Annotated in this window: 56 protein-coding genes (2 of these 56 only partly in view); 30 read left to right on the top strand and 26 right to left on the bottom strand. The window is 62.1% G+C overall.

All coding sequences use genetic code 11. The features are described from left to right. Together BV82_RS18120 and BV82_RS18115 are read right to left on the bottom strand one after the other, a co-directional pair. Window positions 1-1534: the 5' portion of an ABC transporter permease gene (locus tag BV82_RS18120; RefSeq protein ID WP_010222551.1), read on the bottom strand. 965 nt of this gene lie to the left of the window's left edge; 1534 of the gene's 2499 nt are visible here — the first part of the coding sequence; its start codon is at window positions 1532-1534; its stop codon lies off the left edge, out of view. Continuing rightward, window positions 1534-2217 carry an ABC transporter ATP-binding protein gene (locus tag BV82_RS18115; RefSeq protein ID WP_010222550.1) on the bottom strand — a complete coding sequence of 228 codons (684 nt, stop codon included), beginning with the start codon at window positions 2215-2217 and terminating at the stop codon, window positions 1534-1536. Before BV82_RS18115 ends, BV82_RS18120 begins: the two co-directional genes overlap by 1 nt. A 10-nt stretch (window positions 2218-2227) precedes the next feature. Between BV82_RS18115 and BV82_RS18110 the strand changes: the two genes are divergently transcribed. The 3 genes from BV82_RS18110 to BV82_RS18100 all read left to right on the top strand — a co-directional run bounded on the left by BV82_RS18110 (window position 2228) and on the right by BV82_RS18100 (window position 4270). Next, window positions 2228-2833 carry an arylesterase gene (locus BV82_RS18110; RefSeq protein WP_010222549.1) on the top strand — a complete coding sequence of 202 codons (606 nt, stop codon included), beginning with the start codon at window positions 2228-2230 and terminating at the stop codon, window positions 2831-2833. A gap of 56 nt (window positions 2834-2889) precedes the next feature. Next, window positions 2890-3171 carry a hypothetical protein gene (locus BV82_RS18105; protein WP_010222548.1) on the top strand — a complete coding sequence of 94 codons (282 nt, stop codon included), beginning with the start codon at window positions 2890-2892 and terminating at the stop codon, window positions 3169-3171. Between the two features lie 121 nt (window positions 3172-3292). After that, entirely contained in the window at window positions 3293-4270 is a 978-nt protein-coding gene (locus BV82_RS18100; protein WP_010222547.1) for a L,D-transpeptidase family protein, read from the top strand. A gap of 129 nt (window positions 4271-4399) precedes the next feature. Here BV82_RS18100 and oprI read toward each other — a convergent pair whose 3' ends face one another. Continuing rightward, window positions 4400-4651, bottom strand: coding sequence for an outer membrane lipoprotei OprI (oprI, locus tag BV82_RS18095; protein ID WP_003259780.1), 252 nt, complete (start codon window positions 4649-4651; stop codon window positions 4400-4402). Between the two features lie 508 nt (window positions 4652-5159). Here oprI and BV82_RS18090 point away from each other — a divergent pair. After that, window positions 5160-5444 carry a GNAT family N-acetyltransferase gene (locus tag BV82_RS18090; protein WP_010222546.1) on the top strand — a complete coding sequence of 95 codons (285 nt, stop codon included), beginning with the start codon at window positions 5160-5162 and terminating at the stop codon, window positions 5442-5444. Between the two features lie 86 nt (window positions 5445-5530). Here BV82_RS18090 and BV82_RS18085 read toward each other — a convergent pair whose 3' ends face one another. Continuing rightward, window positions 5531-6607 carry a 3-deoxy-7-phosphoheptulonate synthase gene (locus BV82_RS18085; protein WP_010222545.1) on the bottom strand — a complete coding sequence of 359 codons (1077 nt, stop codon included), beginning with the start codon at window positions 6605-6607 and terminating at the stop codon, window positions 5531-5533. 164 nt (window positions 6608-6771) lie between these two features. Next, a complete protein-coding gene (locus BV82_RS18080) occupies window positions 6772-7224 on the bottom strand; it encodes a PilZ domain-containing protein (RefSeq protein WP_010222544.1) in 453 nt (150 codons plus the stop codon). 116 nt (window positions 7225-7340) lie between these two features. Between BV82_RS18080 and BV82_RS18075 the strand changes: the two genes are divergently transcribed. The 11 genes from BV82_RS18075 to BV82_RS18025 all read left to right on the top strand — a co-directional run bounded on the left by BV82_RS18075 (window position 7341) and on the right by BV82_RS18025 (window position 18969). Then, complete coding sequence (locus tag BV82_RS18075) at window positions 7341-8294, top strand: putative 2-dehydropantoate 2-reductase (RefSeq protein ID WP_036996367.1); 954 nt, start codon at window positions 7341-7343, stop codon at window positions 8292-8294. Between the two features lie 72 nt (window positions 8295-8366). Further along, window positions 8367-9275: a 5'-nucleotidase gene (locus BV82_RS18070; protein ID WP_036996365.1), complete on the top strand. Its 909-nt coding sequence runs from the start codon at window positions 8367-8369 to the stop codon at window positions 9273-9275. Window positions 9276-9367: 92 nt separating this feature from the next. Continuing rightward, window positions 9368-9865 carry a universal stress protein gene (locus BV82_RS18065; RefSeq protein ID WP_010222541.1) on the top strand — a complete coding sequence of 166 codons (498 nt, stop codon included), beginning with the start codon at window positions 9368-9370 and terminating at the stop codon, window positions 9863-9865. Window positions 9866-9989: 124 nt separating this feature from the next. Beyond that, the gene (gene cysB, locus BV82_RS18060; RefSeq protein ID WP_010222540.1) at window positions 9990-10964 is read left to right on the top strand and encodes an HTH-type transcriptional regulator CysB; all 975 of its coding nucleotides are present in this window, start codon (window positions 9990-9992) and stop codon (window positions 10962-10964) included. A 239-nt stretch (window positions 10965-11203) separates the two neighbouring features. Continuing rightward, window positions 11204-11683 (top strand): CS1 type fimbrial major subunit, encoded by a 480-nt coding sequence (locus BV82_RS18055; RefSeq protein ID WP_036996364.1) that lies wholly within the window; start codon window positions 11204-11206, stop codon window positions 11681-11683. Between the two features lie 162 nt (window positions 11684-11845). After that, window positions 11846-14311 carry a CS1-pili formation C-terminal domain-containing protein gene (locus tag BV82_RS18050; protein WP_081839694.1) on the top strand — a complete coding sequence of 822 codons (2466 nt, stop codon included), beginning with the start codon at window positions 11846-11848 and terminating at the stop codon, window positions 14309-14311. Next, window positions 14311-15030, top strand: a complete 720-nt coding sequence (locus BV82_RS18045; RefSeq protein ID WP_036996360.1) for a hypothetical protein — start codon at window positions 14311-14313, stop codon at window positions 15028-15030. Before BV82_RS18050 ends, BV82_RS18045 begins: the two co-directional genes overlap by 1 nt. Before the next feature lie 41 nt (window positions 15031-15071). Then, window positions 15072-15524, top strand: coding sequence for a hypothetical protein (locus BV82_RS18040; RefSeq protein WP_036996359.1), 453 nt, complete (start codon window positions 15072-15074; stop codon window positions 15522-15524). Between the two features lie 147 nt (window positions 15525-15671). Then, entirely contained in the window at window positions 15672-16406 is a 735-nt protein-coding gene (locus BV82_RS18035) for a fimbrial biogenesis chaperone (RefSeq protein ID WP_026001283.1), read from the top strand. A gap of 36 nt (window positions 16407-16442) precedes the next feature. Further along, window positions 16443-17069, top strand: coding sequence for a response regulator transcription factor (locus tag BV82_RS18030; protein WP_010222535.1), 627 nt, complete (start codon window positions 16443-16445; stop codon window positions 17067-17069). Window positions 17070-17082: 13 nt separating this feature from the next. Next, window positions 17083-18969, top strand: coding sequence for an ATP-binding protein (locus BV82_RS18025; RefSeq protein WP_158491195.1), 1887 nt, complete (start codon window positions 17083-17085; stop codon window positions 18967-18969). Here BV82_RS18025 and BV82_RS18020 read toward each other — a convergent pair. After that, window positions 18956-19690 (bottom strand): phosphoadenylyl-sulfate reductase, encoded by a 735-nt coding sequence (locus BV82_RS18020; protein WP_010222533.1) that lies wholly within the window; start codon window positions 19688-19690, stop codon window positions 18956-18958. The genes BV82_RS18025 and BV82_RS18020 overlap by 14 nt on opposite strands. A 129-nt stretch (window positions 19691-19819) precedes the next feature. Here BV82_RS18020 and thrH point away from each other — a divergent pair, with 129 nt between their 5' ends. Then, the gene (thrH, locus tag BV82_RS18015) at window positions 19820-20437 is read left to right on the top strand and encodes a bifunctional phosphoserine phosphatase/homoserine phosphotransferase ThrH (RefSeq protein ID WP_036996358.1); all 618 of its coding nucleotides are present in this window, start codon (window positions 19820-19822) and stop codon (window positions 20435-20437) included. A 75-nt stretch (window positions 20438-20512) separates the two neighbouring features. Here the strand turns inward: thrH and pabB are convergent, their stop codons facing one another. The 4 genes from pabB to rloA all read right to left on the bottom strand — a co-directional run bounded on the left by pabB (window position 20513) and on the right by rloA (window position 25035). Then, window positions 20513-21856 carry an aminodeoxychorismate synthase component I gene (gene pabB, locus BV82_RS18010; protein ID WP_010222531.1) on the bottom strand — a complete coding sequence of 448 codons (1344 nt, stop codon included), beginning with the start codon at window positions 21854-21856 and terminating at the stop codon, window positions 20513-20515. A 127-nt stretch (window positions 21857-21983) separates the two neighbouring features. Continuing rightward, complete coding sequence (locus tag BV82_RS18005) at window positions 21984-22961, bottom strand: alpha-L-glutamate ligase-like protein (protein ID WP_010222530.1); 978 nt, start codon at window positions 22959-22961, stop codon at window positions 21984-21986. Beyond that, window positions 22961-24493 carry an osmotic stress tolerance membrane protein RloB gene (gene rloB, locus BV82_RS18000; RefSeq protein WP_010222529.1) on the bottom strand — a complete coding sequence of 511 codons (1533 nt, stop codon included), beginning with the start codon at window positions 24491-24493 and terminating at the stop codon, window positions 22961-22963. Before rloB ends, BV82_RS18005 begins: the two co-directional genes overlap by 1 nt. 5 nt (window positions 24494-24498) lie before the next feature. Next, the gene (gene rloA / locus BV82_RS17995; RefSeq protein WP_026001282.1) at window positions 24499-25035 is read right to left on the bottom strand and encodes a retropepsin-like aspartic peptidase RloA; all 537 of its coding nucleotides are present in this window, start codon (window positions 25033-25035) and stop codon (window positions 24499-24501) included. Window positions 25036-25328: 293 nt separating this feature from the next. On the opposite strand from rloA, the gene BV82_RS17990 reads away from it, so the two are divergent. The 6 genes from BV82_RS17990 (at window position 25329) to prpD (ending at window position 33703) form a co-directional block, all read left to right on the top strand. After that, complete coding sequence (locus BV82_RS17990) at window positions 25329-26039, top strand: GntR family transcriptional regulator (protein ID WP_010222527.1); 711 nt, start codon at window positions 25329-25331, stop codon at window positions 26037-26039. After that, the gene (gene prpB / locus BV82_RS17985) at window positions 26036-26926 is read left to right on the top strand and encodes a methylisocitrate lyase (protein WP_010222526.1); all 891 of its coding nucleotides are present in this window, start codon (window positions 26036-26038) and stop codon (window positions 26924-26926) included. Before BV82_RS17990 ends, prpB begins: the two co-directional genes overlap by 4 nt. Window positions 26927-27000: 74 nt before the next feature. After that, window positions 27001-28128 carry a bifunctional 2-methylcitrate synthase/citrate synthase gene (gene prpC / locus BV82_RS17980; protein ID WP_010222525.1) on the top strand — a complete coding sequence of 376 codons (1128 nt, stop codon included), beginning with the start codon at window positions 27001-27003 and terminating at the stop codon, window positions 28126-28128. Window positions 28129-28288: 160 nt separating this feature from the next. After that, window positions 28289-30877, top strand: coding sequence for a Fe/S-dependent 2-methylisocitrate dehydratase AcnD (gene acnD, locus BV82_RS17975; protein ID WP_036996357.1), 2589 nt, complete (start codon window positions 28289-28291; stop codon window positions 30875-30877). 99 nt (window positions 30878-30976) lie between these two features. Next, window positions 30977-32167 carry a 2-methylaconitate cis-trans isomerase PrpF gene (gene prpF / locus BV82_RS17970; protein ID WP_010222523.1) on the top strand — a complete coding sequence of 397 codons (1191 nt, stop codon included), beginning with the start codon at window positions 30977-30979 and terminating at the stop codon, window positions 32165-32167. 51 nt (window positions 32168-32218) lie between these two features. After that, the gene (gene prpD, locus BV82_RS17965; RefSeq protein ID WP_036996354.1) at window positions 32219-33703 is read left to right on the top strand and encodes a 2-methylcitrate dehydratase; all 1485 of its coding nucleotides are present in this window, start codon (window positions 32219-32221) and stop codon (window positions 33701-33703) included. A gap of 140 nt (window positions 33704-33843) precedes the next feature. On the opposite strand, the gene acnB is transcribed toward prpD, so the two are convergent. Continuing rightward, a complete protein-coding gene (gene acnB, locus BV82_RS17960; RefSeq protein WP_010222521.1) occupies window positions 33844-36453 on the bottom strand; it encodes a bifunctional aconitate hydratase 2/2-methylisocitrate dehydratase in 2610 nt (869 codons plus the stop codon). A gap of 406 nt (window positions 36454-36859) precedes the next feature. On the opposite strand from acnB, the gene BV82_RS17955 reads away from it, so the two are divergent. After that, window positions 36860-37327, top strand: a complete 468-nt coding sequence (locus BV82_RS17955; protein ID WP_036996351.1) for a DUF1289 domain-containing protein — start codon at window positions 36860-36862, stop codon at window positions 37325-37327. 98 nt (window positions 37328-37425) lie between these two features. Here BV82_RS17955 and BV82_RS17950 read toward each other — a convergent pair whose 3' ends face one another. Beyond that, window positions 37426-38289, bottom strand: a complete 864-nt coding sequence (locus BV82_RS17950) for a universal stress protein (protein WP_036996349.1) — start codon at window positions 38287-38289, stop codon at window positions 37426-37428. A gap of 158 nt (window positions 38290-38447) precedes the next feature. Between BV82_RS17950 and BV82_RS17945 the strand changes: the two genes are divergently transcribed. The 4 genes from BV82_RS17945 (at window position 38448) to BV82_RS17930 (ending at window position 42519) form a co-directional block, all read left to right on the top strand. Then, complete coding sequence (locus BV82_RS17945) at window positions 38448-39053, top strand: MiaE family protein (protein ID WP_036996348.1); 606 nt, start codon at window positions 38448-38450, stop codon at window positions 39051-39053. A gap of 227 nt (window positions 39054-39280) precedes the next feature. Then, window positions 39281-39754 carry a MarR family winged helix-turn-helix transcriptional regulator gene (locus BV82_RS17940; RefSeq protein ID WP_036996347.1) on the top strand — a complete coding sequence of 158 codons (474 nt, stop codon included), beginning with the start codon at window positions 39281-39283 and terminating at the stop codon, window positions 39752-39754. A 39-nt stretch (window positions 39755-39793) separates the two neighbouring features. After that, entirely contained in the window at window positions 39794-40990 is a 1197-nt protein-coding gene (locus BV82_RS17935; protein WP_036996345.1) for an HlyD/EmrA/EmrK family protein, read from the top strand. Beyond that, entirely contained in the window at window positions 40987-42519 is a 1533-nt protein-coding gene (locus tag BV82_RS17930) for a DHA2 family efflux MFS transporter permease subunit (protein WP_036996343.1), read from the top strand. The genes BV82_RS17935 and BV82_RS17930 overlap by 4 nt, the downstream gene beginning before the upstream one ends. 80 nt (window positions 42520-42599) lie before the next feature. On the opposite strand, the gene lpxH is transcribed toward BV82_RS17930, so the two are convergent. Continuing rightward, window positions 42600-43322, bottom strand: a complete 723-nt coding sequence (lpxH, locus tag BV82_RS17925) for a UDP-2,3-diacylglucosamine diphosphatase (protein ID WP_036996340.1) — start codon at window positions 43320-43322, stop codon at window positions 42600-42602. Then, on the bottom strand, window positions 43319-43819 hold the full coding sequence (locus BV82_RS17920) for a peptidylprolyl isomerase (protein WP_010222512.1): 501 nt from the start codon (window positions 43817-43819) through the stop codon (window positions 43319-43321). The genes lpxH and BV82_RS17920 overlap by 4 nt, the downstream gene beginning before the upstream one ends. Before the next feature lie 236 nt (window positions 43820-44055). Here BV82_RS17920 and BV82_RS17915 point away from each other — a divergent pair, with 236 nt between their 5' ends. Together BV82_RS17915 and cysS are read left to right on the top strand one after the other, a co-directional pair. Continuing rightward, entirely contained in the window at window positions 44056-45759 is a 1704-nt protein-coding gene (locus BV82_RS17915) for a glutamine--tRNA ligase/YqeY domain fusion protein (protein WP_010222511.1), read from the top strand. 9 nt (window positions 45760-45768) lie between these two features. Continuing rightward, window positions 45769-47151 (top strand): cysteine--tRNA ligase, encoded by a 1383-nt coding sequence (gene cysS / locus BV82_RS17910; protein WP_036996337.1) that lies wholly within the window; start codon window positions 45769-45771, stop codon window positions 47149-47151. Between the two features lie 75 nt (window positions 47152-47226). Here the strand turns inward: cysS and BV82_RS17905 are convergent, their stop codons facing one another. The 3 genes from BV82_RS17905 to BV82_RS17895 all read right to left on the bottom strand — a co-directional run bounded on the left by BV82_RS17905 (window position 47227) and on the right by BV82_RS17895 (window position 50461). Further along, on the bottom strand, window positions 47227-48615 hold the full coding sequence (locus tag BV82_RS17905) for a sensor histidine kinase (protein ID WP_036996336.1): 1389 nt from the start codon (window positions 48613-48615) through the stop codon (window positions 47227-47229). Beyond that, window positions 48593-49273, bottom strand: coding sequence for a response regulator transcription factor (locus tag BV82_RS17900; RefSeq protein ID WP_010222508.1), 681 nt, complete (start codon window positions 49271-49273; stop codon window positions 48593-48595). The genes BV82_RS17905 and BV82_RS17900 overlap by 23 nt, the downstream gene beginning before the upstream one ends. 168 nt (window positions 49274-49441) lie before the next feature. Continuing rightward, window positions 49442-50461, bottom strand: a complete 1020-nt coding sequence (locus BV82_RS17895; protein WP_010222507.1) for a branched-chain amino acid aminotransferase — start codon at window positions 50459-50461, stop codon at window positions 49442-49444. Between the two features lie 355 nt (window positions 50462-50816). Here BV82_RS17895 and BV82_RS17890 point away from each other — a divergent pair, with 355 nt between their 5' ends. Beyond that, the gene (locus tag BV82_RS17890; protein ID WP_100782474.1) at window positions 50817-51347 is read left to right on the top strand and encodes a cysteine hydrolase family protein; all 531 of its coding nucleotides are present in this window, start codon (window positions 50817-50819) and stop codon (window positions 51345-51347) included. Here BV82_RS17890 and BV82_RS17885 read toward each other — a convergent pair. The 9 genes from BV82_RS17885 to BV82_RS17845 all read right to left on the bottom strand — a co-directional run. Continuing rightward, entirely contained in the window at window positions 51324-51506 is a 183-nt protein-coding gene (locus BV82_RS17885) for a P-loop NTPase family protein (protein ID WP_036996334.1), read from the bottom strand. The two genes, BV82_RS17890 and BV82_RS17885, sit on opposite strands and share 24 nt — an antisense overlap. A gap of 277 nt (window positions 51507-51783) precedes the next feature. Next, window positions 51784-52032 carry a hypothetical protein gene (locus BV82_RS17880; RefSeq protein WP_036996330.1) on the bottom strand — a complete coding sequence of 83 codons (249 nt, stop codon included), beginning with the start codon at window positions 52030-52032 and terminating at the stop codon, window positions 51784-51786. 27 nt (window positions 52033-52059) lie between these two features. Beyond that, window positions 52060-52524, bottom strand: coding sequence for a hypothetical protein (locus BV82_RS17875; RefSeq protein WP_051636799.1), 465 nt, complete (start codon window positions 52522-52524; stop codon window positions 52060-52062). A 221-nt stretch (window positions 52525-52745) separates the two neighbouring features. After that, entirely contained in the window at window positions 52746-52988 is a 243-nt protein-coding gene (locus BV82_RS17870; RefSeq protein ID WP_145997611.1) for a hypothetical protein, read from the bottom strand. A gap of 14 nt (window positions 52989-53002) precedes the next feature. After that, window positions 53003-53248, bottom strand: coding sequence for a hypothetical protein (locus tag BV82_RS17865; protein ID WP_036996329.1), 246 nt, complete (start codon window positions 53246-53248; stop codon window positions 53003-53005). A gap of 6 nt (window positions 53249-53254) precedes the next feature. Beyond that, entirely contained in the window at window positions 53255-53740 is a 486-nt protein-coding gene (locus tag BV82_RS17860; RefSeq protein ID WP_036996328.1) for a hypothetical protein, read from the bottom strand. 194 nt (window positions 53741-53934) lie between these two features. After that, window positions 53935-54414, bottom strand: a complete 480-nt coding sequence (locus BV82_RS17855; RefSeq protein WP_010222501.1) for a hypothetical protein — start codon at window positions 54412-54414, stop codon at window positions 53935-53937. 80 nt (window positions 54415-54494) lie between these two features. Further along, a complete protein-coding gene (locus BV82_RS17850; RefSeq protein WP_036996380.1) occupies window positions 54495-54995 on the bottom strand; it encodes a GNAT family N-acetyltransferase in 501 nt (166 codons plus the stop codon). A gap of 393 nt (window positions 54996-55388) precedes the next feature. Then, a protein-coding gene (locus BV82_RS17845; protein WP_036996325.1) for a hypothetical protein crosses the window boundary here: on the bottom strand, window positions 55389-55799 show its end. Its footprint extends 978 nt past the window's final position; the window shows 411 of its 1389 coding nt (coding positions 979-1389); its start codon lies beyond the right edge, outside the window; the stop codon is at window positions 55389-55391.

Below are 55799 nucleotides of genomic sequence, written 5' to 3'. Positions count from 1 at the left end.
TCAGGGCGAAATAGTTCGGCGCGTCCTTGGGCAACTGGTTCTGCCAGGTGTCGAGCAGTTCGGCGCGCAACAGGGCAATCAGGGCCATGGCCAGCAGGATCAGGCCGAAGGCCAGGGATTGCCCGGCAGCCGCCAGCGGGTGGCGCAGCAACTGGCCAAGGCCCAGGCGCCAGGCCAGCGGGCTATCGGCGAGCAGGCGCCGCAGGCTGCGCAGGCCGAGCAACAGCAGCCCGCCGAGCAGCAAGGCGGCGACCAGGCCGCCGCCGAGCAGGGCGAAGGTCAGCAGCAGGTCGAGGCTCAGCCGCCACATGATCAGCCCCAGGGCAAACAGCGCGGCGCCATACACCAGCCAGCTACTGGCCGGCACCGGCAACAGGTCGCGGCGCAGGACCCGCAACGGCGGCACCCGGCCAAGGGCCGCCAGCGGCGGCAGGGCGAAACCGGCCAGGGCCACCAGGCCAGTGGCAATCCCGGCCAGGGCCGGGGCAATGCCACCGGGCGGAACCTGTGCCGGCATCAACCCTTGCAGCAACTCGAACAAGCCCAACTGGGCCAGCCAGCCGAGCGCTGCGCCACACAGTGCGGCGATGCTGCCCAGAATCGCCAGTTGCAGGCAGAACAGGCTCAACGCCTGGCGACGCGACAGGCCCAGGCAACGCAGCAGGGCGCTGGCATCGAACCGACGGGTAGCGAAGCGGCTGGCCGACAGCGCCACGGCAACACCGGCGAGCAGCACCGCCACCAGGCTGGCCATGTTCAGGTAGCGCTCGGCCTTGCCCAGGGCGCCGCCGATCTGCTGGTTGCCGTCGCGCGAGTCCTGCAGGCGTTGGTTGGCGGCGAGGCTTTTGCTCACCGCGTCACGATAACTGGCCAGCGCGTCGGGCTCGCCACGCCAGAGTTCGCGATAACTGACCCGGCTACCCGGTTGCACCACCCCGGTGGCCTCAAGGTCGGCGAGGTTGATCAGCACTCGCGGGGTCAAGCTGTAGAAGTTGCCGGCGCGGTCGGGCTCGTAGGTCAGCACCCGGCTCATGCGCAGGGTTTTCATGCCCACATCGATACTGTCGCCGATCTTCAGGTCCAGCGCCGCCAGCAGTCGCGGTTCGACCCAGGCCTCGCCTGGCGCCGGGCCGCCGCCAGCGGTTTCGGCGCCATAGGGCTCGGCGGCGCTGCGCAGCGCACCGCGTAGCGGGTAGGTAGCGTTGGCCGCCTTGATGCTCGACAACTGAATACCGTTGTCGGTGGCGATCACGCTGGAAAACTCGACCACCCGGGCGTGTTGCAAGCCCAGCGCGGTGCCGCGGTTGACCTGCTCGGGCGCGGCTGGCGAGCTGCCTTGCAGCACCAGGTCGGCGCCGAGGAATTCGGTGGCGCGCAGCAACATGGCGCCGTTGAGGCGGGCGCCGAAATAACCGATGGCGGTACTGGCCGCCACCGCCACCAACAGGGCGAAGAACAGCACGCGCAACTCACCGGCGCGGGCGTCGCGCAGCAACTGGCGCAGGGCCAGGGGGAACAACGGCAAGCGCTTCATCAAGGCTCCAGCGGCGCGACCAGGTGGCCGGCGTCCAGGCGGATCAGACGACGGCAGCGCTGGGCCAGGCGTTCGTCATGGGTGACCAGCACCAGGGTGGTGCCGCGTTCCTTGTTCAGGTCGAACAGCAGGTCGCTGATACGCTCGCCGGTATGGCTGTCGAGGTTGCCGGTGGGCTCGTCGGCAAACAGCACCGCGGGCTCGGCGGCAAAGGCGCGGGCGATGGCCACCCGTTGCTGTTCGCCACCGGAAAGCTGGCGTGGCGAGTGGCTCAGGCGCTGGCCCAGGCCGACCCGCTCAAGCAGGCTGCGGGCGTGCTCGCGGGCATCGCGGCGACCGTCCAGCTCCAGTGGCAGCATGACGTTTTCCAGCGCGTTGAGGCTGTCGAGCAATTGGAACGACTGGAACACAAAGCCGACGTGCTCGGCCCGCACTCGGGCGCGCTGGTCTTCATCCAGCGGGCCGAGGTCATGGCCCGCTAGCGTCACGGAGCCGGCACTGGGCAGGTCGAGGCCGGCGAGCAGGCCGAGCAGGGTCGATTTGCCCGAGCCCGAGGCGCCGACGATCGCCAGGCTGTCGCCCTGTTTCAATTCCAGCGAGAGTTCGTGCAGGATGGTCAGGTCGCCTTCCGCGCTGGGGACCACTTTGCTAAGGTTGCGCGCACTGAGAATGCTGGGGCCCATGGAGAATCCGATGCGAGTATGGTTATTGAGTGCTGGCCTGGCCTTGATGTGCATGGCCCAGGGCGCAGCAGCGGGGACCGTGCTGATTGTCGGCGATAGTATCAGTGCCGCTTTCGGCCTGGATACCCGCGAGGGCTGGGTTGCCTTGCTGGAGCAACGCCTTAAGCGCGAGGGTTTCGACGCCAAGGTGGTCAATGCCTCGATCAGCGGCGACACCAGTGCCGGAGGCCAGGCGCGGCTGCCGGCGCTGCTTGCAGAGCACAAGCCGGAGCTGGTGGTGCTTGAATTGGGCGGCAACGATGGCCTGCGCGGGCAGCTGCCAACGCAATTGCAACAAAATCTTGCCTCGATGATCGACAAATCGCGGGCTGCCGGCGCCAAGGTGCTGTTGCTGGGCATGCGCCTGCCGCCCAACTACGGCAAGCGTTACAACGAGGCCTTCGCCAAGGTGTATGAAAACCTGGCGACGGAAAAACAGGTGCCGCTGGTGCCGTTTTTTCTCGAAGGGGTGGGCGGTGTGCCCGAGCTGATGCAGGCCGATGGCATTCATCCGGGGCAGGGCGCCCAGGCCAGGTTGCTGGAAAATGCCTGGCCGCAACTAAAACCGCTGCTTTGACGCTTTTATAGTGACCGGCTTTCGGCTAATGTTGCGCCCCCGATTTGGAGCCCCCGATGCCGCGTCCCGCCTGGTCCCTGTATGCCTATCAATTGATCGAGCCTGACGAACAGCTTGACCTGTTCGCCTGCCAGGAGATCCGCGTCCACCTGGTAGCCCGCCAGCTTGAGCTCGGTGGCTCGGCCGACCGTACCCTGTGCGGCACCCTGTTGCCGGCGCAACCGCGCTGGTCGCAGGCCGAGCGCAGCATTTACCGTGACCGCCGCCTGTGCTCGCTGTGCCGGGCGATTCTCGATGCCCAGCGCCGTGGCACACGGCCGGTATGGCCCGAGCTGTAACCTGCTGATATAACCTTTCATCCCCTGTACGGCCAACCGCTGCCGGGACATCTCCCGATTATGCAGGGGGCGGTGTACAATCGATTGCTTGACTCAATTGAATTAGCGAAGGATTTCCCGGATGTTGCCGCGCTTTCCCGCCGTCACCCGTTGCCTGTCCCTGGCCGCCCTGCTGGCGGCAGGTCCCGCTGCTGCGCTGGAGTTCCCCCTGCCGCCTCCCGGTGAAGACGTCATCGGCCAGGTCCAGGTGATCAAGGCCAAGTACGAAGACACCTTTGCCGACATCGGTACGGCCAACGACCTTGGCTATCTGGAAATGATCGCCGCCAACCCCGGCGTCGACCCATGGCTGCCGGGCGCCGGCACCGAGATCATCCTGCCGACCCGCTTCATCCTGCCGCCGGGCCCGCGTGAAGGCATCGTCATCAACCTGGCCGAGTACCGCATGTACTACTACCCGAAAGGGCAGAACGTGGTGCACACCTACCCGCTGGGTATCGGTCGTGAAGGCTGGGGCTCGCCGATCGCCAACACCAGGGTCACGGCCAAGACCCCGAACCCGACCTGGACGCCACCGGCCTCGATCCGCAAGGAACACGCCGAAGACGGTGACATCCTCCCGGCCGTGGTGCCGGCAGGCCCGGACAACCCGCTGGGGCCGTTCAAGTTCACCCTTGGCGTGCCGGGCTACCTGATCCACGGTTCGAACAAGAAGTTCGGCATCGGCATGCGCACCAGCCACGGTTGCTTCCGCATGTTCAACAACAACGTGCTTGAGCTGGCCAAGATGGCCCCGGTCGGTGTGCCGGTACGCATCATCAACGAGCCCTACAAGTTCGGCCTCAGTGCCGGCAAGGTCTACCTCGAGGCGCACACGCCGCTGGACGACAAGGGCGACCCGTCGGTGGTCGACAAGCACACGTCAGTCATCAATGCCCTGCTCAAGCGTGAAGACCTGGCCAACAACCTGCGCATGAACTGGGATATGGTGCGTGATGTGATCGCAGCCGAAGACGGCATGCCGGTGGAAATTGCCGTACCCAATGGTGCCGGCGGCCAGGCGCCGATGGTTTCCAGCGTGCCTTACGACATGCAGTAAGCCCTGCCTGCTTTATCCGAGGCCTGCCATCGTGCAGGCCTCGTCGTTTCTGGCGTTGCACTTTTCTGGCAGCAATAAAAAAGCCGACCCACAAGTGGGTCGGCTTCCAATAACAATCCCGAAGGACTATTACTTGCGGCTGGCTTTGTCCAGCATACGCAGAGCGCGCTCGTTAGCTTCGTCAGCGGTCTGTTGTGCTTTTTGAGCAGCAGCCAGAGCGTCGTCAGCTTTGCGATAGGCTTCATCGGCACGAGCTTGTGCACGAGCAGCTGCGTCTTCGGTAGCGGTCAGACGAGCTTCGGTTTCTTTGGATACGCTGCTGCAACCGGTAGCCAGAACTGCGGCCAGAGCCAGAGCAGAAAATTTCAGAACGTTGTTCATCGTGTTCCCCTTCAAGGACTTTCTATTAAATAGCCATCTCTCAAGAAAGAGAAACTGGCCGGCGTACATAGTACCCATTACTTGTAGTAAGTAAACTGACAGAGCGCAAGAACTGCAAAAAAATGCGCCTGTCCCGGGTCCGCCACAGCCTAATGTAGAAAAACTGTGAAGGCGCCGCCCGCGCGGGTGCTTGCAAGTGTAGCAAGTGCGTATTTTGTTGAACTAAAAGTGACTTAAAGTGTCATCCTTCGTCATAGCACTACAACATCCGGCAACTGTTCAGGCCGATGCTCGCCGCCGTGTCCGCTTGCCACAAGTGGGTGAAATTTGCGACCAGCCACCTTGAGCATCTGGGCGTGGGGCGCCTACTATTTGTACGTGCTCATTTGCCAGAGAACAGCCATGCTCTTCTCGCTGTCCAATGGGGCACGGGGTGGCGTAGAGGTTCCTTCGCCGGAAAAACATCGGTAAGGTAGGGGTCAGAGCACAAGACCCGCGAGGAGTAGTGATGAGCGAGGCGTTGTCCATCCACCATGACCAGGCTGGTCATCAATTCGAGACCAATGTGGACGGTCATCGTGCTTACCTGACCTACATGGACCTGGGTAAGCAAACCCTGGATATCTATCGCACGTTCGTACCGAACGCGTTGCGTGGCCGGGGTATCGCTGCGGCACTCACTGAACAGGCGCTCAAGTACGCCGAAGACATGGGTTATACCGTGATCCCGTCGTGCTCCTATGTCGAGCGTTACATGGAGCGTCAGCAAAAACACGCCACCAACAAGGCCTGAGGATCGCGAAGGGCAGCCATCAGCGCTGCTGTTCAACGCACCAATAAAAACGCCGGGCAATTGCCCGGCGTTTTTGTATCTGCCTGTCAGCCGCGCTGGCGTTTGGGCAGCACGTCCTTGAGCTTGGCGTGCATGCTGCGCAAGGTCTTCTCGGTCGACTCCCAGTCGATGCAGGCGTCGGTGATGGATACACCGTACTGCAGGTCGTTGAGGTCTTTCGGGATCGCCTGGCAGCCCCAGTTCAGGTGGCTCTCGACCATCAGGCCGATGATCGACTGGTTGCCTTCGAGGATCTGGTTGGCGACGTTCTCCATCACCAGCGGCTGCAGGGCCGGGTCCTTGTTGGAGTTGGCGTGGCTGCAGTCGACCATGATGTTCGGCTTGATCTTGGCCTTGGCCAGGGCCTGTTCGCACAGGGCGACGCTGACCGAGTCATAGTTGGGCTTGCCGTTGCCACCACGCAGTACCACGTGACCGTAGGCGTTGCCCTTGGTGGTGACGATGGACACGCCGCCTTCCTGGTTGATGCCGAGGAAGCGATGCGGGCTGGAAACCGACTGCAGGGCATTGATGGCAACGGTCAGGCCGCCGTCGGTACCGTTTTTGAAACCGACCGCCGAGGACAGGCCCGAGGCCATTTCGCGGTGGGTCTGGGATTCGGTGGTGCGCGCGCCGATGGCCGACCAGCTGATCAGGTCCTGCAGGTACTGCGGGGAGATCGGGTCAAGGGCTTCGGTGGCGGTCGGCAGGCCCATTTCCGCCAGGTCCAGCAGCAGTTGGCGACCGATGTGCAGGCCATCCTGGATCTTGAACGAGTCGTCCAGGTACGGGTCGTTGATCAGGCCTTTCCAGCCGACCGTGGTCCGCGGCTTTTCGAAATACACGCGCATGACCAGGTACAGGGTGTCGGACACCTCTGCCGCCAGCACCTTGAGGCGCTCGGCGTATTCGTGGGCAGCCTTGATGTCGTGGATCGAGCAGGGGCCGATCACCACGAACAGGCGGTGGTCCTTGCCGTCGAGGATATTGCGTACCACTTCGCGACCGGCAGTCACGGTCTGCAGGGCGGTAGCGCTGAGGGGGATTTCCTTCTTGAGCTGATCGGGGGTGATCAAGGTCTCGTTGGAGGCAACGTTAAGGTCATCGATCGGTAAATCAGCCATCGTGTTACTCGTCAGGTCACGGGTGCCGGCCGCCAGCGATCCCCGTGCGGCGGAGCAGCGAAAATTGTACGCAGCGGGGAGCCGAACCTTAGCGCGTTACACCGTGGCTCGACAATGGGCAAGGGCGGCTTTCCTGCAAGGAAAAGCCCACAGACACGGGGTTTTTAGCCCGGAAGGAGGATTTCCCGGGTATGGCTTGCCTCAAGGCTGGCTTCGGAGAACTCGCCGGCGTGCAGGCTGACCCATTGCTGGGCGAGGGTTTCAAGGTCCGCGTCCGGGCTTTCGGCTTGGGTTTGCGCCTGGCAGAAGTGCTGGATCTGGCACACCTGTTCGCCCATGCGCGCGCCAAACAATGCTTGTTCATCGACGAAGGCAATGCCCACCCGATAGCCGTCCTGTTGCTTCTGGCACCAGGCGACATAACCGGGATAGCGTGCCTCGGCGCCGAGCGAGGGGATCAGCATTTCCACCGCCATGCCGCGTCGATAGGCCCGTGGATGGTTGCAGGCGATTCCGCCCAGGCTGATAGTGTGCAGACGTTGGCGAAACAGTTTGGGCGACTGACGCAGGGTCAGTACGACCGGAACGTCGTCCGGGTGCAGCAGAAACCCACGCATGCTCGACTCCGTGTCGATTTTTTGACCTTGTTCGCTTGAGTATAGTGAAGGTTCGCAAGACGTATGATTTGCGTGTAAAAAATGTGAACAGAAAATGAACGGTTGAGGAGAGCAGGATGAGCACGAGCAACCCGCGTATCGGCGTGATCGGAACCGGCGCCATTGGCGGCTTCTATGGCCTGATGCTGGCGCGTGCCGGGCTCGAGGTGCATTTTCTCCTGCGTAGCGAGTTCGAAGCCGTTCAGCAGCACGGGTTGCAGCTCGACAGCGCGGTTCACGGCGTTATAAAGATGCCGGTCTTGGCCTATGCCGAAGCCGCTGACATGCCGCCCTGCGACTGGTTGCTGGTGGGCGCCAAGACCACCAGCAACGCCGAGCTTGCGCCATTGATCGCTCAGGTCGCGGCGCCTGATGCCAAGGTGGTGCTGCTGCAAAACGGCCTGGGTGTCGAAGAGCAGTTGCGCCCGTTGCTGCCCGCCGACCTGCACCTGCTCGGTGGCTTGTGCTTTATCTGCGTCAACCGCGAAGCCCCGGGGGTGATCCGGCACCAGTCGTTGGGTGCGGTGAACCTTGGCTATCACAGTGGTCCGGCGGCGGATGAAGACAGCCGGCAGTCCATTGTCGAGGCCGGGGCGACGTTGTTCCATGCAGCCGGCATCGACTCCCAGGCGATGACCAACCTGGCCCAGGCCCGCTGGCAGAAGCTGGTGTGGAATGTGCCCTACAATGGTTTGTCAGTGCTGCTCAAGGCCAGCACCACGCCGCTGATGGCCGACGCCGACAGCCGCGCCTTGATCCAGGCGTTGATGGCCGAAGTGGTGCAGGGCGCGCGTGCGTGTGGCCATGAGCTGCCGCAAGGCTATGCCGAGCACCTGTTCGCGGTAACCGAGAAGATGCCTGATTACTGGCCGAGCATGTACCACGACTTTACCCAGCAGCGGCCGTTGGAACTGGCGGCCATTTATGCCGAGCCGTTGGCCCAGGCCAGGGCGGCGGGGTGTGAATTGCCGAAGATGCAGGTGCTGTATCAGGCCCTGGCCTTTATTGATCGGCATAACTTGCAGGATTGATGAGCGTCGGGGCTGCTGCGCAGCCAATCGCTGGCAAGCCAGCTCCCACAGGGTATGTAGGAGATACAGCACATGAGCAAGAATCTCGGCGACAAACTGGTCGTCGCCATCTCCTCCCGAGCGCTGTTCGACCTCAGCGAGAGCCACCGCCTGTACCTGGCCCAGGGCGTTGAAGTCTACCGCCAGTACCAGATCGAACACGAAGACCAGGTGCTCGAACCCGGCGACGCCTTCCCGCTGGTGGAAAAACTCCTGGGCCTGAATGCCAGCCTCGGCCAGCCCCGGGTCGAGGTGGTGCTGGTGTCGCGCAACAGCGCCGACACAGGCTTGCGGGTCTTCAATTCGATTGAGCACCATGGCCTGGGCATTTACCGTGCTGCCTTTGTTGGCGGCCGTAGTCCTTATCCTTATCTGGCGGCGTTTGGCTGCCATCTGTTCCTGTCCACCGATGCCGATGATGTACGCAGCGCCCTGGAGGCCGGCTTCGCCGCTGCCACCATTCTCTCCGGTGGTGCCCGCCGCGCCGCTAGTGACGAACTGCGCATCGCTTTTGACGGCGACGCGGTGCTGTTTTCCGATGAGTCCGAGCGTGTCTATCAGCTGGGTGGCCTTGAAGCCTTTCAGGCCAGCGAGCGCCAGTCGGCCCGCGAGCCGTTGCGCGGTGGGCCGTTCAAGCCATTTTTGGCGGCACTCAACGTGCTGCAGAAGGAGTTCCCCGAAGGCGCCTGCCCGATTCGCACGGCGCTGGTCACGGCCCGTTCGGCACCGGCCCATGAGCGCGTGATCCGTACGCTGCGCGAGTGGGATATTCGTCTGGACGAGTCGTTGTTCCTCGGTGGCCTGGACAAATCGGCGTTCCTCGAAGCCTTTGCCGCCGATGTGTTTTTCGACGACCAGGCAGGCCATTGCGAGCGTGCGCGCAGTGTCGTCGCCACTGGCCATGTGCCTCATGGGATCAGCAACGAACCCACCCTGGGCTAGTGGACAAACCTCGGCGCCGGACGGCCCTGCGACGGTTCTTGGCGCTGCTAAGCTGAAGCTTGCTCTGCCGTCATGGCAGTCGAGGAGGTCGAATGATCCATTCCATGCTGTATGCCACTGACCTCGGTGTGTACGCGCCTTTTGTCATGCAACACGCGCTGGCGCTGGCGCGGACCTTCAACGCAGAGCTCTACGTCATTCATGCGGTCGAGCCCATGGGCCAGTTCGCCGAATCGCTGCTGCAAAGCTACCTGGACGAGCAGACCCTCGATGAACTGCACAGCGAAGGCGTCACCACGGTGATGGCCAATATCGAGCAGCGGGTTCTGGAAAACTTTCGTGACGAATTGGGCGAGGAGGCCGACCTGGCCCTGATCAAGGCTGTGCGCGTGCGCCAGGGCGATCCGGCGCAGGTGATTCTCGAGCAGGCCCAGCGCCTGAGTGTCGACTTGCTGATCTTCGGTAGCCATAGCCAGGGCGCTGGCGTTGATATCCCGATCGGACGCACCGCCGTGCGCTTGCTGCAGCTGTCGCCAGTGCCGGTGTATATGGTGCCGCTCGCGCAACACCTTGGGCGTAGGAAGTCGTAACTGCGTGGCGCAGGTAGGTTCCTGGAAGACTGCTAAAATAGTTCTAGATTTATTCTTCAAACCACTAATATAGTTATAAATCGTCGCTGCTGCCGGTGACGCCCAGCTGATTTGAGGGATACCTATGAAGCTTCAACAATTGCGCTACATCTGGGAAGTGGCGCACCACGACCTCAACGTCTCCGCGACAGCGCAGAGCCTGTATACGTCCCAGCCGGGCATCAGTAAGCAGATCCGCCTGCTTGAAGACGAACTGGGCGTCGAAGTGTTCGCCCGCAGCGGCAAGCACCTGACCCGCGTGACCCCGGCCGGTGAGCGCATCATTACCACTGCCGGCGAGATCCTGCGCAAGGTTGAAAGCATCAAGCAGATCGCCCAGGAATTCTCCAACGAGAAGAAGGGCACCCTGTCGATCGCCACCACCCATACCCAGGCGCGTTATGCCTTGCCGCCGGTGATCAGCAGCTTCATCAAGCAATATCCGGAAGTGGCCCTGCACATGCATCAGGGCTCGCCCATGCAGATCGCCGAAATGGCTGCTGACGGCACCGTCGATTTCGCCATTGCCACCGAAGCCCTGGAGCTGTTCGGCGACCTGGTGATGATGCCGTGCTACCGCTGGAACCGTTGCGTGGTGGTACCGCAAGGCCACCCGCTGACCAAGCTGCCCAAGCTTACCCTCGAAGCCCTGGCCGAATACCCGATCGTCACCTACGTGTTCGGTTTTACCGGCCGCTCCAAGCTCGACGAAGCCTTCAGTCATCGCGGCCTGACCCCGAAAGTGGTGTTCACCGCCGCCGACGCCGACGTGATCAAAACCTACGTGCGCCTGGGCCTGGGCGTCGGTATCGTGGCCAAGATGGCCGTCGACACCAAGCTCGATAATGACCTGGTGGTGCTCGATGCCAGCGAGCTGTTTGAGTCCAGCGTGACCAAGATCGGTTTCCGCCGTGGCACCTTCCTGCGCGGCTTCATGTGCGACTTCATCGAGAAGTTCGCCCCGCACCTGACCCGCGAAGTGATGGCCAAGGCTATCGCCTGCCACAACAAGCAGGAGCTTGAAGAGCTGTTCGAAGGTGTCGAGTTGCCGGTGCATTGATGCCGGTTTGATCGCTGCAAAGCGCCCCGCGAGGGGCGTTTTTTTTGCGTACGTTTTAACGTTTGTATTGCTTGGGAAATTTCCCAATGCCCCTGGGAGTGGTCCGACTTTTTGCGTCAGAAAACTGCCGAATAATCCTCCTCGCCAACCGCACTGTGCGGTGCGGCATCAGCCGGCGGGCACTTCGCCGTTGGCACGTCACCTGTGACGGTTTCACAGGTCAATTCGAGGAGCACTTCATGAAACGCACTTTTCTGGCCCTGCCATTGGCCATGCTGGCCGCAGCTAACGTTTTTGCGGTGGAGCCGTTGGAGAAACAGGTCACCGTTATAGCGACTATTCCTACCGAGAACTTCTACGTCGAGCCGGTGGGCGGCAACTGGATGAACGAACCCCAGAGCATGGCCTGGAACCCGATGCGCGAGTCGCTTGAGCCGATTCGTAAACAGCTGCAGGTCAAGAGCACCACTGGAGCCATTTCCGCGCGCCTGCTCAGCCCGGCCGTGATCAGCAGTGGTGCCAACAGCATCGGCCTGGACGTAGCGGTCAATGGCACCGGTTTGACCACCACTTCCGCTCCGGTGGTCCCGGCAGCCGATGCCGCAGCGGGTGCCCGGGTCGGTTTTGACGTCGCCGCGCAGTCCGCAGGCCCAAGCGGCTACGTGCCCGGCAACTACCAGGGCATCATCAACATGATGTTCGAGACCGTCACGCCGTAAGTCGCCAGCCTGGCGTTTTTCCCTTCCCCTTCTGTTCGCCCCGCTCCTCATGCACTTGCCTGGGGTGGGGTGAATATTGCCTGTGAAAACATGGACATGGTCAATTACGTGCCATTAGTTGCTGTAATCCGAATGACACTGGGGTGTCTGGCCTTTTCGGGTATGGCGTCAGCCTGGGCCGATGCGCAGGGGCCGTCCACTCACCTTGGTGTACTGACCCAGGCCCAGGGCCTGCCGCAAGAGTTCACTGAGCATTTCTTCGATGTGCCATTGGCGGTCAGGGTCGACCTTGATGGTCGCTACCTGGGGGATGCCCTGGTCGTGCTGTCGCGTGATGAGCAGGTGCAGTTGCTCGACTTCACCGACACCTTCGAGAGCCAGGTCGCCGACACCGAGCGCTCCCGCTGGCGCGAACAGCTCAGCGAGCCAAGGTCACTGGGCAACTGCCTGTCCAGTTGTCCGCAGGGGTTGGTGGCCTTGCACTACAGCCTGGTGAATTCGCAGTTGTCGATTCTTACCGCAGCGGCCGAGCGCAGTGATCAGCCGAGGCTTTATCATCAATTGCCCGAGCGTGGCAGCCATGGCTTGCTGCTGCGCAATCAGTTGAACCTGGTCGATGCAGATAACGACACCACCGGACGTTATGCCGTCCAAGGGCAAAGCAGCTTCGGCAACTGGACGGCCCTGGGCGAGGCCCAGTTCGACCGCAACAGCGACAACCTCGAGCAAACCCGGCACCGGGTCGACCAGCTCTATGGCGAACGTCTGCACGACAATCATTTTTTTCGCCTGGGGTATTTCACGCCAGGCGCCCAGGGGCTCACCCGCCAACCGCGCCTGTTGGGTAATCATCCCGATACCACACGCGGGTTTATGCTCGGTAGCAGCGACAGCCTGGCGCTCAACAATGGCCAGGCCAGTGCAACGCCCATCTACGTCACGCCCAACCGCTCCGGTATCGCGGAAATCTACCGTAACGGTGTACTGATCAACAGTCAGGCCGTGCAGGCTGGTTTGCAGGCCCTGGATACCCGGGTGTTGCCGGGCGGCATCTATGAAGTGGAGGTACGCCTGATCGAAGACAATCAGGAAACCTCGCGCACCGAAGCGTTTATCTACAAACCCAGTAACTGGAGCAACGCCGAGTCTCCCTGGCGCTACAACATCTACCTTGGGCAGCAGAGCAGCCTGTGGAGCAACTGGGACCAGACCTACGACGACAGCTTCACCGCCGGTGCATTCACTAACTATCTGGCCCATCCCAGGGTGGTGCTCGGGCTCTCTACCCAGCGTATCGACGAGCTGATGCAATACGGCGGCTCGCTGGACTGGGATGTGCTCGATCCGCTGAAGCTGTATGCCAGCGTGTTTCATACCGAAGACAACGGCAACGGCTATGACTTGCAGGGTATCTACAACTACGCATTGGGCTCGCTGGTGTTCAGCCACAGCCGGTCCTGGCTCGATAGTCGCCGGGTCGACGAGGTTATGGATACGGTCTATGCCGGTACGCGTGTCCAGGAGGTCCGCCAGAGTGCGCTATCGCTGAGCCACAGGGTCGATCGGCAAAGTACTGCCACCCTGCGCCTGTCCCATAGCAGCGGTACCGGCGCAGATGGCACCGGCGTGGATCTGGGCTGGGGCTACTTCGGTAAGCTGCTGAACTCCGATACCAGCTGGCGCCTGTCGCTGTTCGACCGGCCCGGCACCAGCAGTTCCGGCAATGCGCGGAACCGCGGCGTCAGCTTGAGCATGAGCATGAGCCTGGGGGGGCCTGGGCAGCGAATCTCGGCAACCCTGGGTAGCAGGACGTCACGTGACGGCGAGCGCGACCAGAATGCTTCGTTGACCTATCAGCAGGATGTTGACTACGGCGCCTTGCGCAGCCTGGCTGGCACTGTCTCGCTGGATAGCTATGGGACCGGTTTTGGCGGCAATGCCCTGTTCGAAAGCCCGCTGGTGCACGGTGATGCCTATGCCCAAAGTTCTTCCTACAACGGCGAGTTGACCGCTGGCCTGAACCTGGACAGCGTGGTGGCGGTTGGCGCCGGCAAGGTGGCGATGTCCGGGCAGTACCTGCCCCATGAGGCGGGGTTGATCGTCGATGTGGAGTCCGACCTGCAGGGCGTGCGTATGCGTGCCGATGACCATCGGGGCTATGGTGCGGTACTGCGCCCCGGGCGCAATGTCATCCCGGTGGCGGCCTACAAGGCTGGCCAGGTGCACTTCGATTTTGATGGACATGATGCCCATGCCGCCGTGATTCAGCCATCAAGCCTTGAGTATCACCTCAACCGCGGAGGCGTGGAGTACCACCGGATTCGCGTGATGCAGACCCTCACAGTGATCGGTCGACTGGTCGACGCCAAAGGCCAGCCGCTCAGGGGCGCATTGGTGATCAATCACGCCAGCCGCAGTGTCAGTGAGGCAGATGGGTTCTTTGCTATCGAGATGAGCGAATCGACGCCGACCCTGGAGATTCGCCGAGCCGGGGATGCCTTGTGCCTGCTCAGTTTTGACCAAGGCAGGTTTGCGCGGGAGAACGATGTACTGCTGGTCGGTGATTTGACCTGCGCCGGTGCCAATGTGGCCCGGGCCGAGTTGAAACAGATGAAGGAGGAAGCGTGATGCGGCGACTGCGAAAATCCCTGGGCGCGGCGTTTGCCGTGTTCATGGGTGTATCAGGGGGCGGTTTGCCAGGGCTGCTCAGCGCTAAGGCCGAGGCCAACGTGGCGAACATTACCTTTGAATACACCGGCCCTCGGCCAGGCTATAGGCCGGACGAGTTCGTCAATACCACGCCGCCGGCGGAGTTCTGTTCGGGGCTGGTTCACTGTACTCGGTACAACGAACACAAGTACACGTTCAATTTCCCGGCCAGTTACAACAAGACCACCTTCCAACAAGACCCAGATTTACGAAACAGGTACTTCTTCAAACTGCCGGACGTAACCACCTTGCATCTGGTCAATGAGCACGGGGATTCGTTCCGTGCTCAGTTCAAGCCGACCCATGTCGGCCTGAGAATCAGATCTACCAGGAATCTGGAAGTGGATTACCCAAATAACGGAGGGTGTAGGGGCGTGGCGTCGCGTAACCCCGCATCTCTCAACACTGAATACCTCGGGGCGATCATCGACCCGAGTCTTGGTTGCTGGATAGGTGAGCGACATCATAGTCCAGGAGCCAGAGGCGAGCACTGGACCCACGTAATGGGAATATCCTTCGACCTGCAGTTGCCGTCTGCCACATCACTGAAAAACGGTGTCTATAGGGCTCAATTGCCATGGAGGGTTGCTTTTCCGGGAGGGGGGAGTTTGACACCGGTAACAGTTCCTACCCGATAAGCCATTGGACCCTGGATTTTGAAGTAACCGTCAGACACCCCTTGAAGATCGAGTTTCCGGCCGGCTCCGAGCGGGCGGTACTTGAACCCGCAGGTGGCTGGGCCAGCTGGAGCAACCGAGGGGCCGCGCCGCAGCGCCTGTACCGCCATCTTCCGTTTCGCATCTGGACCACCAGTGCCATCAGTGTCCATGCCCGCTGCGAATACACCATGGGCGGGCGGTGCGGGATCCGCAATCGTCGCGATCATCAGGTGCCGTTGACCTTCGCCCTGACCCTGCCGCCGAGCATGCGCCATGCCGGTGCGCTGGTTGAGGACTTGCCGTTGCCGGTAGGCGGCGGCGCAGCACTTACCATCGACACTATCGAGGAAACGCGCGACCGCCAGGGGCGCCTGCTGTTTGAAGTGTCCCAGGCTGATGTCGCACAAATGCTTTTACATCCGGGGGAAACCTATCAGGGCGATGTCACGCTGGTAGTGGATGCTGCGCTGTAGACAGCCAGTGGCTCACGAAGCCCGAAAAGGATGTAAGACGTTTCTCCTTGATTTTGGGAAGTTTCCTATAGGTCGTGCAGGTTGCCCGGCTAATCCCGCTCGATGAGAATGATATTAATTGGCCATTTGCCTAAGGGAGGCGTACGCATGAAGGGAATTCTGGCAATGCCAGTGCTGTTGATGCTGCTTTGTGGGTCCGCATTCGCGGGCCCTGAGCTCAATATCGGCACGTTTTATGACTATCTCGATGGCGACAAAAGCACGCTGCTCAAGCGGGTTCGCAATGCGGGAGACGCCACGGCGTTCGTCAAGGTCAGCGTTGTCGAGTTGGTCTACGACAACCAGGGCCAGGCCCGCGAGGTCGAGATGGACGGGCGCGAGGCGTTGCAGCGCGGCCTGGTGGTGAGCCCGGCGCGGCTGATCATCCCCGCCAATGGCATGCAGGCGGTGCGTCTGCTTTACCGCGGCGAGCGCGATCAGGAGCGCTATTTCCGCTTGCGTTTCATTCCGGTGCTGCCGGAGGTCGACGACGGTTTTGCCATTACCGAAGACGAAGCCGAACGCTATGAAGACGCCCTCAAGGTCGGGGTCAATATCCTCGCCGGTTATGGTTCGATCCTGTTCGTACGGCCCCAGGCAAGCCGCTACCAGACCGAGGTTGAACATCAGGCTGGGCGCTTCCTGATTCCCAACAAGGGCAATACCACTATCGTGCTCGATCATTTCAATGACTGCGCCGCCGGTAACCAGGACTGTGTGCCGGCGACCAAGCACCATGTGTTGCCGGGCAATGTCCGCGTGTTCGAGAAAAAGCCCGGGCGTCATTATCGCTTTGAGCTGATCGAGGGCGAACAGCGCCGCGAGATTGCCTTCCAGGGGTGAACCGAGCCCAGTCACCGTCGTGGTATGAGGGAAAGCATGAGTAGTGTCTTGATCGTCGATGACCACCCGTTTATTCGTTCCAGCGTCAACTTGCTGCTCGTCAGCGAACGCTTCGATGTGGTTGGCCAGACCGATAACGGCATCGATGCCGTTCGGCTGGCACGAGAGTTGAGCCCGGACCTGATGATTCTCGATATCAGCATCCCGGGGCTCGACGGCCTGGAAGTCATCGCCCGGGTCAAGGCGATGAAGCTTGCGCTGAAGATTCTGATCCTGACTTCGCAACAGGCTGAATACTTTTCCTTGCGCTGCATGAAGGCGGGGGCGGTCGGCTACGTGTCGAAAACCGATGACCTGTGCGAACTGAGCAAGGCGGTGCATGCGGTCATGTCCGGCTACACCTACTTTCCCGAGGTTGCCCTGAGCTCCGTGAGCAGGGTCGATGTGCGGGCCACGGAGGCCGAATGCATCGCCAGCCTGACCAACCGTGAGCTGCTGGTGCTGCAACAGTTGGCCCGGGGCTTGAGCAACAAGGCCATTGGCGATGCGATGCTGTTGAGCAACAAGACCATCAGCACCTATAAAACCCGCCTGATCGAAAAACTGAGGGTCAAATCATTGGTGGACCTGGCGGATGTCGCCAAGCGCAATCTGCTCGTCTAGGTTGCGCAATTGTGTGCAGGCTCGATTGCTGCAAGCGCTGGGGTTGCTGGCCCTGTTATGCCTGACCGAAGTGGCTGGCGCCGATGACGTAACGCCAGGTATCTGGCCGGATGCGATCCGCGGCTTGCGCGCCTTTGAGGCTCATGCGCATGCGGTGGTGGTGCAAAACCCCACGCTGGCGATAGTCGACAGTTTCTGGCACGACAATGGGCGCCTGATCGCCCAGGCGTGTGCCTTGGTCGGCAGCTTGCTGGCACTGGCGCTGGTATGGATTCACTACCTGCGCCAGTCGATCCGCAAGTGTGAACGCACCGAACGGGCCTTGAGCCAGCTGTACGCTGAGCTGCAAGCCGCCAAAGAGCAGGCAGAGGCGGCCAACCAGGCCAAGACGACATTTCTGGCGACCATGAGCCATGAGATCCGCACGCCCATGAATGCCCTGTTGGGCATGCTCGAGCTGGCCCAGGAAAAGGCCGAACAGGGTGTGCTCGATCGGCTGGCCATCGAGGTGGCCTCAAGCTCGGCGCGTGGCCTGCTGGAGTTGCTCGGCGATGTGCTGGATGTCACCCGCATCGAATCCGGCCAACTGCTGCTCGAACCACGGCGTACCCCGTTGCGCCAGCAGGTCGAAGGCGTGGTGCGCATGTTTGAACAGCAGGCCCAGAGCAAGGGCCTGCGCTTGTATCTGGAGGTCGCTGGTGCGCTGGATAGCGACGTGCTGCTCGATGCTCTGCGCTTCAAGCAGATTCTGTCCAACCTGGTCAGCAATGCGATCAAGTTCACCCGTGAAGGCTCAGTGCGTGTGCGCCTTGAAACGCAACGCCAGCGCCACCGGGTAGCCGTCACCCTGGTGGTGGAAGATACCGGCGTCGGCATTCCCATGGCTGACCTGTCACGCCTGGGGACGCCCTATTGCCAGGCCAGCAACAACCGGCAAACGGGGCGCAACGGTGCGGGCCTGGGGCTGAGCATTTGTCGGATGCTGTGCGAACTGATGGGCGGGCGCCTGCAGCTCGATAGCAGCATTGGCGTCGGTACGCGCGTCGAGTTGCAGTTGAGCCTGACCTGCCTGCCGCCCTCGGCTTCCAGCACTGTGCCAGGCAGGTGCCGGGAGGGTGCTGGCGGGGCAAAACCGCTAAAGGTGCTGGTGGTGGATGATTATCCGGCCAATCGCATTCTGCTCATGCACCAGCTCGGCTACCTGGGCCATCGCGTGCGGGTGTGCGAACACGGCGGTGAGGGGTTGCGCTGCTGGCTGCGAGAACCGTTCGATGTGGTCATTGCCGACTGCAATATGCCGATTTTCGATGGTTACCGGCTGGCCCGGGCGATCCGCGAGCATGAGCGGCGGGCCGGCAGGCGCGCCTGCCGGGTGCTGGCGGTGACCGCCAACGCACAGGTGTCCGAACGCGCCCGCTGCCGGGCGGCGGGAATGAATGCGTGCCTGTTCAAGCCCTTGAGTATCGATGATTTGGCACAGGCGTTGGGCGGGGTGGCGTGCGCTGCGTCGGTGCCGGTCGAGGCCCCGCCGCTAGCTGTGCTGCCAGGCGTGGACATCTCCAGCCTGCTGGTGTTGGCCGTGGGCGACCAGGGCAAGGTCAAAGCCCTGCTCGGCGATTTGCTCAGCAGTAACCGCCAGGATCTGCGGCGGCTGGACCGGCTGCACGACGGTAAGGACCTGGCGGCGCTTGCCGACCTGGTGCACCGCCTCAAGGGCGGGGCGCGGATGATCCGCGCCCACGATCTGCTGGACATCTGCGCCCAACTGGAGAAGGCCTGCGCCGCGCATGCCCCGGCCCACCGCATCAGCCAACTGGTGGAACTGCTGCGCCAGGCGATCGTGGAGCTTGAGCGGCACCTTGAGCGCTATTGCCAGCCCGAGGAGGTCAGCCCTTGGTGATCAGGTTGCCGGCGTGCAGCCCGCATTCTTTCTGGGTCGACTCTTCCCACCACCAGCGGCCTTCGCGCTCGTGCTGGTTCGGCAGCACCGGGCGGGTGCAGGGTTCGCAGCCGATGCTGATGAAGCCGCGCTCGTGCAGGCTGTTGTACGGCAGCTCAAGCATGCGGATGTAGCCCCAGACTTCCTCGCTGCTCATTTGTGCCAGCGGGTTGAACTTGTACAGGGTGTGCTCGGGGGTGGAGAACGCACTGTCGATTTCCAGCACTGCCACCTGGCTGCGGGTGCCCGGGCTCTGGTCACGGCGCTGGCCGGTGGCCCAGGCGCTGACGGTGCTCAGCTTGCGCCGCAGCGGTTCGATCTTGCGGATGCCGCAGCACTCGCCATGGCCGTCCTTGTAGAAGCTGAACAGGCCTTTTTCTTTGACCAGGGGCTCAAGCTTGCTGGGGTCGGGGGAGAGGACCTCGATCGGCAGCTTGTACTGTTCGCGCACCTGCTCGATGAACCGGTAGGTTTCCGGGTGCAGGCGGCCGGTGTCGAGGCTGAACACCTTGACGTTCTTGTTGAGCTTCCAGGCCATGTCCACCAGCACCACGTCTTCGGCACCGCTGAAGGAAATCCACAGGTCATCGCCGAAGTGCTCGAAGGCCAGCTTGAGAATATCTTGCGGCGACTTGTTGGCGTAGGTCGCGGCCAGGGCGGCGACGTCGAAGGGTTGGCTCATCAGGCGGCTTCCGGTCGTTGAGTGGCGCTTGGCGCTCGTAATACCCTGATCTTAACAAAAATTGCCGGGGTCGACGCCGCGCATGTAGAGTGCGGCTTCCCATTTTTGGCGTTGTTCGAGGAGTGTGCTGTGGAAATTGCCTGTCTCGACCTGGAAGGTGTGCTGGTCCCGGAAATCTGGATCGCCTTCGCGGAAAAAACCGGAATCGAATCGCTGCGAGCCACCACCCGCGATGTTCCCGATTACGACGTGCTGATGAAACAGCGCCTGCGCATTCTCGATGAGCATGGCCTGAAGCTTGCCGATATCCAGGCGGTGATTGCCACGCTCAAGCCGCTGGACGGCGCCATTGAATTCGTCGCCTGGCTGCGGGAGCGCTTCCAGGTGGTGATTCTCTCCGACACCTTCTACGAATTCTCCCAGCCGCTGATGCGCCAGCTGGGCTTCCCGACCTTGCTGTGCCATCGCCTGATCACCGACGAATCCGATCGGGTCACCGGTTACCAGTTGCGCCAGAAGGACCCCAAGCGTCAGTCGGTGCTGGCCTTCAAGAGCCTGTACTACCGGGTGATTGCCGCGGGCGATTCGTACAACGACACCAGCATGCTTGGCGAAGCGGATGCGGGGATTCTGTTCCATGCGCCGGAGAACGTCATTCGGGAGTTCCCGCAGTTCCCGGCGGTGCATGATTTTACGGCGCTGAAGAAAGAGTTCATCAAGGCTTCGAACCGGTCGTTGAGCCTGTAGGGGCCTTATCGCTGGCAAGCCAGCTCCCACAGGTTCACCACCCAACCTGTGGGAGCTGGCTTGCCAGCGATGCTTTTAGAGACTTTGCAAGGTCTCGAGCAACACCTTGACCTTGGTGATCGACTCTTCGTACTCCGCCTGCCAGTCCGAATCCGCCACCACTGCGCCACCCCCCCAGCAGCACACTTGGGCGTCCTTGACCAGCAGGCTGCGGATGGCAATCGAGCTGTCCATTTCTCCGCGCACGTCCACATACAACAGTGACCCGCAATACAGCGCCCGGCGGCTGGGCTCCAGCTCGTCGATGATCTGCATGGCGCGGATTTTCGGCGCGCCGGTGATCGAGCCACCGGGGAAGCTGTCGGCGATCAGGTCCAGGGCGTCCTTGCCGGCCGCCAGGCGCCCGGTGACGCTGCTGACCAGGTGATGCACGTTGGGGTAGCTCTCGAGGCTGAACAGCTCCGGCACTTTTACCGAGCCGATCTCGCAGGTGCGCCCCAGGTCGTTGCGCAGCAGATCGACGATCATCAGGTTTTCTGCGCGATCCTTGCTGCTACCCAGCAGTTCGGCGGCGTTGCGTGCATCTTCGCCGGCATCGCTGCTGCGTGGGCGGGTGCCCTTGATCGGCCGGGTTTCGACCTGGCCGTTACTGACGCGGATGAAGCGCTCTGGCGAGAAGCTCAGCAGCGCGCTGCCATCGGCCAGCAGCTGGAACCCCGAATACGGCGTCGGGCAAGCCTGGCGCAGGGCCTGGTAGGCATGCCAGGGGTCGCCCTGGCAGGGGGCGCGAAAGCGCTGGGTGAGGTTGATCTGGTAGCAGTCGCCGGCATGGATGTACTGCTGCACCCGGTCAAAGGCCTGGCGGTAGTGTTCTGCGCTGATATCGCCGCGCATTGGCGCCTGCAGCGCAAAGCTGGCGGTGTCGACAGTGGCTGGTGCCTCGAACAGTTCGATCAGGCGTTGACGCTCGGCCTCGGCCAGGCTTGGGTGGAACAGCAGCTGGCTGTGCTGTTGCTGGTGATCGCTGATCAGCGCCCAGGCATACAGGCCAAGGCTGGCATCGGCCAGGCCCAGATCGTCGACGGCAACGCTGGGCAGGTGCTCCAGGCGTCGGCCGAAATCGTAGCTCAAATAACCGATCAGACCACCGGCAAACGGTAATTCGACGCCATCGGGTACCTGCGCCCGGCCCAGTTGCGTCAGGCTGTCACGCAGGCGCTGCAGGTAAGCGCTGCCGCTTTCATCCACCGTCGGTGCCAGGGTCTGCAGCGGCCAGGCGCTGAGCAGGTCAAAGCGACCGCGTTCGGCCGTCGGTCGGGCGCTGTCGAGCAGCACGGCTCCGGGCGCCTTGCGGATGCGCGCAAAGTAGGCCGCGGGATCGGCCTGGTAGGGCAGGGGGTGGAGCGTACAGGTCGGCATGCAAGTAACAGCTATGAATGCGGGGAGGCGATTGTAGTCCTCTGTAGGAAATGCTCCTAGCGCTGACTACGACATTGAGTCTCCAGCCTGCGCCAGCCGGACCGGCTGACGCAGACAGGATGTGCACTCAGCTCGGCACGTGGCCGAACAGCTCCTGGGCGAAGCGTACGCGTTCTTCGACGCTCTCCTGGCGGCCGTCTTTGGCCAGTTGCTCCAGGTGCGCCTCCACCGCGTGGGTGCGCAGGGTCAGGCCGCAGTCGTTGGCGATCTGGATGTTCAGGCCGGGGCGGGCGTTGAGCTCGAGGATCAACGGGCCCTTGTCCTGGTCCAGGACCATGTCGACCCCGATGTAACCCAGGCCGCACAGCTCGTAGCAGCCGGCGGCAAGCTTCATGAAGCCGTCCCAGTTCGGCAGTTGCACGCCGTCCACCGCGTTGGTGGTGTCCGGGTGCTTGCTGATGATGTTGTTCAGCCAGGTGCCGCGCAGGGTCACGCCAGTGGCCAGGTCGACGCCGACACCGATGGCGCCCTGGTGCAGGTTGGCCTTGCCGCCGGACTGGCGGGTCGGCAGGCGCAGCATGGCCATTACCGGGTAGCCCATCAGCACGATGATGCGGATGTCCGGCACGCCTTCGTAGCTGATGCTCTTGAAGATCTGGTCCGGGGTGACCCGGTACTCGATCAGCGCGCGGTCGCGGTGGCCGCCCAGGGAGTACAGGCCGGTGAGGATGCTGGAGATCTGGTGCTCGATTTCCTCGTGGCTGATGATCTTGCCCGAGACCGTGCGATAACGGTCTTCGAAGCGATCGGCAACCACCAGGATGCCGTCACCACCGGCACCCTGGGCAGGCTTGACGACAAAGTCGCTGCGCCCGCCGATGATTTCCCCGAGCTTGTCGATCTCTTTCTCGGTGGAGATGATCCCGTACATTTCCGGCACATGGATGCCGGCCCGGATCGCACGCTCCTTGGTGATGATCTTGTCGTCGACGATCGGGTACAAATGGCGCTTGTTGTACTTGAGGACGTAGTCCGCATTGCGCCGGTTGATACCCATGATGCCCCGGGCCTCCAGGGCTTTCCAGGTTTTCCAGAGACCGAACATCAGGCGTCAGCCTTCACGAAAGCCTTGAAGCGCACCAGCTCCGTCAGGCGGTAGCCGCGGTAGCGACCCATTGCCAGCATGAAGCCCACCAGAATCAACAGTACCGCCGGGAAGGTGAAGACGAAGTACACCAGCTCCGGCACGCTCATCAGCAGGTGTGCCAGGGAGGCGGCGAACAGGGTGCCGATCGCCACTTTCATGGCATGGCCACCGCCGCGTTCTTCCCAGGTGATCGACAGGCGTTCGATGGTCATGGTCAGGATCACCATCGGGAACAGCGCCACCGACAGGCCGCGTTCCAGGCCCAGCTTGTGGCTGAACAGGCTGATGGCGGCAATCAGCACCACGACGAAGGTCAGGACCACCGACAGGCGCGGCAGCATCTGCAATTTAAGGTGCTCGAGGTAGGAGCGTAGCGACAGGCCGAGCGCGGTGATCACCGTGAACAGGATGATGCCGAAGCCCAGCTGGGTTTCGCGGAAGGCCAGGGCGATCAGCACCGGGGTGAAGGTACCCAGGGTCTGGATGCCGATCAGGTTGCGCAGCACCAGGATCACCAGTACGCCGATCGGGATCATCACCATGATCATGAAGGTCTGCTGGGTCTGCAGCGGCAGGCCGTACAGCGAGTATTCGAGGAAGTCGGCGTCGGTGTTCTCGTCGGTCAGCTTGGCCAGGCGAATGGCGTTCATTTCGCTGTTGTTGAGGCTGAAGCTGACGTTGGCTTTCTTGCCGCCATCGACGGTGATCAGGTTGTCATCACCGGTCCACCACAGCAGGCGGTCGGCCGGCAGGCCTTGCTCGCCGGTGTCCGGGTTGAAGTACAGCCAGTCGGTGCCGTTGAAGCTGCGCAGCCACAGTTCAGGGGTTTGCGGCTGGTCGGCGACCAGGCGGATGGTGTGCACCTTCTCGACCGGTACGTGGGCGATCGACAGCAGCAGGTCGATGACCTTGGCCTTGTTCAGCGACGAGGTGTCGCCGGCCAGCAGCAGCTTGACGTTGTCGTCGTTGAGGTTGTTGACCCGCTTGATGGTTTCGCCGACGAAGGTCTCGACGTCAGCCGAATGCTGGCGGATTGGCGCCATCAGGGCTTCGGCGGCGACTTTTTCCGGGCCTTCGACCGCCAGGCTGTCGCGGAAGGTCGGGCCCTTGATCTTGGCCTTTTCGGTGCTATAGCGCTTGGTCAGCACCAGGCGGTAGTAGAGGGTCTGGTTGCCGTTGGCGCGGCGTGCCGACCAGGTCACCTTGCGGTTGCCGTCGACGCGGTTGACGCTGACGCCGTAGTTATTGGAGATGAAACTCTCGTTGAGGCTCACGTAGTCGCGGCTCAGCGGGGGGACGAACATCTGGACCTTGACCGGGTCCTTGGGGCTGGCGACGAACTCGACCTTGGCGTCGATGTTCCACAGGTCATCGGTTTCATCCTCGGTCACCGGAATGCCGAGAAAGAAGATCTGATAGGCCGTGACCAGGATGCCCAGTAGCACCAGGACGGTAATCAGGACTTTCAGATGGAGGGTAAGAGAGCGCATCAGGATTACTCTGCGGTATGAGCGTCAGTGGCGCAGGCGGGTTTGCCGGCAGCGTATTTAAGGCTTGGGTCGACCAGCGCGTCGAAGTGCTTGAGGGCCTCGGAGCCGATCAGCAGCGGATACTGGAACGCGCTGCGGTCGGTCAGGTTCACTTCGATGCTGCGCAGGGCCGTACCCATGCAGATGTTCATGGCAATCACCGGGCGGGCGGTATAGGCCTTGCCTTCGTCCGGGTCGTAGTCACCGGCGCGTCGCTTGATCTTGCTGACGCGGGCCAGTGGTCGTTCTATCGGATGCGAGTGGGCAGCGTCAATTGCCAGGTAGAAGCGCACCCAGGACTCACCGTTGCGCTTGAAGCGCTTGATGTCGCGGGCACTGAGCGAGGCGGTCTTGGCCCCGGTGTCGAGTTTGGCCGCCACTTCCAGGTCGATATCGGCCAGGCGGGCGTATTCATTAAGGCCGTACACGGTCTTTTCCGCAGCCTGGCCCAGGGCCGGCAACAGACAGAGGCTGAACAACAGGGGGAGGGGCGTAAGTCTCATAAATCCTGGCGCGGTGCTGTGCGATGTTCGGGTCAAGGCCACTGGCAGTACTGCGCAAGCTTCCTCGTTTACCTGCCACCTGCATAAACAGATGACAGACACACTATTCGTGCCCCGTCGGGAGGCGCGGCATTCTATCACGCTGGTGTGCTGGCGCCAGCGGCTGCACTCAGACAACAACCGGGACCTTGAAGTTCGTTCTTAGACGATTGTCGACAATATTCATTTTGTCTTTGACTATGGGTGTCGATTTGGCTAGTTTTGCCCTCATTGATTTATGAGGTGTCAACAATATGCTGGACACAGCCCAAGCCCCCGGCACAGTGGCAGACGACAGCGAAACCCTCTCGGAAAACGTCTTCCGGCGTATCCAGGCGGCCATCGTCAAAGGCGAGATCGCCCCCGGCAGCAAGATCTCCGAGCCTGAGCTGGCGCGCACCTACGGCATCAGCCGCGGGCCGCTGCGCGAGGCGATCCATCGCCTGGAAGGCCAGCGCCTGCTGGTGCGCGTGCCGCATGTCGGGGCGCGGGTGGTGTCGCTCAGCCATGCCGAACTGATCGAACTGTACGAAATCCGCGAGTCCCTCGAAGGCATGGCCTGCCGCCTGGCCGCCGAGCGTATGAGCGTAGCCGAGATCGACGAGCTGCGCCGGGTGCTCGACACCCACGAGCGCGACGCCACCTTCCAGGCCGGCCTTGGCTATTACCAGCAGGAAGGTGATTTCGACTTCCATTACCGGATCATCCAGGGCAGCGGCAACCGCACCCTGGTGCAGATGCTCTGCGGCGAGCTGTATCAACTGGTGCGCATGTACCGCATCCAGTTCTCCGCCACGCCCAACCGGCCACGCCAGGCGTTCGCCGAACACCACCGGATTCTCGATGCCATCGCCGACCGTGACGGTGAACTGGCCGAGCTCTTGATGCGCCGCCACATCGGCGCCTCCAAACGCAACATCGAGCGTCACTATCTGGACGCTTCCAGCCCACGAGGTGAGTCATGAGTCAGAAAAGCAGTCCCGGCCAGCGCTTTCGCGATGCAGTTGCCGCCGAACACCCGCTGCAGGTGGTTGGTGCCATCAACGCCAACCACGCGCTGCTGGCCCAGCGTGCCGGTTTCAAGGCCATTTACCTGTCCGGTGGCGGCGTGGCCGCAGGCTCCCTGGGCCTGCCTGACCTGGGCATCAGTGGCCTGGATGACGTACTGACCGACGTACGGCGCATCACCGACGTCTGCGACCTGCCGCTGCTGGTGGACGTGGATACCGGTTTTGGTTCCTCGGCGTTCAACGTCGCGCGTACCGTCAAGTCAATGATCAAGTTCGGTGCCGCGGCCATTCATATCGAAGACCAGGTCGGCGCCAAGCGTTGCGGCCACCGCCCGAACAAGGAGATCGTCTCCCAGCAGGAGATGGTCGACCGCATCAAGGCCGCGGTTGACGCCCGTACCGACGACAGTTTCGTGATCATGGCGCGTACCGACGCCCTGGCCGTTGAAGGCCTGGAAGCGGCCCTGGACCGCGCCGCTGCCTGCATCGAAGCTGGTGCCGACATGGTCTTCCCGGAAGCCATCACCGAGCTTTCGATGTACAAGACCTTCGCCGACCGGGTCAAAGCCCCGATCCTGGCCAACATCACCGAGTTCGGTGCCACGCCGCTGTACACCACCGAAGAACTGGCGTCGGTCGATGTCTCGCTGGTGCTCTACCCGCTGTCGGCCTTCCGCGCCATGAACAAGGCTGCCGAAAACGTCTACACCGCGCTGCGTCGCGACGGCACGCAGAAGAACGTCATCGATACCATGCAGACGCGCATGGAGCTGTACGACGCCATCAACTACCACGTGTTCGAGCAGAAGCTCGATGCACTGTTCGCCCAGAAAAAGGGCTGAGGTCCTCTGTAGGCGCGGGCTTGCCCCGCGATCAGCCTGAGATTCCATAACAAATTCAAGAAAGGAGAAAGACAATGGCCGAAGCAAAAGTACTCAGTGGTGCCGGCCTGCGTGGTCAAGTGGCCGGGCAAACCGCACTGTCGACCGTGGGCCAGGCCGGTGCCGGCCTGACCTATCGTGGTTACGACGTGCGCGACCTGGCCGAGCACGCGCTGTTTGAAGAAGTCGCCTACCTGCTGCTGTACGGCGAGCTGCCGAGCAAGGCGCAGCTGGCCCAGTACCAGCAAAAGCTGAAAACCCTGCGTGACCTGCCGCAGGCGCTCAAAGAAGTGCTTGAGCGCATCCCGGCAAGCGCCCACCCGATGGACGTGATGCGTACCGGTTGTTCGGTGCTCGGCACCCTGGAGCCGGAGCTGACCTTCGAGCAGCAGCACGACAAGACCGATCGCCTGCTGGCGCTGTTCCCGGCGGTAATGTGCTACTGGTACCGCTTCACCCACGATGGCGTGCGCATCGACTGCAGCAGCGATGAAGACACCATTGGCGGCCACTTCCTGCACCTGCTGCATGACAAGAAGCCGAGCGCGCTGCACGTCAAGGTGATGAACGTCTCGCTGATCCTCTACGCCGAGCACGAGTTCAACGCCTCGACCTTCACCGCCCGGGTTTGCGCCTCGACCCTGTCTGACCTGTACTCCTGCGTCACGGCCGCCATCGGCTCGCTGCGCGGCCCGCTGCACGGCGGCGCCAACGAAGCGGCGATGGAGCTGATCGAGCGCTTCCAGAGCCCGCAGGAAGCGGTGACCGAGCTGCTGCAGATGCTGGCGCGCAAGGACAAGATCATGGGCTTCGGCCATGCCATCTACAAAGAGTCCGACCCGCGTAACGAAGTGATCAAGGCCTGGTCGAAGAAGCTTGCCGATGAGGTGGGCGACACTGTGCTGTACCCGGTGTCCGAAGCCATCGACAAGACCATGTGGGAGCAGAAGAAGCTGTTCCCCAACGCCGACTTCTACCATGCCTCGGCGTACCACTTCATGGGCATCCCGACCAAGCTGTTCACCCCGATCTTCGTCTGCTCGCGCCTGACCGGCTGGGCGGCGCATGTATTCGAGCAGCGTGCCAACAACCGCATCATCCGCCCGAGCGCCGAGTACACCGGCGTCGAACAGCGCAAGTTCGTGCCAATCGAACAACGCTGAGACTAGGCCGAGCTGCAAGCTTGAAGCGCCAAGCTGCAAGTAACAGCAGGGATGTGCCCCGGCAGCAAATGCTGACGCACCACTCATCTGCTTTGCTTGCCGCTAGTGGCTTGGGGCTTGTAGCTGGCTTTCGACCTTACCGTGATTGAGTCCCTGTGCCATGAATAGTGAATTTCGCAAGAACCTGCCGGGCACTGGCCTGGATTATTTCGACGCCCGCGCGGCCGTCGATGCGATCAAGCCCGGCGCCTATGACCGTCTTCCTTATACCTCGCGCGTCCTGGCGGAAAACCTCGTGCGCCGCTGCGACCCGGCCAGCCTCAATGCCTCGCTGGGCCAGTTGATCGAGCGCAAGCGCGACCTCGACTTCCCCTGGTTCCCGGCCCGCGTGGTGTGCCACGACATTCTCGGCCAGACCGCGCTGGTGGACCTGGCCGGCCTGCGCGACGCCATCGCCGACGGTGGCGGTGACCCGGCCCAGGTCAACCCGGTGGTACCGGTGCAACTGATCGTCGACCACTCCCTGGCAGTGGAATGCGGTGGTTTCGACCCGCAGGCGTTCGAGAAGAACCGCGCCATCGAAGACCGCCGCAACGAAGACCGCTTCCACTTCATCAACTGGACCAAGAAGGCGTTCAAGAACGTCGACGTGATCCAGCCGGGCAACGGCATCATGCACCAGATCAACCTGGAGAAGATGTCGCCGGTGATTCACGCCGAGCGCGGCGTGGCCTACCCGGACACCTGCGTCGGCACCGACAGCCACACCCCGCACGTCGATGCCCTGGGCGTGATCGCCATCGGCGTCGGCGGCCTCGAAGCCGAGAACGTCATGCTCGGCCGCGCGTCGTGGATGCGCCTGCCGGAAATCGTCGGCGTCGAGCTCTCGGGCAAGCCACAGCCGGGCATCACCGCCACCGACGTGGTACTGGCCCTGACCGAATTCCTGCGCAAGGAAAAAGTCGTTGGCGCCTACCTGGAATTCTACGGCGAAGGCGCCCGCGCCCTGACCCTGGGCGACCGTGCAACGATCTCCAACATGGCTCCGGAATACGGCGCCACCGCGGCGATGTTCTCCATCGACCAGCAGACCATCGACTACCTCAAGCTCACCGGCCGTGAAGACGCGCAGGTCAAGCTGGTGGAAACCTACGCCAAGGTCGCAGGCCTGTGGTCCGACAGCCTGGCCAATGCCGAGTACGAGCGGGTGCTGCGCTTCGACCTGTCCAGCGTGGTGCGCAACATGGCCGGGCCGTCCAACCCGCACGCCCGGGTCGCCACCAGCGACCTGGCGAGCAAGGGCATCGCCGGCCAGTGGGAGGAAGTGCCGGGGCAAATGCCCGATGGCGCAGTGATCATCGCCGCCATCACCAGCTGCACCAACACCAGCAACCCGCGCAACGTGATTGCCGCCGGTTTGCTCGCACGCAACGCCAACAAGCTTGGCCTGGTGCGCAAGCCGTGGGTGAAGTCGTCGCTGGCACCGGGCTCGAAAACCGTGGCCCTGTACCTGAAAGAGGCGGGCCTGGATGACGAGTTGGAGCAGCTCGGTTTTGGCATCGTCGCCTTTGCCTGCACCACCTGCAACGGCATGTCCGGCGCCCTTGATCCGGCCATCCAGCAAGAGATCATCGACCGCGACCTGTACGCCACCGCCGTGCTCTCGGGCAACCGCAACTTCGACGGCCGCATCCACCCGTACGCCAAGCAGGCGTTCCTGGCATCGCCGCCATTGGTGGTGGCCTATGCGATTGCCGGCACCATCCGTTTCGACATCGAGAAGGACGTGCTGGGCGTGGTCGACGGCAAGGAAATCCGCCTGAAAGACATCTGGCCAAGCGACGAAGAGATCGACGCGGTGGTCAAGGCGGCGGTCAAGCCCGAGCAGTTCCGCCAGGTCTACATCCCGATGTTCGCCGTGCAGGAAGACACCGGGCCCAAGGTCACCCCGCTGTACGACTGGCGCCCGATGAGCACCTACATCCGTCGCCCGCCGTACTGGGAAGGCGCGCTGGCCGGCGAGCGCACGCTCAAGGGCATGCGTCCGTTGGCGGTGCTGCCGGATAACATCACCACCGACCACCTGTCGCCGTCCAACGCCATCATGCTCGACAGCGCCGCCGGTGAGTACCTGGCGAAAATGGGCTTGCCGGAGGAAGACTTCAACTCCTACGCAACGCACCGCGGCGACCACCTGACCGCGCAGCGCGCAACGTTCGCCAACCCGAAACTGTTCAACGAAATGGTCCAGGAAGGCGGTAAGGTCAAGCAGGGTTCGCTGGCGCGTATCGAGCCGGAAGGCAAGGTCACGCGCATGTGGGAGGCGATCGAAACCTACATGCAGCGCAAGCAGCCGCTGATCATCGTCGCCGGCGCCGACTACGGCCAGGGCTCGTCCCGTGACTGGGCGGCCAAGGGCGTGCGCCTGGCCGGTGTCGAGGCCATCGTGGCCGAGGGTTTCGAGCGTATCCACCGCACCAACCTGGTGGGCATGGGCGTGTTGCCGCTGGAGTTCAAGCCGGGCGCCAACCGCAAGACCCTGGGCATCGACGGCACCGAGACCTTCGACGTGCTCGGCGAGCGGACCCCGCGGGCGACCCTGACCCTGGTCATCACCCGGGCCAACGGCGAGCGCGTCGAGGTGCCGGTGACCTGCCGCCTGGATACCGCCGAAGAAGTGTCGATCTACGAAGCGGGCGGGGTGCTGCAGCGCTTTGCCCAGGACTTCCTCGAATCGGCGGCCGTTTGAGGTAGGGCCTCATCGCGGGTCAAGCCCGCTCCCACAGTTCAGTGGGAGCGGGCTTGACCCGCGATAGCTCCCCCAAAGCACTCACAGGACAACTCAACCATGGCTCACGTACCCCAGATCAAAATCCCCGCCACCTACATCCGTGGCGGCACCAGCAAGGGCGTGTTCTTCCGCCTCGACGACCTGCCCGAAAGCGCGCAGATCCCGGGCCCCGCCCGTGACGCGCTGCTGCTGCGGGTGATCGGCAGCCCCGACCCCTACGGCAAGCAGATCGACGGCATGGGCGGTGCGACGTCCAGCACCAGCAAAACCGTGATCCTTTCGCGCAGCATCAAGCCCGAGCACGATGTCGACTACCTGTTCGGCCAGGTCTCGATCGACACCGCGTTCGTCGACTGGAGCGGCAACTGCGGCAACCTCTCGGCGGCAGTCGGCTCGTTCGCCATCAGCGCCGGCCTGGTCGACAGCAGCCGCATCCCGCACGACGGCGTGGCCGTGGTGCGCATCTGGCAGGCCAATATCGGCAAGACCATCATTGCTCACGTACCGATCACTCACGGCGAAGTCCAGGAAACCGGCGACTTCGAACTGGACGGCGTGACCTTCCCGGCCGCCGAGGTGCAGCTCGAATTCATGGACCCGGCCGCCGATGAAGACGGCGAGGGCGGCTCGATGTTCCCCACCGGCAACCTGGTCGACGACCTGGTGGTACCCGGTGTCGGTACGCTGAAGGCCACGCTGATCAATGCCGGCATCCCGACCATCTTCATCCAGGCCGAGGCCCTCGGTTACACCGGCACTGAGTTGCAGGACGCGATCAACAGCGACCCGCAAGCCCTGGCCCGGTTCGAGACCATCCGTGCCTATGGCGCGGTGCGCATGGGCCTGATCGAGCATGTCGACGAAGCCGCCAAGCGCCAGCACACCCCGAAAGTCGCCTTCGTCGCGCCACCGGCGGCTTATCAGTCATCCAGCGGTAAAGCCGTGGCCGCCGGCGACGTTGATCTATTGGTACGGGCACTGTCCATGGGCAAGTTGCACCACGCCATGATGGGCACCGCCGCGGTCGCCATCGGTACTGCCGCGGCAGTGCCCGGCACCCTGGTCAACCTCGCCGCCGGTGGTGGTGAGCGCAGCGCCGTACGTTTCGGTCACCCCTCGGGCACCCTGCGCGTTGGCGCCGAAGCCCGCCAGGTGAACGGCGAGTGGACTGTCACCAAAGCAATCATGAGCCGTAGCGCTCGCGTACTGATGGAGGGCTGGGTACGGGTACCCGGTGATGCCTTCTAACCAGTAGCGGCGCTTGGCTCCCTGTTACCGACGTCAACAGAGAGAAATGAAATGAGTGCCAACGTTGATCTGAACAACCGACCCGACTACGACCGGGTGCTGCAGGATATCGCTGACTATGTCCTGGAGTTCAAGGTCGAATCGCCGGAGGCGCTGGACACGGCGCGCAACTGCCTGATGGACACCCTGGGCTGTGGCCTGCTGGCGTTGCGCTTCCCGGAGTGCACCAAGCACCTGGGGCCGCTGGTGGAGGGGACCGTGGTGCCGTTCGGCGCGCGGGTGCCGGGTACCAGCTACCGCCTGGACCCGGTGAAAGCGGCCTGGGACATCGGTTGCATCGTCCGTTGGCTCGACTACAACGATACCTGGCTGGCCGCCGAGTGGGGGCATCCCTCGGACAACCTCGGCGGTATCCTGGCCGTGGCCGATCACCTGTCGCAAAAACGTGTGGCCAATGGCGAAGCGCCCTTGAGCATGCGCGTGGTGCTTGAGGCGATGATCATGGCCCATGAGATCCAGGGCGTGATTGCCTTGGAAAACTCCTTCAACCGCGTCGGCCTCGACCATGTGCTGCTGGTCAAGGTCGCCTCGACAGCGGTGTGCGCCAAACTCATGGGCGCCAATCGCGAACAGCTTCTTGCGGCGCTTTCCCATGCCTTTGTCGACGGCCAGGCCCTGCGAACCTACCGTCATGCGCCGAATGCCGGCTCGCGCAAGTCCTGGGCGGCGGGCGATGCTTCCAGCCGTGGCGTGCGCCTGGCCGATATCGCCCTGCGTGGCGAGATGGGTATTCCCGGGGTGCTGAGTGCGCCGCAGTGGGGCTTTTATGATGTGTTGTTCAGTCATACCAACAAGGATCTGGCGCTCAAGCCTGAAGACAAGCGCGCCTTCAGCCTGACGCAAAAATACGCCAGTTACGTGATGGAAAACGTGCTGTTCAAGATCAGCTTCCCTGCCGAATTCCATGCCCAGACCGCTTGTGAAGCGGCGGTGATCCTGCACCCGCAGGTGCGCAACCGTCTGCATGACATCGAGCGCATCGTCATTACCACCCATGAGTCGGCAATCCGCATCATCTCCAAGGTCGGCACCCTGGCCAATGCCGCCGACCGCGATCACTGCATCCAGTACATGACCGCCGTGCCGCTGATTTTCGGCAACCTGGTGGCCGAGCAGTACGAAGATGATTTCCATGCCGCGCACCCGATCATCGACCGCCTGCGCGAGAAGATGGAGATCGTCGAAGAGCCGCGCTTTACCCGTGAATACCTGGAGGCCGACAAGCGTTCGATCGCCAATGCCGTGCAGGTGTTTTTCAATGATGGTTCGAGCACCGAGCAGGTGGTGGTGGAGTACCCGATTGGCCATCGTCGCCGTCGGGCCGAGGGGATTCCATTGCTGGAAGAGAAGTTCAAGGCCAACCTGGCGACGCGTTTTACCGGGCAGCGCAGTGCCGAGATCTTTGCCTTGTGCAAAGACCAGGCGGTGCTTGAGGCGACGGCGGTGCAGCGGTTTGTGGATTTGTTCGTGATCTGAGGGCCTCATCGCTGGCAAGCCAGCTCCCACAGTGGTCCTGTGCATACAGTACCTGTGGGAGCTGGCTTGCCAGCGATGCTTTTCAAAGGGTAATAAAAAGCCCCGCCAATTGGCGGGGCTTTTTTTCACGCTAAGTCAGCTTACGCTTGAACAACCGGGATCTTGGCGTTCGCAGCCGCTTCACGGAACTCGGCGATCTGGTCGAAGCTCAGGTAGCGGTAAACGTCGGCAGCCATGCTGTCGATGTTCTTCGCGTACTCCATGTACTCTTCGACGGTTGGCAGCTTGCCCAGGATCGAGGCAACAGCGGCCAGCTCGGCAGAGGCCAGGTAGACGTTGGCGCCATCGCCCAGACGGTTCGGGAAGTTACGGGTCGAAGTCGACACAACGGTCGAGTTCGCTGCAACACGTGCCTGGTTACCCATGCACAGCGAGCAGCCCGGCATTTCCATGCGCGCGCCAGCCTTGCCGTAGATGCCGTAGTAGCCTTCTTCGGTCAGCTGGTGAGCGTCCATCTTGGTTGGCGGCGACAGCCACAGACGGGTCGGGATCGAGCCTTTGACCTTGTCCAGCAGCTTGCCGGCAGCGCGGAAGTGACCGATGTTGGTCATGCACGAACCGATGAACACTTCGTCGATCTTCTCGCCCTGTACGGAGGAGAGCAGACGGGCGTCGTCCGGGTCGTTCGGGGCGCAGAGCACAGGCTCTTTGACGTCGGCCAGGTCGATCTCGATGATCTCGGCGTATTCGGCGTCCTTGTCGGCAGCCAGCAGCTGCGGGTTGGCCAGCCAGGCTTCCATCGCTTGCGCGCGGCGTTCCATGGTGCGGGCATCGCCGTAGCCTTCGCTGATCATCCAGCGCAGCAGGGTGATGTTCGACTTCAGGTACTCGGCAACGGCTTTTTCTGGCAGCTTGATGGTGCAACCGGCGGCCGAACGTTCAGCCGAGGCGTCGGACAGTTCGAACGCTTGCTCGACGGTCAGCTCGTCCAGGCCTTCGATTTCCAGGATGCGGCCGGAGAAGGCGTTGATCTTGCCTTTCTTCTCGACGGTCAGCAGGCCTTTCTGGATGCCGTAGTAAGGGATGGCGTGGACCAGGTCACGCAGGGTGATGCCGGGTTGCAGTTTGCCCTTGAAGCGCACCAGTACCGACTCCGGCATGTCCAGCGGCATGACGCCGGTGGCAGCGGCGAAGGCGACCAGGCCGGAACCGGCCGGGAACGAGATGCCGATCGGGAAGCGGGTGTGCGAGTCACCACCGGTACCGACGGTGTCCGGCAGCAGCATGCGGTTCAGCCAGCTGTGGATGATGCCGTCGCCTGGACGCAGGGACACGCCGCCACGGGTGCGGATGAAATCCGGCAGGGTGTGGTGGGTGGTGACGTCGATCGGCTTCGGATAGGCCGCGGTGTGGCAGAACGACTGCATGACCAGGTCGGCGGAGAAGCCCAGGCACGCCAGGTCTTTCAGCTCGTCACGGGTCATCGGGCCAGTGGTGTCCTGGGAGCCGACGGTGGTCATCTTCGGTTCGCAGTAGGTGCCTGGACGCACGCCTTTGCCTTCAGGCAGGCCGCAGGCCTTGCCGACCATCTTCTGGGCCAGGGTGTAGCCCTTGCCGGTGTCGACAGGTGCTTCAGGCAGCTTGAACAGGTTGGTTGGGCCCAGGCCCAGCTCGGCGCGGGCTTTCTCGGTCAGGCCACGGCCGACGATCAGCGGGATACGGCCGCCAGCGCGGACTTCGTCGAGCAGCACCGGGGTCTTCAGTTCGAAGGTGGTGATGACGTCTTCGCTGCCGTGCTTGCAGACTTTGCCCGCGTGCGGGTAGACGTCGATGACGTCACCCATGTTCAGGTTCGACACGTCGAACTCGATCGGCAGGGCGCCGGCGTCTTCCATGGTGTTGTAGAAGATCGGGGCGATTTTCGAGCCGAAGCAGAAGCCGCCAGCGCGCTTGTTCGGTACGTACGGGATGTCGTCGCCGAAGAACCACAGCACCGAGTTGGTGGCGGATTTACGCGAGGAACCGGTACCGACCACGTCACCGACGTAGGCCACCGGGAAGCCCTTGGCTTTGACTTCTTCGATCTGCTTGAGCGGGCCGATGGCGCCTTGTTGCTCAGGCACGATGCCGTCACGGGCCATTTTCAGCATGGCCAGGGCGTGCAGCGGGATGTCAGGGCGCGACCAGGCGTCCGGGGCAGGGGACAGATCGTCGGTGTTGGTTTCGCCAGGGACCTTGAACACGGTCAGGCTGTACTTGTCAGCGATGGCTGGCTTGCTGGTGAACCACTCACCGGCGGCCCAGGATTCCAGCACGGCCTTGGCGTGGGCATTGCCCGCCTTGGCTTTTTCGGCGACGTCGTGGAAGGCATCGAACATCAGCAGGGTGTGCTTGAGCTGTTCGGCGGCGACGGCGGCCAGTTCGGCGTTGTCCAGCAGCTCGACCATGGTGGCGATGTTGTAGCCGCCCTGCATGGTGCCCAGCAGCTCAACGGCGCGCTTCTTGTCGATCAGCGGCGAGTTGGCTTCGCCCTTGGCGATGGCGGAAAGGAAACCGGCCTTGACGTAGGCGGCTTCGTCCACTCCTGGTGGAACGCGGTTGGTGATCAGGTCGACGAGGACTGCTTCTTCGCCAGCAGGGGGATTCTTCAGCAGCTCGACCAGGCCTGCGGTTTGTTCGGCGTTAAGCGGCTGGGGCACGATACCCTGGGCGGCACGCTCTTCGATGTGTTTGCGGTAGGCTTCAAGCACAGTTATTACCCTCATCAGTGGTCCCAAATGGGTGTCCGGGACGCTCATCCAGAAATTCCGGCACCCGTGCGCAATACGGCTTCTTGGGCCGCGTAGCCAGGGTTGCAGGAAATCCTTACAGAAGCTGCTTTCAAAGTTTTACGCCTGTAGAACGGAGGCTGATGAGGGCTGGCGCGGGACATGCGCGAAGCGAATATCCCGGGCCAACGCCGTTCTACCGGATGAACTGTGCTCGTGACGCTTTGAAAACAGCTTCTAACGGACATTGCTGCCTTAAAAAGGCCGGGTGATTCTACGGTAAAAAGTCGATAAAGGTAAGGCGCGCTGGATGACTTTAGCGGGTGACCCTCGTTAGACAAAGGGCTAACATGGCAGCCTGTTCCACCGCCAAGCTGTCGGTTTTTTCATGTCCAATCAGTCAATTAAAACGCCTTGCGTCGGCCTCTGTTCCACGGTTTACGGGGACTTGGTGTGCCGTGGCTGCAAGCGTTTTCACCATGAAGTGATCAACTGGAACGGCTACAACGAAGATGAAAAGCGAGCGGTGTGGCTGCGCCTGGAGCAATTGCTGGTGCAGGTCATGGTGGCCAAACTTGAAGTCTTTGATGCCACGCGCCTGCGCCACCAACTGGAGCAGCGCAAGATTCGCTTCGTGCCGCACCAGTCCGAATATTGCTGGGCGTATCAATTGATTGCCCGCGGGGCGCGGGTGATCCGTGAGCTGGAGGCTTACGGCATGGTGCTGCTGCCGGAGTTTCGCGACTGGGAACTGCCCGAGCTGCGCGATGCCATTGATCGGGAATTCTTCTTGCTGTCCGAAGCCCATTACCAGCGCTATATCGCGCCGGGGTTTCTCAAGGATGCCTTGGGCTAAAAACCGGGGCTGCTTTGCAGCCCATCGCTGGCAAGCCAGCTCCCACAAGATCAGTGCATGCAGTCCCTGTGGGAGCTGGCTTGCCAGCGATGAGGCCCTCAGCCTCTGGCCAGTTCCGTCAGGTGCACCTTCACTTCCTCGGTCTTGAGCACCAGCACATCACACTCCAGCGCATCGAGCACCACTTCGGCGGTGTTGCCGATCAGCGCCCCGGAAATCCCGGTACGGGCCACGGTGCCAATCACCGTCACTACTGCACCGTACTTGCTCGCCGTAAAGGGAATCAGCACATCCGCGGGCCCTTCGGCCACATGCAGGCGCTCGTCCTTGATGTCGAACTCGGCCTGGAACGCTGCGCATTCCTCGCGGTACTTGCGCTCGATGGTGTCCTTGAGCTGGTACACCGGGTCTGCCGCTGACAGCATCGGCGACGGATGGGCGCTGATCACATGCAGCTCGCCCTTGGCCAGGCTTGCGATCGCGTAGCCATGATCGATGATGCTGGTGTGCAGCAGGCGATGGGCCTCGTCGTGGTTACCGACGTCCACGGCGGCAAGAATCACCCCGCCGGTCCAGGGCCGCTCGCTCTTGACCATCAGCACCGCGCACGGGCACTGGCGCAGCAGCTTCCAGTCGCTGGGGGTGAGCAGGGCGCGCTTGAGCGGGTTGTCCGGGCGATGCTCCTTGATCACCAGGTCGCAGCCTTCGGCCTGCTGCACATCGATGATCGACTCGTGCAGGGTGTCATGCCAGGCCTGCTCGTGGGTCACATTGTCATAGCCGTCATCATGCAGTTGGCTGGCCAGCAGACTGAGCAGGGCGCCATGGTCCTGTTTCTTGTCGCACATCAGCAGGTGCAGGCGCGCACCGGTGACGCCGGCGATCAGTTTGGCCCGGGTCAGCGCCTGGCTGTGGGCGTGCTCGGGATCAAGTACCACCAGGATGCTGCGTACTTCTTGCATGAGCGTGAACTCCCTTCATAAATGGCGGCCAATGCCTGACTATAGTCGGCGCCAACGGCAACGGGCGTTGATATGTATCAAGCATAGTTCACTGGTGATCGGCGCTACTGCCGGTATAATCGCCGGTCTTGCCGTTTGCCCTGCCTGTTTGTGAGCCTATGTCCCTTATTCCCGAAATCGAAGCCTTCCTTGGTTGCCCTACTCCTGACGCCTGGGTCCAGGCGGCGCTTGCCGACCAGGAAACCCTGCTGATCGATCACAAGAACTGCGAGTTCAAGGCCGCCAGCACTGCGCTGAGCCTGATGGCCAAGTACAACACGCACCTGGACCTGATCAACATGATGTCGCGCCTGGCCCGTGAAGAGCTGGTGCACCACGAGCAGGTGTTGCGCCTGATGAAGCGGCGCAAGATTGCCCTGCGCCCGTTGTCGGCCGGGCGCTATGCCTCGGGCCTGCGCCGGGTGGTGCGCACCCATGAGCCAGTGAAGCTGGTCGACACCCTGGTGGTCGGTGCCTTTATCGAAGCGCGCAGTTGCGAGCGCTTTGCCGCGCTGGTGCCGCACCTGGACGAAGAACTGGGCAAGTTCTACCACGGCCTGCTCAACAGTGAGGCGCGGCATTACCAGGGTTACCTGAAGCTTGCGCATCAGTACGGGGATGCGGCGGATATCGAGCGGGTGGTGGAGAAGGTCAGGGCGGTCGAGGCCGAACTGATCAGCAGCGCGGATGAAGAGTTTCGCTTTCATAGTGGCGTGCCTGCCTGACTGACCTGCTTTGAATGGGGGCTGCCTTGCAGCCCATCGCTGGCAACGCCAGCTCCCACAATAGTGCTGCGTACACTGAACCACTGTGGGAGCCGGCATTGCCGGCGATGGGCTGCGACGCAGCCCTTTTTGTCGTGCAAATAATAAGCAAGCTAATTAATGTCTTGACGTTAGCTGCCTAAGCAGTAACATTGTGTAACTTACTGCCTAAGCAGGTATCTGTGTCCATGCAGCACTACACCCCGGAAAACTTCCAGAACTGCACCCTCGGCATGCTTCTGGGCCGCACCGCGCTGGTCAAAGACCGCATCCTCGACAGCCATATGCAGCCCTATGGCGTGACCGCCGCGCAGTTCAAGGTGCTGATCATCGTCGCCCAGTACGGCGTCGACACCCCGGCCGAGCTGTGCCGCTACCTGTCGGTGGACAGCGGTTCGATGACGCGCATGCTCGACCGCCTCGAACAGAAAGACCTGATCGTGCGCCGCCGTTGCCCTGACGACCGTCGGCAGATTCGCCTGGGGCTGAGCGAGGAGGGCCAGAAACTGGCCGACCGCTTGCCAGAGATTGGCGCTGCAGCGATGAACGAACTGCTGGGCGTGCTCGATCCCGGCGAGCTGACCACCCTCGAAGCGATTCTGAGCAAGGTGCTGCTGGCCTCCGGCGACACTCTGGCGGCCATGCGCCTAGGTGCCAAGTAAGCGCCCATTTCACCCATTCACTCAGCCAAGGTATTAGCAATGGCCACTACTTCTTCTGCGCACGACACCACGCAGGACCTCAACAACCAGCGCAAGCGCAAGACCTGGCTGTTGGCCCTGGCGTTGCTGATCGTCGTCGCCGGCGCTGGCGTCTGGGCCTGGCACGAGCTTTACGGGCGCTGGAGCGAAGAGACCGACGATGCCTATGTCAACGGCAACGTGGTGGAGATCACCCCGCTGGTCACCGGCACCGTGGTCAGCATCGGCGCTGACGATGGCGACCTGGTCCACGAAGGCCAGATGCTGCTCGAATTCGACCCGAGCGATGCCGAGGTCGGCCTGCAGGCCGCCGAGGCAAAGCTTGCGCGTGCGGTGCGCCAGGTGCGTGGCCTGTACAGCAACGTCGATGGCAAGAAGGCCCAGGTGGCCGCGCGCCAGGCCGAGCTGAAAAAAGCTCAGGAGAACTTCAATCGGCGCCAAACCCTGGCCGCCGGTGGGGCGATCTCCAAGGAAGAACTGTCCCACGCCCGCGACGACCTGTCTTCGGCGCAAAGCGCCTTGAATGATGCTAAACAGCAACTCAACACCACAGCGGCGCTGGTCGATGACACCGTGGTGTCGTCGCACCCCGAGGTGATGGCCGCCGCCGCTGAATTGCGCCAGGCCTATCTGAACCACGCCCGCACCACGCTGGTGGCGCCAGTCACAGGCTACGTGGCCAAGCGCACCGTGCAATTGGGCCAGCGCCTGCAGCCGGGTATCGCGACCATGGCGGTAATCCCCCTGGATCAACTGTGGATCGACGCCAACTTCAAGGAAACCCAGCTGCGCAACATGCGTATCGGCCAGCCGGTAGACATCGTTGCCGACCTGTATGGCAGTGAGGTGAAGTACAACGGCAGCATCGACAGCCTCGGCGCCGGGACCGGCAGCGCCTTTGCCCTGCTGCCGGCGCAGAACGCCACCGGCAACTGGATCAAGATCGTCCAGCGGGTACCGGTGCGTATTCATATCAATGCCGAGCAACTGGCCAAGCACCCGCTGCGCATCGGCCTGTCGACCCAGGTCGAGGTCGACCTGCACGACCAGAGCGGCCCGGTCCTGGCCCAGCAGCCGCCGCAGAAGGCTTCGTTCGCCACCCAGGTGTACGACCGTCAGTTGGTCGAGGCCGATACCCTGATCACCAAGCTGATCCATGACAACAGTGCAGGCTCCAGCAAGACGGCGCAGCGATGAGCGGCAATCAGGCTTCCTTTACGCCGCCGAGCCTGTTGTTGACCACCATCGGCCTGTCGCTGGCGACCTTCATGCAGGTGCTCGACACCACCATCGCCAACGTGGCGTTGCCGACCATTTCCGGCAACCTCGGCGTGAGCTCGGAGCAGGGCACCTGGGTCATCACCTCGTTCGCGGTGAGCAACGCCATTGCCTTGCCGCTGACCGGCTGGTTGAGCCGGCGCTTTGGCGAGGTCAAGCTGTTCATCTGGGCCACGCTGCTGTTCGTGCTGGCCTCGTTCCTGTGTGGCATCGCCCAGTCGATGCCCGAGCTGGTCGGCTTTCGCGTGCTTCAGGGCATCGTTGCCGGGCCGCTGTACCCGATGACCCAGACCCTGCTGATTGCGGTCTATCCGCCGGCCAAACGCGGCATGGCCCTGGCGCTATTGGCGATGGTCACGGTGGTGGCGCCGATTGCCGGGCCGATTCTGGGTGGCTGGATCACTGACAGCTACAGCTGGCCGTGGATCTTCTTCATCAATGTGCCGATCGGCCTGTTCGCCGCTGCCGTGGTGCGCCAGCAGATGCGCAGCCGCCCGGTCAGCACCAGCCGTCAGCCAATGGACTACATCGGCCTGCTGAGCCTGATCATCGGCGTCGGTGCCTTGCAGATCGTGCTCGACAAGGGCAATGACCTGGACTGGTTCGAGTCGAATTTCATCATCATCGGCAGCCTGATCTCGCTGGTGTTCCTGGCGGTGTTCATTATCTGGGAGCTGACCGACAAGCACCCGGTGGTCAACCTGCGCCTGTTTGTGCACCGCAACTTTCGCATCGGCACCATCGTGCTGGTCGGCGGCTATGCCGGGTTCTTCGGCATCAACCTGATCCTGCCGCAGTGGCTGCAGACGCAGATGGGCTACACCGCCACCTGGGCGGGCCTGGCGGTGGCACCCATCGGCTTGTTGCCGGTATTGATGTCGCCGTTTGTCGGCAAGTACGCACACAGGTTCGACCTGCGTTTGCTCGCCGGGCTGGCGTTCCTGGCGATTGGTACCAGTTGCTTCATGCGCGCCGGCTTTACCAACGAAGTGGACTTCCAGCACATCGCCCTGGTGCAACTGTTCATGGGCATCGGCGTGGCGCTGTTCTTCATGCCGACCTTGAGCATCCTGCTCTCCGACCTGCCGCCGCAGCAGATTGCCGACGGCTCGGGGCTGGCGACTTTCCTGCGGACCCTGGGCGGCAGTTTTGCCGCGTCGTTGACCACCTGGATCTGGATTCGCCGGGCGGACCAGCACCATGCCTACCTGAGCGAGAACATCAGCACCTTTGACCCGGCCACCCGTGAGGCGTTGAACCAGCTGGGCGGGGCGAGCGGGCAGTCGTATGCGCAGCTGGAGCGGATGCTCAGCAGCCAGGCGTACATGATGTCGACGGTGGATTACTTCACCCTGATGGGGTGGATTTTCGCTAGCCTGGTTCTGCTGGTATGGCTGGCCAAGCCGCCGTTCGCGGCCAAGGCCGGGCCGGCGTCGGCGGGGCACTGAAGAAAAGCATCGCTGGCAAGCCAGCTCCCACAGGTCAGGTGTTGTGCCTGTGGGAGCTGGCTTGCCAGCGATCGGGCCTATCAGGGAAAAGCAAAAGGCTGCAGTTGAAACCCTTGCTCATCCACCTGCAACGCCCAGCCTTGCCGGTCCCAATCGCCCAGCACGATACGCCGCGCCGGTTGATCGCCGACCACCAGCTTGTGAATCGCTGGTCGATGGGTATGGCCATGCACCAGGGTGCGCACGCCAAACTGCTGCATGATCCGTGGCACTTCCTCCGCGGTCACATCGACAATGTCGTTGGCCTTCATCCGCGTCTGCGCCCGGCTTTCGCTACGCAACTTGCGCGCAAGCTTCTGGCGGGTGCTCAGCGGCAGGTGCCGGAGAATCCACAGGCTTAGCGGGTTGCGCAGGTAACGGCGCATTTTCATGTAGGCCAGGTCGCGGGTGCACAGGCTGTCGCCGTGCATCAGCAACACCGGCTCACCGCCCATCTCGACCACGCTGGGGTCCGCCAGCAATGTGCAGCCCGCGGCCTTGCAAAAAGCCTGGCCGAGCAGGAAGTCGCGGTTGCCGTGCATCAGGAAGACCTGCGTGCCGCTGTCGCTCAGGGCGCGCAGGGCCTGGCAGATCGAGGTCTGGAAGGGCGTCATGGCGTCGTCGCCGATCCATGCCTCGAAGAAGTCGCCGAGGATGTACAGCGCCTCGGCGTGCCGCGCACGACCGTCGAGCAGATCAACAAACGCCCGGGTAATGTCCGGGCGTTCTTCTTGCAGGTGCAGATCAGAGATCAGCAGTATCACTCAATGATCTCGGCTTTCTCGATGATCACGTCGTCCTTCGGCACGTCCTGGTGACCGGACTTGGAACCGGTGGCAACGGCTTCGATCTTGTCGACGATGTCCTGGCCTTCGGTCACTTTACCGAACACCGCGTAGCCCCAGCCCTGCACGTTCTTGCCGCTGTGGTTGAGGAAATCGTTGTTCGAGGCGTTGATGAAGAACTGCGCCGAGGCCGAATGCGGCTCCATGGTACGGGCCATGGCGATGCTGTACTTGTCGTTCTTCAGGCCGTTGTCAGCTTCGTTCTGGATGCTGGCGCGGGTTTTCTTCTGGCTCATGCCTGGCTCGAAACCGCCGCCCTGAATCATGAAGCCCTTGATCACACGGTGGAACACGGTGTTGTCGTAGTGGCCTTCTTTCACGTATTGAACGAAGTTCTCGACGGTTTTCGGGGCTTTTTCGGCATCCAGTTGCAGGACGATGTCGCCGTGGTTGGTGCTCAGTTTGACTTTGGACATGCTGAAATTCGCTCTTTTCAAGGCATTGGAAATTGTTCGCGCAGTATCGCGATACACACCTGACGTACAGTCTACAGCCCGCGATACGTGATTCGCGGCAGTTTTTTTGCATTCGCCGGCGAATATCGCGCCAGTTTGTCGGCGCGATGCTGTCGGCAGCTCGACCGCTTCGGCTATGATAAGCGCTTTGATTCAGTCGGCCTACCCAGGCCGTGCACCCCGTATTCAAGGATCCTATGAGCAAGCCCACTGCCGACACCGCTCCCAACGCCGCTGCCAAAGGCGCTCCCGCCATCCCTGCGAACTTCCTGCGTCCGATCGTGCAGGCAGACCTGGACTCGGGCAAGCACAGCAGCATCGTCACCCGTTTCCCGCCAGAGCCCAACGGTTACCTGCACATCGGCCATGCCAAGTCGATCTGTGTGAACTTCGGCCTGGCCCAGGAGTTCGGTGGGGCCTGTCACCTGCGTTTCGATGACACCAACCCGGCCAAAGAGGACCAGGAGTACATCGATGCGATCCAGAGCGACGTCAAGTGGCTGGGCTTCGAGTGGACCGGCCCGGTGCGCTACGCCTCGCAATACTTCGACCAGCTGCACGCCTGGGCGGTCGAGCTGATCAAGGCCGGCAAGGCCTACGTCTGCGACCTGACCCCGGAGCAGGCCAAGGAATACCGTGGCAACCTGACCACCCCAGGCAAGAACAGCCCGTTCCGCGAGCGTTCGGTCGAAGAGAACCTCGACCTGTTCGCGCGCATGAAGGCCGGCGAGTTCAAGGACGGCGAGCGCGTCCTGCGGGCCAAGATCGACATGGCCTCGCCGAACATGAACCTGCGCGACCCGATCCTCTATCGCATCCGTCATGCCCACCACCACCAGACCGGTGACACCTGGTGCATCTACCCCAACTATGACTTCACCCACGGTCAGTCGGACGCCATCGAAGGCATCACCCACTCGATCTGCACCCTGGAGTTCGAAGGCCATCGCCCGCTGTACGAATGGTTCCTCGACAACCTGCCGGTGCCGGCCAAGCCGCGCCAGTACGAGTTCAGCCGCCTGAACCTGAACTACACCATCACCAGCAAGCGCAAGCTCAAGCAACTGGTCGACGAGCAGCATGTCAACGGTTGGGACGACCCGCGCATGTCGACCCTGTCGGGCTTCCGTCGCCGCGGTTACACCCCGGCCTCGATCCGCAATTTCTGCGAAATGATCGGTACCAACCGCTCTGACGGCGTGGTCGACATGTCGATGCTCGAATTCAGCATCCGCGACGACCTCGATCGCACCGCGCCCCGCGCCATGTGCGTGCTGCGCCCGCTGAAAGTAGTCATCACCAACTACCCCGAAGGCCAGGTCGAGAACCTCGAGCTGCCGCGCCACCCGAAAGAAGACATGGGCGTGCGCGCGCTGCCATTTGCCCGCGAGATCTACATCGATCGCGACGACTTCATGGAAGAGCCGCCAAAGGGCTACAAGCGCCTGGAGCCGGCCGGTGAAGTGCGCTTGCGCGGCAGCTACGTGATCCGCGCCGACGAGGCCATCAAGGATGCCGACGGCAACATCGTCGAGCTGCGCTGCTCGTATGACCCGGACACCCTGGGCAAGAACCCCGAAGGCCGCAAGGTCAAGGGCGTGATCCACTGGGTGCCGGCCGCCGCCAGCGTCGAATGCGAAGTGCGCCTGTACGATCGCCTGTTCCGCTCGGCCAACCCCGAGAAGACCGAAGATGGCGGCAACTTCCTTGACAACATCAATCCTGATTCGCTGCAGGTGCTGACCGGTTGTCGTGCGGAACCTTCCCTGGGCCAGGCCCAGCCAGAAGACCGCTTCCAGTTCGAGCGCGAAGGCTATTTCTGCGCCGACCTGAAAGACTCCCAGCCGGGTCGCCCGGTGTTCAACCGCACCGTGACCCTGCGCGATTCGTGGGGCAGCTAAGGAACTCTCGTGCTTACCATCTACAACACGCTCAGCAAGACCAAGGAAGTCTTCAAACCGCTTGAAGGCAACAAGGTTCGGATGTACGTCTGCGGCATGACCGTCTACGACTTCTGCCACTTGGGCCACGGGCGCAGCATGGTCGCCTTTGACCTGGTGACCCGCTGGCTGCGTTACAGCGGCTACGACCTGACCTACGTGCGCAACATCACCGACATCGATGACAAGATCATCAACCGGGCCAACGACAACGGCGAATCCTTCGCCGCCCTGACCGCCCGCATGATCGACGCGATGCACGAAGACGAGCGCCGCCTGAACATCCTGCCGCCGGACCAGGAGCCGCGTGCCACCGACCATATCGCCGGCATGCACGCGATGATCCAGACCCTGATCGACAAGGGCTATGCCTACGCGCCAGGCAACGGCGACGTGTACTACCGGGTCGGCAAGTTCGTCGGCTACGGCAAGCTGTCGCGCAAGAAGATCGAAGACCTGCGCATCGGTGCCCGCATCGAGGTCGACGAAGCCAAGCAGGACCCGCTCGACTTCGTCCTCTGGAAGGGCGTCAAGCCGGGCGAGCCGAGCTGGGAGTCGCCATGGGGCCCGGGCCGTCCGGGCTGGCACATCGAGTGCTCGGTGATGTCCACCTGCTGCCTGGGCGAGAGCTTCGACATCCACGGCGGTGGCAACGACCTGGAGTTCCCGCACCACGAGAACGAAATCGCCCAGAGCGAGGCCGCGACCGGCAAGCAGTACGCCAACTCATGGATGCATTGCGGCATGATTCGCATCAATGGCGAGAAGATGTCCAAGTCCTTGAACAACTTCTTCACCATTCGCGACGTGCTCGACAAGTATCACCCGGAGGTGGTGCGCTACCTGCTGGTGTCGAGCCACTACCGCAGCTCGATCAACTACTCCGAAGACAGCCTGCGCGAGTCCAAGGGTGCCCTGGAGCGCTTCTACCACGCCCTGCGCGGCCTGCCGCGGGTGGCGGCTGAAGGTGGCGAGGAGTACGTCGAGCGTTTCACCGTGGCGATGAACGACGACTTCGGCACCCCCGAAGCCTGCGCCGTGCTGTTCGACCTGGTGCGCGAGATCAACCGCCTGCGCGAGAGCGACCCACAGGCCGCTGCTGGCCTGGCCGGTCGTCTGCGCGAGCTGGGTGACTTGCTCGGTGTGCTGCAACTGGACGCCGATGACTTCCTGCGTGCCGGTGCCGAAGGCAAGGTTGATGCCGCCGAGGTTGAAGCCCTGATCCAGGCGCGCCTGCAAGCGCGCGCCGACAAGAACTGGGCCGAATCCGACCGCATCCGCGACCAGCTGACCGCCATGGGCGTGGTGCTGGAAGACGGCAAGGGCGGCACGACCTGGCGCTTGGCTGACTAAGCAATCGCGGGGCAAGCCCGCTCCCACAGAAGACTGCAATCCTCTGTGGGAGCGGGCTTGCCCCGCGATGAGCCCCTAACTGACGACACCCGTCCTGCAGTGCAACACCAGTTTCGCCCCACCCAGCTCACTCCCTCCCACCTCCAGCTCAAAGCCATGCAGGTCGACGATCGCTGCAACGATCGACAAGCCCAGCCCGAACCCCGGGTGACGCTGGCCTTCTTCACTGCGATAAAAGCGCTTCAACACCGCCCCGCGTTCATCCTCGGGAATCCCCGGGCCGCTGTCGTGCACCTCGATATGCACACCCGTGGCATCGCTCAGTGCACGCATCAGCACCTGACCCTGCACCGGGGTGAACTTGATGGCATTGCCCACCAGGTTGGCCAGCGCCTCGAACAGCAACTCGCGGTCACCGTGCAGTGCCGGTAGTTGTTCAGGCATGTCCAGCGTCAGGTCAATCTCGCCGTCTTCGGCCAGCGGCAGGTAGAAGTCATGCAGCTCCTGCAGCAGCCCATGGGGATCAAGCTCGACGAAGCCGGCGCGGCGCTGGCGGTCTTCCAGCTCACTGATGCGCAGCAAGCCGCGAAAACGCGCCATCAAGGTATCGGTTTCGCCAATGGCCTGTTCCAGCGCCTCGGCCTGCGGTGAATCATCGCCGGCCTGCTGGCGAATCCGGTAGAGCTGGGCGCGCAGACGGGTCAGTGGGGTGCGCAGGTCGTGGGCGATGTTGTCACACACGCCTTTGACTTCATGCATCAGGCGCTCGATGCGGTCGAGCATGGCGTTGACGATGGCCGCCAGCATGTCCAGTTCGTCGCGCCGCGCCGACAGCGGCAGGCGCCGGGTCAGGTCGCCGGCGACGATCTGCTCGGCGCTGGCCTGGATCGCGCGGATCCGCTTGAGTGGCCGGCGGCGCAGCAGGTACCAGCCGGCGATGCCGGGGATGATGGTCAGTGACAGGCCCCAGAGCAGGGCATGAAGGATGATGCGGGTGACCACGAACAGCGAGCCGTTGTCGCGCACCAGCACCAGCCAGCGGCCATCGCGGACCTTGATCGCCACCGCGTCGCAGCTGTCGCGGGGCAGGTGCGGTTCGTCGGCATCCAGGCAGCGGCTCAGTTCATGAATCTTGCCGTCCAGGCCCAGCTCGGGCGGGATCTGGCGGATCTGCCCGCCGAGCGGATTGAACTGCCCATCGAACAGCCCATAGGCATCGAAGCTGCGCTCCTCGAACGCCTGGCTGGCAATCAGCGCGTCATCGAGTTGCTTGCCACTCATGTGCGCGAACAGGTGCTGGCGCTGCAGCAAGGAATGGCGGGTGAGCTTGTTCAGGTAGCCCGAGACCTCGAAGTACAGCACCCCCATGAGGATGCTGCTCCAGGCCACGAACAGGAAGCTGTACAGCGCCAGCAGGCGGCTGGTGGACGAGCTCCAGCCCTTAGACGGGTTCGGCAATGGCATAGCCCGATCCCCGCACGGTGCGAATCAGCGGTGTCTGGCCAGCGGCGTCGATCTTCTTGCGCAAGCGTCCGATGTGCACGTCGATCAGGTTGGTGCCCGGGTCGAAGTGGTAGCCCCAGACTTCCTCGAAAATCATCATCCGGGTAATCACCTGGCCGGCGTGGCGCATGAGGAATTCCAGCAACTTGTACTCGGTGGGCAGCAGGTTGAGGGTCTGATCGCCGCGCTTGGCCTCGTGGCTGATCAGGTCCAGCTCAAGGTCGGCGACCTGCAGGCGGGTCTGTGCCAGGGGCACGCTGTTGCGTCGCAACAACACCTCGACGCGGGCGGCCATTTCATCGGACGCGAACGGCTTGGTCAGGTAGTCGTCACCGCCGGCGCGCAGGCCGCGGACCCGTTCGTCGACATCCGAGAGGGCGCTGATCATCAGGATCGGCGTGGCAATCTTCAGGGTGCGCAGGGTGGTGACGATAGTCAGGCCATCGACCTCCGGGAGCATCCGGTCCAGGGTGATCAGGTCGTAACCGCCGGCAATGGCCTTGGCCAGGCCTTCACGGCCGTTGTTGGCCCATTCCACTTCCAGGCCATGGCTGGAAAGCTCGGCGACGATCTCCTGGGCGGTGACAGCGTCGTCTTCGATAGTCAGTACGCGGGGCATGCTTTTACCTGGGCGGCGGGTAGAAACCTGATTGTGCCAAAGAATAGGCGGTGCCCGGGTTAAAGAAAAATTCATCTAGGGGAGAGGGGCACAATGGGCCGGCATGCACCGACCCCTGTGGGCGCCGGCCTTGCCGGCGATGGGCCGCAGCGCGGCCCATATTGCAGGTCAGGCGACTTTCACAACCCAGCCCGCCGGGCCTTCGATGTCGCCGCTCTGGATGCCGGTCAGCTCGTTGTAGAGCTTCTGGGTGACCGGGCCGACTTCGCTTTCGCTGTAGAACACATGCAGCTTGTCGCCGTACTGGATGCCGCCGATTGGGGTGATCACCGCAGCGGTACCGCAAGCGCCAGCCTCGACGAAGCGGGCGAGGTTGTTGATTTCCACGTCGCCCTCGATGACCTTCAGGCCCAGGCGCGATTGCGCCAGTTCCATCAGCGACAGGCGGGTGATGCCTGGCAGTACCGAAGCCGATTTCGGCGTCACGAACTCGTTGTTGGCGGTGATGCCGAAGAAGTTGGCCGAGCCGACTTCCTCGATCTTGGTGTGGGTCAGCGGGTCAAGGTAGATGCAGTCGGCAAAGCCGGCTTGCTTGGCCTTGTAGCCCGGTTGCAGGCTGGCCGCGTAGTTGCCGCCCACCTTGGCAGCGCCGGTGCCTTGTGGCGCGGCGCGGTCGTAGTCGGAGATCAGGAACTTGTGCGGGGTCATGCCGCCCTTGAAGTACGAGCCGACCGGGATGGCGAAGATCGAGAAGATGAACTCCGGCGCGGTACGCACGCCGATGTTGTCGCCCACGCCGATGACGAACGGTCGCAGGTACAGGGCGCCCTTGCCGTACGGCGGAATGAAACGCTCGTTGGCCTTGACCACCTGCTTGCAGGCGTCGATGAACTGTTCGGTCGGCACCTGCGGCATCAGCAGGCGGTCGCAGCTGCGCTGCATGCGCAGGGCGTTCTGGTCCGGGCGGAACAGGTTGATCGAGCCGTCCTTGCAGCGGTAGGCCTTCATCCCCTCGAAGCATTGCTGGCCATAATGCAGCGCGGTCGAGCCTTCGCTGATGTGCAGCTGGTTGTCTTCGGTCAGGGTGCCCTTGTCCCATTCGCCGTTACGGAAATAGGACAGGTAGCGCTTGTCGGTCTTGATGTAGTCGAAGCCCAGCTTGTCCCAGTTAATGCTTTCGTTACTCATGGCACCCTCGATTCGGTTGCAGATGCCTGCTGGAGCAGGCGGTTCTTATTGCGCACTCGGCCACGATAATACATCCCGTGCAGATCGGGAACGCCCAGTCATAGATTGGACCATGGTCGCAGTGAAAATCTTTGACGCTGCCTGTTGCAACAGGCGTTGACCGTTCCTCGGTCCGGGCGCATTATCGAAGTATGAAGCTTTGCCTGCTGACCTCGTCGCGTACCACTACCACCGCCATACGCGGGGCGGGTACGGCTGTTTAACCTTAAGGCAGCAGGTAATCCAAGGCCCCGCCAGCAATGGACGGGGCCTTGTCTTTTCTCCGTCCTGGCTGGCCAATCACGCAGAGATGAAGATGCAAGCAAAACGCGCACTGCTGGTCCTGGATATGCAAGTGGGCTTGTTCCATGGCCCCGAACAACCCTGGCAGGGTGATCGGGTACTGAACAAGGTCAACACCCTGATTGGCGCTGCCCACGCTGCCCAGGCGCCGGTTTTTGCGGTTCGCCACACCGGCCCGCAAGGGTCGCCGATCGCCGCAGGCAGCCCCGCGTGGCAGTTGCTGCCCGCGCTGGCGGTCGATCCTGCCCGCGACATCGTGTTCGATAAAACCCGCCCCAGTGCCTTCTTTGCCACCTCGCTGGCCGATCAGCTACGCGAGGCCGCCATTGATGAGCTGGTCATCGTCGGCCTCAAAACCCAGTACTGCGTCGACACCAACTGCCGGGTTGCCCGCGAGCTGGGCTTCAACGTGGTGCTGGTCAGCGATGCCCACACCTGCATGGACACCCCCGGCTTGTCGGCCGAGGCGATCATCGCCCACCACAACCTGACCCTGGGCGGCGCCTTTGCCCGCCTGCAATCAACCGCAGACGTGCAGTTCTGAGCCTTCGCCCAACTGCAGGTAGCCGTCCAGTGCCAGTTGCCGCAGGAGCACCTGGTCGTGGGACGCTACCAGCAAGGTCCCGCGATACTGGCGCAGCATGGCTTCCAGGGCGGCGAGGGAGGGCAGGTCGAGGTGGTTGCTCGGCTTGTCGAGCAGCAATTGCGCAGGTACAGAGCCATTCAGTCCAGGTGGTCAAACCTGCGACGCCTGAAGAATAAGCTGGAGCCAGCACCTGAGATGAGCAATGACACTAGCCAAATGTCCAGTTCGTACCAGTACTTGTCAGGAAATGCGAAGAGACCATATGTACCTGCCCCCCAAAGCGAAATCCCTAACCACTTTCTTATCGGGTAGGGTTTCAGGCAGTGGTCTATCGCTGACATCAGGATCATTGCGTAGCACATTTGTGTAATTACAGACATGGCGTATGTTCTGCTCAGGCCCAGAGGTCGGGATTGAATCGATGACGTCTGAAGAACAGCTCCAGCCCACCGACAACTGCAAAGAGTGAAACGAGTTGCAAGTCAAAGCCAAGCCAATGGCTTTCGGTCAGTGTCAATCTGCCAAGCAAGCCGCCACCCAAGAAAGCCAGGCCGAGCCATTTTCGTGGCCTGGACGGCTTGACCAGACGGTCTATCAGGATGAAAAGCGCCAGGACGAGGAGGAATTGATTGAACTCTGACATGTTCTTTTCAGCCTTGATTCTCGATGATCATTGAGGAAGCTGAACGTTGGGGCCGATGCCGCCACTGACCGACGCTTGAAGGCTGACGATTACATCTCCGGCATGGTGGGTGGATATGCGGTTTTTAATGAAGTCGCCTGCTTCGGTGTTTGTGGCTTTTCCAATCAATGGATTGATCAGCCAGCTGGCGAAGCCGGCAAAGGCCCCGGCTACAGTAGTGCTCACAGTTTGTCGCTGGCTGTTCAACCTATCAGCCTGCTGTCGGCTCAACGCTTGAGAAATAGCGACTTTCATCTCGCAGGCACGATTGCCGGCCTGCATTCTGTCGTAGAGCGCCACGAGCATTGTACTGACCTCGTAGTGCGCCCCCTTCGCTTCGCTGATATGCAACTCGCGCAGCCGTGCGCGATCATCCGGCAGGACGATGAGCTGCGAGACGTGGAAAACGATGCCGAAGTTTCCGGCGTACTCATAGGTCTTTTCGATCTGCACAACAACCTTCCCTGTGTAATACGCGCCAGGCGCACCTTATCGACGTGCAGGGAAAGGTGCCCAAATCAACTTCGGGCGTATGTCATATTACTCCGGCATGAAGGTAGGACCGATCCTAAATTAGCGATCAGCCCCTGGAAAATCTCAGCCGGCCTGCTCAAGCCGACGGCGTTTGAGGAGCAGTCCCACACCCAGGATGACGGTGTATCGAAGATATTCGCTCATTCGTCCGGTTGAAACTTACGGCGTCCGATGATCAGGGTCATACCTGCCGAGAATACGAGCAAAGGCGCTAGGGGCAGATCCATTGCCTCCCAATAAGTGCCACCCGGTGTAAACAGTAAAGTAATGCCGGCAGCGCATAGGAAAAGTCCTAGCCATTTACGAATTAAATAGGGTTTTAGGCAATGATCCAGAAAAGCAATGAGGATCAACGCGTAACATAGCTGCGTAACTTCAGACATGGTGTGTGCTCTGCTCAGGCATCTTCTTCGTGGCGGTTGCGCCTGAAAAACAACTCAAGGCCTCCGACAATTGCAAAAAGCGAAACCAGATGCAGGTCAAAACCGCCCCAGTAACTTTTTTCGCTCAGCGTGACGCTACCCAGCAGGCCGCCCAGCAAAAACGTCAAACTTAGCCATTTTCGTAGCTTGGAGGGTTTGAGCAGACACTCAATCAGTATGAAGAATAGGAAGGCGATAAAGAATTGACTGTATTCCGACATGTCTTTTCAGCCTTGATTCTTGATGATCGTCGAAACGCTTGACTGCTGAGGGCCGATGCCGCCGTTGACAGATGCCTGGATACTGACGATTACGTCACCAGCGTGGTGTGTAGGGAGCTTGCGCTTAGCCAAGTAAGTTGTTATCGCAGTAACGGCTGTTCCGACGATTGCCTTTGTAAGCAGGCCGACAGGCCCCCCTGCAGCGCTACCGACAACACCGGAAGCATAAAATCTCTGGTCGTTTAGCTTATCTGCTTGACGTCGATTAAGCGGCTGAGAAATAGCGACTTTCATCTCGCAGGCACGATTGCCGGCCTGCATTCTGTCGTAGAGCGCCACGAGCATTGTGTTGACCTCGTAGTGCGCCCCCTTCGCTTCGCTGATATGCAACTCGCGCAGCCGTGCGCGATGATCCGGCAGGACGACGAGCTGCGAGACGTGGAAAACGATGCCGAAGTGACCGGCGTACTCATAGGTTCTTTGTATCTGCACAACAACCTTCCCTGTGTAATACAGACGCGCCGCGCGCACCTCATCGACAAGCAGGGAAAGATGCCCAAAACAACTTTGGGTGTATGTCGTACCACTCCTACAAAATAGTAGGGCTGATCCCAAATTAGCGATCAGCCCCCTACAAAACCTCAGCCAACCTGCTCAAACCGACGGCGTTTGCGGAGCAGTCTCACTCAGGTCTTGATGATCATGGTCGAAATGGTTCGTTGCGGGCCGATCCCGCCATTGACTTGGGCGTCAATGCTGACCAGCACATCGCCGGCATGGTAGGTCGGCAGGATTTCATTGGCGTAGGTACGCACGGCGGCCCCCACGGGCACACCTACAAAGGAGGAGGCCACGCTGGTAGTGGCGGCGGTGAAGGCCGAGGCGCAGGCGTTGACGACCGTGGTGCGCTGAGCGTTGAGGGTGTCGCCCTGTTGCCGGGTCAGCGGCTTGGAGATTGCGATCTTCATCACGCACGGCAGGTTCTTGGCCAGCATCTTGTCGTAGACCTCGACAACCTTGCTGTTAACCTCGTAGTGGGCGCTTTTCGCTTCGCCAAAATGCAGCTCGCGCAGGCGTCCGCGTTCGCTGTCGGTGAGGGTGATCTGCGAGACGTTGAAGACGATCCCGTGTTGGCCCATGTATTGGAAAGTCCCTTCGAACTTCATTGCACGCATCCTTTCGAGGCAAAGGCGGCGATTTTGTACAAGGATCGCCGTGGGTGCAAATCATTCCGTAAAGGTTGTGATCAACTCGTGGCTTCGAAGGCCGGGTGATAGCTGACCTGGGCCTGCGGCCACTGGCCGCTGTAGCTCAGGGCCTGGAAATACTCGGGTGGTACGCCCGGCAGCTGCAACTGCGGGTGCGCCTCGAAACCGAAGCGTGCGTAGTAGCCTGGATCGCCCAGCACCACGCAACCGTTGGCGCCCAATCCTTGCAGGGCCTGCAGCGCCGCGCGCATCAACTGGCTGCCGATGCCCTGGCCGTGGCGCTCGGGCGCCACCGAGATCGGGCCCAGGCCATACCAGCCGGGGCTGCCGTCAGACAGGGTCACCGGCGACAAGGCCACATGGCCGATGATGTGCCCGGCGACTTCAGCCACCAGCGACACCGACAATTGCCCGGCGCGGCGCAGGGCGTTGACGATGAAATGTTCGGTGTGGCTTGAGTGGGGTGCCTGCTCGAAGGCTGCAGCGGTCAGTTGTTCGATGGCCAGGGCGTCGGCCGGGGTTTCGGGGCGCAGGATCATGGCGTTCTCGGGGTGTGGGTCAGTATTGGCAGCCAGGCGACGGGTGTCTTCGTCGATCAGTGCGCGCAGGTTCTGGGACAGTGGGCTGCTGCTGGTGTACTTGCGCCCGTAAGATTGCGCCACGCCGAACAGCTGCGCGGCATGCGCTTGCTTGATGCAGCAGACGCCAGCGACGCCGAGCTGAGCGGGTTGTAGCGGGGTATCGTGCATGGGCGAAGTTTGCCAGCCAAAGCGTGGGGGCTGCAAATCGGGGGGGCAGCCTGCCTGAGTCGCCTGGTTTGCGACCGCTTCGCGGTCCATCGCCGGCAAGCCAGCCCCCACAAGGAATGGTGCATGCCGATCCAATGTGGGAGCCGGCTTGCCGGCGATGGGCCGCGTCAGCGGCCCCAGGGTTCACTTCACCGTCTGCAGGCGCAGATCATTGTAGTAGAAGGTGTTCTTGTCGATGCTGGCGCTGAAGAAGTAGCCGTAGTCTTCCAGGTAGAACAGGTGATTGACGCGTTTGTCCTCGTCACCCTGCACGCTGCAGTCCAGCGCCTTGGCGCTGCCGCTCAAGCTGGCGTTGAGGGTGCTGGCCGGCAGTTGCTGTTGCACTGTGCACTCGGTGATCTTCAGGTCCTTGCCGTACTGGCCGATCACGTTGTTGTTGGTCGCACCTTGCTGTGAATAGCTGAGCTTGCTGCCCACCGCCATGGTCTTCCAGTCGCCCTTGAAACTCAGGCTGGTCAGCGCACTGCTTTCGCTCATGCCGGTGAAGTCGGTCTTGCTCACCAGCGGGATCAATCCGCGCCAGGTGATCTTTTG

Origin of the sequence: Pseudomonas donghuensis (genome assembly GCF_000696345.2) — a bacterium.
GTDB classification, from domain to species: domain Bacteria; phylum Pseudomonadota; class Gammaproteobacteria; order Pseudomonadales; family Pseudomonadaceae; genus Aquipseudomonas; species Aquipseudomonas donghuensis.
Note: the sequence above shows the minus strand (reverse complement) of the source record. Positions and strands in the feature narration are given on the sequence as shown.

Excerpts from the sequence above, each read along its gene's own strand:
- BV82_RS17850 (WP_036996380.1), bottom strand. The coding sequence starts at position 54,995 with ATGATCCTGCGCCCCGAAACCCCGGCCGACGCCCTGGCCATCGAACAA.
- BV82_RS18065 (WP_010222541.1), top strand. The coding sequence starts at position 9,368 with ATGATCCATTCCATGCTGTATGCCACTGACCTCGGTGTGTACGCGCCT.
- BV82_RS17915 (WP_010222511.1), top strand. The coding sequence starts at position 44,056 with ATGAGCAAGCCCACTGCCGACACCGCTCCCAACGCCGCTGCCAAAGGC.
- BV82_RS18050 (WP_081839694.1), top strand. The coding sequence starts at position 11,846 with ATGGCGTCAGCCTGGGCCGATGCGCAGGGGCCGTCCACTCACCTTGGT.
- oprI (WP_003259780.1), bottom strand. The coding sequence starts at position 4,651 with ATGAACAACGTTCTGAAATTTTCTGCTCTGGCTCTGGCCGCAGTTCTG.
- BV82_RS18055 (WP_036996364.1), top strand. The coding sequence starts at position 11,204 with ATGAAACGCACTTTTCTGGCCCTGCCATTGGCCATGCTGGCCGCAGCT.
- BV82_RS17945 (WP_036996348.1), top strand. The coding sequence starts at position 38,448 with ATGTCCCTTATTCCCGAAATCGAAGCCTTCCTTGGTTGCCCTACTCCT.
- BV82_RS17900 (WP_010222508.1), bottom strand. The coding sequence starts at position 49,273 with ATGCCCCGCGTACTGACTATCGAAGACGACGCTGTCACCGCCCAGGAG.
- BV82_RS17930 (WP_036996343.1), top strand. The coding sequence starts at position 40,987 with ATGAGCGGCAATCAGGCTTCCTTTACGCCGCCGAGCCTGTTGTTGACC.
- pabB (WP_010222531.1), bottom strand. The coding sequence starts at position 21,856 with ATGCCGACCTGTACGCTCCACCCCCTGCCCTACCAGGCCGATCCCGCG.
- BV82_RS18035 (WP_026001283.1), top strand. The coding sequence starts at position 15,672 with ATGAAGGGAATTCTGGCAATGCCAGTGCTGTTGATGCTGCTTTGTGGG.
- BV82_RS17880 (WP_036996330.1), bottom strand. The coding sequence starts at position 52,032 with ATGTCAGAGTTCAATCAATTCCTCCTCGTCCTGGCGCTTTTCATCCTG.
- BV82_RS18105 (WP_010222548.1), top strand. The coding sequence starts at position 2,890 with ATGCCGCGTCCCGCCTGGTCCCTGTATGCCTATCAATTGATCGAGCCT.
- cysB (WP_010222540.1), top strand. The coding sequence starts at position 9,990 with ATGAAGCTTCAACAATTGCGCTACATCTGGGAAGTGGCGCACCACGAC.
- BV82_RS17935 (WP_036996345.1), top strand. The coding sequence starts at position 39,794 with ATGGCCACTACTTCTTCTGCGCACGACACCACGCAGGACCTCAACAAC.
- BV82_RS18075 (WP_036996367.1), top strand. The coding sequence starts at position 7,341 with ATGAGCACGAGCAACCCGCGTATCGGCGTGATCGGAACCGGCGCCATT.
- BV82_RS17855 (WP_010222501.1), bottom strand. The coding sequence starts at position 54,414 with ATGAAGTTCGAAGGGACTTTCCAATACATGGGCCAACACGGGATCGTC.
- prpD (WP_036996354.1), top strand. The coding sequence starts at position 32,219 with ATGAGTGCCAACGTTGATCTGAACAACCGACCCGACTACGACCGGGTG.
- BV82_RS17955 (WP_036996351.1), top strand. The coding sequence starts at position 36,860 with ATGTCCAATCAGTCAATTAAAACGCCTTGCGTCGGCCTCTGTTCCACG.
- BV82_RS18070 (WP_036996365.1), top strand. The coding sequence starts at position 8,367 with ATGAGCAAGAATCTCGGCGACAAACTGGTCGTCGCCATCTCCTCCCGA.
- BV82_RS17870 (WP_145997611.1), bottom strand. The coding sequence starts at position 52,988 with ATGTCTGAAGTTACGCAGCTATGTTACGCGTTGATCCTCATTGCTTTT.
- BV82_RS18115 (WP_010222550.1), bottom strand. The coding sequence starts at position 2,217 with ATGGGCCCCAGCATTCTCAGTGCGCGCAACCTTAGCAAAGTGGTCCCC.
- BV82_RS18085 (WP_010222545.1), bottom strand. The coding sequence starts at position 6,607 with ATGGCTGATTTACCGATCGATGACCTTAACGTTGCCTCCAACGAGACC.
- BV82_RS18090 (WP_010222546.1), top strand. The coding sequence starts at position 5,160 with ATGAGCGAGGCGTTGTCCATCCACCATGACCAGGCTGGTCATCAATTC.
- BV82_RS18020 (WP_010222533.1), bottom strand. The coding sequence starts at position 19,690 with ATGAGCCAACCCTTCGACGTCGCCGCCCTGGCCGCGACCTACGCCAAC.
- BV82_RS17990 (WP_010222527.1), top strand. The coding sequence starts at position 25,329 with ATGCTGGACACAGCCCAAGCCCCCGGCACAGTGGCAGACGACAGCGAA.
- BV82_RS17890 (WP_100782474.1), top strand. The coding sequence starts at position 50,817 with ATGCAAGCAAAACGCGCACTGCTGGTCCTGGATATGCAAGTGGGCTTG.
- BV82_RS18045 (WP_036996360.1), top strand. The coding sequence starts at position 14,311 with ATGCGGCGACTGCGAAAATCCCTGGGCGCGGCGTTTGCCGTGTTCATG.
- BV82_RS18030 (WP_010222535.1), top strand. The coding sequence starts at position 16,443 with ATGAGTAGTGTCTTGATCGTCGATGACCACCCGTTTATTCGTTCCAGC.
- rloA (WP_026001282.1), bottom strand. The coding sequence starts at position 25,035 with ATGAGACTTACGCCCCTCCCCCTGTTGTTCAGCCTCTGTCTGTTGCCG.
- BV82_RS17905 (WP_036996336.1), bottom strand. The coding sequence starts at position 48,615 with ATGCCATTGCCGAACCCGTCTAAGGGCTGGAGCTCGTCCACCAGCCGC.
- BV82_RS18100 (WP_010222547.1), top strand. The coding sequence starts at position 3,293 with ATGTTGCCGCGCTTTCCCGCCGTCACCCGTTGCCTGTCCCTGGCCGCC.
- prpF (WP_010222523.1), top strand. The coding sequence starts at position 30,977 with ATGGCTCACGTACCCCAGATCAAAATCCCCGCCACCTACATCCGTGGC.
- rloB (WP_010222529.1), bottom strand. The coding sequence starts at position 24,493 with ATGCGCTCTCTTACCCTCCATCTGAAAGTCCTGATTACCGTCCTGGTG.
- BV82_RS17895 (WP_010222507.1), bottom strand. The coding sequence starts at position 50,461 with ATGAGTAACGAAAGCATTAACTGGGACAAGCTGGGCTTCGACTACATC.
- prpC (WP_010222525.1), top strand. The coding sequence starts at position 27,001 with ATGGCCGAAGCAAAAGTACTCAGTGGTGCCGGCCTGCGTGGTCAAGTG.
- prpB (WP_010222526.1), top strand. The coding sequence starts at position 26,036 with ATGAGTCAGAAAAGCAGTCCCGGCCAGCGCTTTCGCGATGCAGTTGCC.
- BV82_RS18005 (WP_010222530.1), bottom strand. The coding sequence starts at position 22,961 with ATGTTCGGTCTCTGGAAAACCTGGAAAGCCCTGGAGGCCCGGGGCATC.
- BV82_RS17920 (WP_010222512.1), bottom strand. The coding sequence starts at position 43,819 with ATGTCCAAAGTCAAACTGAGCACCAACCACGGCGACATCGTCCTGCAA.
- acnD (WP_036996357.1), top strand. The coding sequence starts at position 28,289 with ATGAATAGTGAATTTCGCAAGAACCTGCCGGGCACTGGCCTGGATTAT.
- BV82_RS18110 (WP_010222549.1), top strand. The coding sequence starts at position 2,228 with ATGCGAGTATGGTTATTGAGTGCTGGCCTGGCCTTGATGTGCATGGCC.
- BV82_RS17950 (WP_036996349.1), bottom strand. The coding sequence starts at position 38,289 with ATGCAAGAAGTACGCAGCATCCTGGTGGTACTTGATCCCGAGCACGCC.
- BV82_RS17865 (WP_036996329.1), bottom strand. The coding sequence starts at position 53,248 with ATGTCGGAATACAGTCAATTCTTTATCGCCTTCCTATTCTTCATACTG.
- BV82_RS17940 (WP_036996347.1), top strand. The coding sequence starts at position 39,281 with ATGCAGCACTACACCCCGGAAAACTTCCAGAACTGCACCCTCGGCATG.
- BV82_RS18080 (WP_010222544.1), bottom strand. The coding sequence starts at position 7,224 with ATGCGTGGGTTTCTGCTGCACCCGGACGACGTTCCGGTCGTACTGACC.